This window comes from Halostagnicola alkaliphila (genome assembly GCF_055379965.1).
Genome location: NZ_AP043826.1, coordinates 2734843 through 2790316 on the forward strand (window position 1 = coordinate 2734843; position 55474 = coordinate 2790316).

The 55474-nt window shown below is 60.9% G+C and carries 56 protein-coding genes and 1 tRNA gene (2 of these 57 running past the window's edge); 36 read left to right on the forward strand and 21 right to left on the reverse strand.

Annotation, left to right across the window (positions count from 1 at the left end; translation table 11 throughout):
* The 4 genes from ACZ5C7_RS18935 to ACZ5C7_RS18950 form a co-directional block, all read right to left on the reverse strand.
* On the reverse strand, positions 1 to 1201 hold the 5' portion of the coding sequence (locus ACZ5C7_RS18935) for a winged helix-turn-helix transcriptional regulator (RefSeq protein WP_464377816.1). 422 nt of this gene lie to the left of the window's left edge; 1201 of the gene's 1623 nt are visible here — the first part of the coding sequence; the start codon lies at positions 1199 to 1201; its stop codon lies off the left edge, out of view.
* Between the two features lie 181 nt (positions 1202 to 1382).
* Positions 1383 to 2015, reverse strand: coding sequence for a uracil-DNA glycosylase family protein (locus ACZ5C7_RS18940; RefSeq protein WP_464377817.1), 633 nt, complete (start codon positions 2013 to 2015; stop codon positions 1383 to 1385).
* A 55-nt stretch (positions 2016 to 2070) separates the two neighbouring features.
* Entirely contained in the window at positions 2071 to 2760 is a 690-nt protein-coding gene (locus ACZ5C7_RS18945) for a helix-turn-helix domain-containing protein (RefSeq protein ID WP_464377818.1), read from the reverse strand.
* A 269-nt stretch (positions 2761 to 3029) separates the two neighbouring features.
* Positions 3030 to 3443: a CopG family ribbon-helix-helix protein gene (locus ACZ5C7_RS18950; protein ID WP_464377819.1), complete on the reverse strand. Its 414-nt coding sequence runs from the start codon at positions 3441 to 3443 to the stop codon at positions 3030 to 3032.
* Between the two features lie 118 nt (positions 3444 to 3561).
* Between ACZ5C7_RS18950 and ACZ5C7_RS18955 the strand changes: the two genes are divergently transcribed.
* Positions 3562 to 4053 (forward strand): metal-dependent hydrolase, encoded by a 492-nt coding sequence (locus tag ACZ5C7_RS18955; RefSeq protein ID WP_464377820.1) that lies wholly within the window; start codon positions 3562 to 3564, stop codon positions 4051 to 4053.
* Between the two features lie 81 nt (positions 4054 to 4134).
* Here the strand turns inward: ACZ5C7_RS18955 and ACZ5C7_RS18960 are convergent, their stop codons facing one another.
* Positions 4135 to 4965, reverse strand: a complete 831-nt coding sequence (locus ACZ5C7_RS18960; RefSeq protein ID WP_464377821.1) for a COX15/CtaA family protein — start codon at positions 4963 to 4965, stop codon at positions 4135 to 4137.
* Between the two features lie 353 nt (positions 4966 to 5318).
* Here ACZ5C7_RS18960 and purF point away from each other — a divergent pair, with 353 nt between their 5' ends.
* From purF to ACZ5C7_RS18975, 3 genes are all read left to right on the forward strand, one after another.
* Positions 5319 to 6791, forward strand: a complete 1473-nt coding sequence (gene purF, locus ACZ5C7_RS18965; protein WP_464378477.1) for an amidophosphoribosyltransferase — start codon at positions 5319 to 5321, stop codon at positions 6789 to 6791.
* A gap of 99 nt (positions 6792 to 6890) precedes the next feature.
* Positions 6891 to 7958: an mRNA surveillance protein pelota gene (locus ACZ5C7_RS18970; protein WP_464377822.1), complete on the forward strand. Its 1068-nt coding sequence runs from the start codon at positions 6891 to 6893 to the stop codon at positions 7956 to 7958.
* A 71-nt stretch (positions 7959 to 8029) separates the two neighbouring features.
* Positions 8030 to 8227: a hypothetical protein gene (locus ACZ5C7_RS18975; RefSeq protein WP_464377823.1), complete on the forward strand. Its 198-nt coding sequence runs from the start codon at positions 8030 to 8032 to the stop codon at positions 8225 to 8227.
* Positions 8228 to 8337: 110 nt separating this feature from the next.
* Here the strand turns inward: ACZ5C7_RS18975 and ACZ5C7_RS18980 are convergent, their stop codons facing one another.
* The gene (locus ACZ5C7_RS18980) at positions 8338 to 9870 is read right to left on the reverse strand and encodes a (R)-citramalate synthase (protein WP_464377824.1); all 1533 of its coding nucleotides are present in this window, start codon (positions 9868 to 9870) and stop codon (positions 8338 to 8340) included.
* A gap of 380 nt (positions 9871 to 10250) precedes the next feature.
* Here ACZ5C7_RS18980 and ACZ5C7_RS18985 point away from each other — a divergent pair, with 380 nt between their 5' ends.
* The 6 genes from ACZ5C7_RS18985 (at position 10251) to ACZ5C7_RS19010 (ending at position 15735) form a co-directional block, all read left to right on the forward strand.
* On the forward strand, positions 10251 to 11870 hold the full coding sequence (locus ACZ5C7_RS18985; RefSeq protein ID WP_464377825.1) for an outer membrane protein assembly factor BamB family protein: 1620 nt from the start codon (positions 10251 to 10253) through the stop codon (positions 11868 to 11870).
* Positions 11871 to 12090: 220 nt separating this feature from the next.
* On the forward strand, positions 12091 to 13062 hold the full coding sequence (locus ACZ5C7_RS18990) for a transcriptional regulator (RefSeq protein WP_464377826.1): 972 nt from the start codon (positions 12091 to 12093) through the stop codon (positions 13060 to 13062).
* Positions 13063 to 13182: 120 nt separating this feature from the next.
* Positions 13183 to 14115: a methenyltetrahydromethanopterin cyclohydrolase gene (mch, locus tag ACZ5C7_RS18995; protein WP_464377827.1), complete on the forward strand. Its 933-nt coding sequence runs from the start codon at positions 13183 to 13185 to the stop codon at positions 14113 to 14115.
* Position 14116: 1 nt separating this feature from the next.
* Entirely contained in the window at positions 14117 to 14572 is a 456-nt protein-coding gene (locus tag ACZ5C7_RS19000) for a hypothetical protein (RefSeq protein ID WP_464377828.1), read from the forward strand.
* A 39-nt stretch (positions 14573 to 14611) separates the two neighbouring features.
* Positions 14612 to 15298, forward strand: a complete 687-nt coding sequence (locus ACZ5C7_RS19005; RefSeq protein WP_464377829.1) for an HAD family hydrolase — start codon at positions 14612 to 14614, stop codon at positions 15296 to 15298.
* 59 nt (positions 15299 to 15357) lie between these two features.
* The gene (locus ACZ5C7_RS19010; RefSeq protein WP_464377830.1) at positions 15358 to 15735 is read left to right on the forward strand and encodes a hypothetical protein; all 378 of its coding nucleotides are present in this window, start codon (positions 15358 to 15360) and stop codon (positions 15733 to 15735) included.
* A gap of 56 nt (positions 15736 to 15791) precedes the next feature.
* Here the strand turns inward: ACZ5C7_RS19010 and ACZ5C7_RS19015 are convergent, their stop codons facing one another.
* On the reverse strand, positions 15792 to 17411 hold the full coding sequence (locus tag ACZ5C7_RS19015; RefSeq protein ID WP_464377831.1) for a GTPBP1 family GTP-binding protein: 1620 nt from the start codon (positions 17409 to 17411) through the stop codon (positions 15792 to 15794).
* 159 nt (positions 17412 to 17570) lie between these two features.
* Between ACZ5C7_RS19015 and ACZ5C7_RS19020 the strand changes: the two genes are divergently transcribed.
* Positions 17571 to 17750 carry a hypothetical protein gene (locus ACZ5C7_RS19020; protein WP_464377832.1) on the forward strand — a complete coding sequence of 60 codons (180 nt, stop codon included), beginning with the start codon at positions 17571 to 17573 and terminating at the stop codon, positions 17748 to 17750.
* A 50-nt stretch (positions 17751 to 17800) separates the two neighbouring features.
* Positions 17801 to 18073, forward strand: a complete 273-nt coding sequence (locus tag ACZ5C7_RS19025) for a hypothetical protein (protein ID WP_464377833.1) — start codon at positions 17801 to 17803, stop codon at positions 18071 to 18073.
* A gap of 31 nt (positions 18074 to 18104) precedes the next feature.
* On the opposite strand, the gene pyrF is transcribed toward ACZ5C7_RS19025, so the two are convergent.
* The gene (pyrF, locus tag ACZ5C7_RS19030) at positions 18105 to 18905 is read right to left on the reverse strand and encodes an orotidine-5'-phosphate decarboxylase (protein ID WP_464377834.1); all 801 of its coding nucleotides are present in this window, start codon (positions 18903 to 18905) and stop codon (positions 18105 to 18107) included.
* A 183-nt stretch (positions 18906 to 19088) separates the two neighbouring features.
* Here pyrF and ACZ5C7_RS19035 point away from each other — a divergent pair, with 183 nt between their 5' ends.
* Complete coding sequence (locus ACZ5C7_RS19035; RefSeq protein ID WP_464377835.1) at positions 19089 to 19460, forward strand: methylglyoxal synthase; 372 nt, start codon at positions 19089 to 19091, stop codon at positions 19458 to 19460.
* 89 nt (positions 19461 to 19549) lie between these two features.
* On the opposite strand, the gene ACZ5C7_RS19040 is transcribed toward ACZ5C7_RS19035, so the two are convergent.
* Positions 19550 to 20335 (reverse strand): ABC transporter permease, encoded by a 786-nt coding sequence (locus ACZ5C7_RS19040; protein ID WP_464377836.1) that lies wholly within the window; start codon positions 20333 to 20335, stop codon positions 19550 to 19552.
* Positions 20328 to 21245: an ABC transporter ATP-binding protein gene (locus tag ACZ5C7_RS19045; RefSeq protein ID WP_464377837.1), complete on the reverse strand. Its 918-nt coding sequence runs from the start codon at positions 21243 to 21245 to the stop codon at positions 20328 to 20330. The genes ACZ5C7_RS19040 and ACZ5C7_RS19045 overlap by 8 nt, the downstream gene beginning before the upstream one ends.
* A 97-nt stretch (positions 21246 to 21342) precedes the next feature.
* Between ACZ5C7_RS19045 and ACZ5C7_RS19050 the strand changes: the two genes are divergently transcribed.
* The 5 genes from ACZ5C7_RS19050 (at position 21343) to ACZ5C7_RS19070 (ending at position 26753) form a co-directional block, all read left to right on the forward strand.
* Positions 21343 to 21981: a TetR/AcrR family transcriptional regulator gene (locus tag ACZ5C7_RS19050; RefSeq protein ID WP_464377838.1), complete on the forward strand. Its 639-nt coding sequence runs from the start codon at positions 21343 to 21345 to the stop codon at positions 21979 to 21981.
* Positions 21982 to 22102: 121 nt separating this feature from the next.
* Positions 22103 to 22555, forward strand: a complete 453-nt coding sequence (locus ACZ5C7_RS19055) for a MaoC family dehydratase (RefSeq protein WP_464377839.1) — start codon at positions 22103 to 22105, stop codon at positions 22553 to 22555.
* A gap of 118 nt (positions 22556 to 22673) precedes the next feature.
* Positions 22674 to 24404: a cation:proton antiporter gene (locus ACZ5C7_RS19060; RefSeq protein ID WP_464377840.1), complete on the forward strand. Its 1731-nt coding sequence runs from the start codon at positions 22674 to 22676 to the stop codon at positions 24402 to 24404.
* On the forward strand, positions 24397 to 26082 hold the full coding sequence (locus ACZ5C7_RS19065) for a cation:proton antiporter domain-containing protein (protein WP_464377841.1): 1686 nt from the start codon (positions 24397 to 24399) through the stop codon (positions 26080 to 26082). Before ACZ5C7_RS19060 ends, ACZ5C7_RS19065 begins: the two co-directional genes overlap by 8 nt.
* A gap of 332 nt (positions 26083 to 26414) precedes the next feature.
* Positions 26415 to 26753: a hypothetical protein gene (locus ACZ5C7_RS19070; RefSeq protein WP_464377842.1), complete on the forward strand. Its 339-nt coding sequence runs from the start codon at positions 26415 to 26417 to the stop codon at positions 26751 to 26753.
* Between the two features lie 41 nt (positions 26754 to 26794).
* Here the strand turns inward: ACZ5C7_RS19070 and ACZ5C7_RS19075 are convergent, their stop codons facing one another.
* Positions 26795 to 27541, reverse strand: a complete 747-nt coding sequence (locus tag ACZ5C7_RS19075; RefSeq protein WP_464377843.1) for a hypothetical protein — start codon at positions 27539 to 27541, stop codon at positions 26795 to 26797.
* 101 nt (positions 27542 to 27642) lie between these two features.
* Here ACZ5C7_RS19075 and ACZ5C7_RS19080 point away from each other — a divergent pair, with 101 nt between their 5' ends.
* Complete coding sequence (locus ACZ5C7_RS19080) at positions 27643 to 28116, forward strand: ArsR family transcriptional regulator (protein WP_464377844.1); 474 nt, start codon at positions 27643 to 27645, stop codon at positions 28114 to 28116.
* Between the two features lie 195 nt (positions 28117 to 28311).
* The gene (locus tag ACZ5C7_RS19085) at positions 28312 to 28971 is read left to right on the forward strand and encodes an HAD family hydrolase (RefSeq protein ID WP_464377845.1); all 660 of its coding nucleotides are present in this window, start codon (positions 28312 to 28314) and stop codon (positions 28969 to 28971) included.
* 48 nt (positions 28972 to 29019) lie between these two features.
* On the opposite strand, the gene ACZ5C7_RS19090 is transcribed toward ACZ5C7_RS19085, so the two are convergent.
* The 3 genes from ACZ5C7_RS19090 to ACZ5C7_RS19100 form a co-directional block, all read right to left on the reverse strand.
* Positions 29020 to 29424, reverse strand: a complete 405-nt coding sequence (locus ACZ5C7_RS19090) for a hypothetical protein (RefSeq protein WP_464377846.1) — start codon at positions 29422 to 29424, stop codon at positions 29020 to 29022.
* 215 nt (positions 29425 to 29639) lie between these two features.
* Complete coding sequence (locus tag ACZ5C7_RS19095) at positions 29640 to 30098, reverse strand: DUF2240 family protein (protein WP_464377847.1); 459 nt, start codon at positions 30096 to 30098, stop codon at positions 29640 to 29642.
* A 112-nt stretch (positions 30099 to 30210) separates the two neighbouring features.
* Positions 30211 to 30843 (reverse strand): ribonuclease H, encoded by a 633-nt coding sequence (locus ACZ5C7_RS19100; protein WP_464377848.1) that lies wholly within the window; start codon positions 30841 to 30843, stop codon positions 30211 to 30213.
* 181 nt (positions 30844 to 31024) lie between these two features.
* Here ACZ5C7_RS19100 and ACZ5C7_RS19105 point away from each other — a divergent pair, with 181 nt between their 5' ends.
* The 6 genes from ACZ5C7_RS19105 to ACZ5C7_RS19130 all read left to right on the forward strand — a co-directional run bounded on the left by ACZ5C7_RS19105 (position 31025) and on the right by ACZ5C7_RS19130 (position 38695).
* Entirely contained in the window at positions 31025 to 32593 is a 1569-nt protein-coding gene (locus ACZ5C7_RS19105) for an ABC transporter substrate-binding protein (RefSeq protein ID WP_464377849.1), read from the forward strand.
* Between the two features lie 118 nt (positions 32594 to 32711).
* Positions 32712 to 33701 carry an ABC transporter permease gene (locus tag ACZ5C7_RS19110; RefSeq protein WP_464377850.1) on the forward strand — a complete coding sequence of 330 codons (990 nt, stop codon included), beginning with the start codon at positions 32712 to 32714 and terminating at the stop codon, positions 33699 to 33701.
* Entirely contained in the window at positions 33698 to 34708 is a 1011-nt protein-coding gene (locus ACZ5C7_RS19115) for an ABC transporter permease (protein WP_464377851.1), read from the forward strand. The genes ACZ5C7_RS19110 and ACZ5C7_RS19115 overlap by 4 nt, the downstream gene beginning before the upstream one ends.
* A gap of 6 nt (positions 34709 to 34714) precedes the next feature.
* Positions 34715 to 35947: an ABC transporter ATP-binding protein gene (locus ACZ5C7_RS19120; RefSeq protein ID WP_464377852.1), complete on the forward strand. Its 1233-nt coding sequence runs from the start codon at positions 34715 to 34717 to the stop codon at positions 35945 to 35947.
* A 68-nt stretch (positions 35948 to 36015) separates the two neighbouring features.
* Positions 36016 to 37671, forward strand: a complete 1656-nt coding sequence (locus tag ACZ5C7_RS19125; protein WP_464378478.1) for an ABC transporter ATP-binding protein — start codon at positions 36016 to 36018, stop codon at positions 37669 to 37671.
* A 112-nt stretch (positions 37672 to 37783) separates the two neighbouring features.
* Complete coding sequence (locus ACZ5C7_RS19130; protein WP_464377853.1) at positions 37784 to 38695, forward strand: DMT family transporter; 912 nt, start codon at positions 37784 to 37786, stop codon at positions 38693 to 38695.
* Positions 38696 to 38752: 57 nt separating this feature from the next.
* Here ACZ5C7_RS19130 and ACZ5C7_RS19135 read toward each other — a convergent pair whose 3' ends face one another.
* Both ACZ5C7_RS19135 and ACZ5C7_RS19140 read right to left on the reverse strand, forming a co-directional pair.
* Entirely contained in the window at positions 38753 to 39025 is a 273-nt protein-coding gene (locus ACZ5C7_RS19135) for a DUF8028 family protein (protein WP_464377854.1), read from the reverse strand.
* Positions 39026 to 39387: 362 nt separating this feature from the next.
* Complete coding sequence (locus tag ACZ5C7_RS19140; RefSeq protein ID WP_464377855.1) at positions 39388 to 41619, reverse strand: CDC48 family AAA ATPase; 2232 nt, start codon at positions 41617 to 41619, stop codon at positions 39388 to 39390.
* 238 nt (positions 41620 to 41857) lie between these two features.
* On the opposite strand from ACZ5C7_RS19140, the gene larC reads away from it, so the two are divergent.
* Entirely contained in the window at positions 41858 to 43306 is a 1449-nt protein-coding gene (gene larC / locus ACZ5C7_RS19145; protein ID WP_464377856.1) for a nickel pincer cofactor biosynthesis protein LarC, read from the forward strand.
* A 12-nt stretch (positions 43307 to 43318) separates the two neighbouring features.
* Here the strand turns inward: larC and ACZ5C7_RS19150 are convergent, their stop codons facing one another.
* Positions 43319 to 43849, reverse strand: coding sequence for a hypothetical protein (locus ACZ5C7_RS19150; protein ID WP_464377857.1), 531 nt, complete (start codon positions 43847 to 43849; stop codon positions 43319 to 43321).
* A 168-nt stretch (positions 43850 to 44017) separates the two neighbouring features.
* A complete protein-coding gene (locus ACZ5C7_RS19155; RefSeq protein ID WP_464377858.1) occupies positions 44018 to 44605 on the reverse strand; it encodes a hypothetical protein in 588 nt (195 codons plus the stop codon).
* A gap of 725 nt (positions 44606 to 45330) precedes the next feature.
* Between ACZ5C7_RS19155 and ACZ5C7_RS19160 the strand changes: the two genes are divergently transcribed.
* Positions 45331 to 46854, forward strand: a complete 1524-nt coding sequence (locus ACZ5C7_RS19160) for a hypothetical protein (protein WP_464377859.1) — start codon at positions 45331 to 45333, stop codon at positions 46852 to 46854.
* 119 nt (positions 46855 to 46973) lie between these two features.
* Here ACZ5C7_RS19160 and ACZ5C7_RS19165 read toward each other — a convergent pair whose 3' ends face one another.
* Positions 46974 to 47741, reverse strand: a complete 768-nt coding sequence (locus tag ACZ5C7_RS19165) for a RuvC family protein (RefSeq protein ID WP_464377860.1) — start codon at positions 47739 to 47741, stop codon at positions 46974 to 46976.
* Between the two features lie 322 nt (positions 47742 to 48063).
* Between ACZ5C7_RS19165 and radB the strand changes: the two genes are divergently transcribed.
* A complete protein-coding gene (gene radB, locus ACZ5C7_RS19170; protein WP_464377861.1) occupies positions 48064 to 48783 on the forward strand; it encodes a DNA repair and recombination protein RadB in 720 nt (239 codons plus the stop codon).
* 84 nt (positions 48784 to 48867) lie between these two features.
* On the opposite strand, the gene ACZ5C7_RS19175 is transcribed toward radB, so the two are convergent.
* Positions 48868 to 50025 carry a CBS domain-containing protein gene (locus ACZ5C7_RS19175; RefSeq protein WP_464377862.1) on the reverse strand — a complete coding sequence of 386 codons (1158 nt, stop codon included), beginning with the start codon at positions 50023 to 50025 and terminating at the stop codon, positions 48868 to 48870.
* Between the two features lie 102 nt (positions 50026 to 50127).
* Between ACZ5C7_RS19175 and ACZ5C7_RS19180 the strand changes: the two genes are divergently transcribed.
* The 4 genes from ACZ5C7_RS19180 (at position 50128) to ACZ5C7_RS19195 (ending at position 53094) form a co-directional block, all read left to right on the forward strand.
* Positions 50128 to 50433, forward strand: a complete 306-nt coding sequence (locus ACZ5C7_RS19180; protein WP_464377863.1) for a lycopene cyclase domain-containing protein — start codon at positions 50128 to 50130, stop codon at positions 50431 to 50433.
* Between the two features lie 153 nt (positions 50434 to 50586).
* Positions 50587 to 51342 (forward strand): CAP domain-containing protein, encoded by a 756-nt coding sequence (locus tag ACZ5C7_RS19185; RefSeq protein ID WP_464377864.1) that lies wholly within the window; start codon positions 50587 to 50589, stop codon positions 51340 to 51342.
* A 116-nt stretch (positions 51343 to 51458) separates the two neighbouring features.
* Positions 51459 to 52241 carry a YihY/virulence factor BrkB family protein gene (locus ACZ5C7_RS19190; RefSeq protein WP_464377865.1) on the forward strand — a complete coding sequence of 261 codons (783 nt, stop codon included), beginning with the start codon at positions 51459 to 51461 and terminating at the stop codon, positions 52239 to 52241.
* A gap of 85 nt (positions 52242 to 52326) precedes the next feature.
* Complete coding sequence (locus ACZ5C7_RS19195; protein WP_464377866.1) at positions 52327 to 53094, forward strand: hypothetical protein; 768 nt, start codon at positions 52327 to 52329, stop codon at positions 53092 to 53094.
* Between the two features lie 240 nt (positions 53095 to 53334).
* Here the strand turns inward: ACZ5C7_RS19195 and ACZ5C7_RS19200 are convergent.
* Positions 53335 to 53409: transfer RNA gene (locus ACZ5C7_RS19200), tRNA-Val, on the reverse strand.
* Between the two features lie 174 nt (positions 53410 to 53583).
* Between ACZ5C7_RS19200 and trpD the strand changes: the two genes are divergently transcribed.
* The 3 genes in view from trpD to trpE are tightly spaced (at most 27 nt apart) and all read left to right on the forward strand, a layout consistent with a single transcriptional unit that may run on beyond the window.
* Complete coding sequence (gene trpD / locus ACZ5C7_RS19205) at positions 53584 to 54594, forward strand: anthranilate phosphoribosyltransferase (RefSeq protein ID WP_464377867.1); 1011 nt, start codon at positions 53584 to 53586, stop codon at positions 54592 to 54594.
* Positions 54591 to 55247 carry a phosphoribosylanthranilate isomerase gene (locus tag ACZ5C7_RS19210; protein ID WP_464377868.1) on the forward strand — a complete coding sequence of 219 codons (657 nt, stop codon included), beginning with the start codon at positions 54591 to 54593 and terminating at the stop codon, positions 55245 to 55247. Before trpD ends, ACZ5C7_RS19210 begins: the two co-directional genes overlap by 4 nt.
* 27 nt (positions 55248 to 55274) lie before the next feature.
* A protein-coding gene (gene trpE, locus ACZ5C7_RS19215) for an anthranilate synthase component I (protein ID WP_464377869.1) crosses the window boundary here: on the forward strand, positions 55275 to 55474 show its 5' end (the start). 1513 nt of this gene lie beyond the right edge of the window; only the first 200 of its 1713 coding nucleotides appear in the window; the start codon lies at positions 55275 to 55277; its stop codon lies beyond the right edge, outside the window.

Below are 55474 nucleotides of genomic sequence, written 5' to 3' on the forward strand. Positions count from 1 at the left end.
GTCCCGGATCCGCCTCGAGCGTCTCGTAGATAGCGTTCCGAGTTTCGTTCTCGAGCGGGTCCGAATCGTCGTACCTGCTGTACTTGAGAATCGGGATCAGCTCCCACGGAATCGCCTCGAGGGCCCGACGAAGGGACCGGCGACCGGATGCGGACCAGTTCGCGACCGCGTTGCTGGCACCGCCTGCCAGACCACCGCCGCTCGCTCCGCCTGCTCCGCCGGCCGCGCCGGCCCCTGACGCTCCACCGGCGAGACCGGAACTTGCCGCCGCTCCCGCACCACTCGCCGCTCCCGCACCTGCGCCACCCGCAGCACCCGCGCTAGCGATTGCCCCGCCCGCGCCGCCGATCCCGCCCGCCGCTCCTGCCGATGCCGTCATCGCCCCCATCAATCCGACCAGCACCGCATCGGCCGCGATTTTGCCTGTTCCGGGATCCGTTGGCGCTCCGCCGGCTACTGCTCCGAGCACCGATTCGCCGTCGGCGACCGACGAAAGCGAACCGTCGGTTCCCGGAATCTGAACCGACGCGACCGTAGAGATCGGCGACGAAATCGTGTCCGCCGCGCCGCCTGCTGCGGACTCGAGCGCATCCGTCGTCAAATCGATCGGCTCCTCGAGAAACGAATCCGCTTCGTCAGCCGTGCCGTTGGTCACGTCGTCGACACCGTCGGTGGTCTCGTCGACGATATCCTCGAGTGGCTCTGACGTTTCGTCGACTCGCTCGTCAAGTCCGCCCGTGGTTTCGTTCGTCGCATTCTGGACCGCCTCCGTCGTCTCGTTGACGCTGTCGATTGGGTCGTCTACGGAATCGGTGGTCGTGTCGTTTGTACCGTCGCTAGTACCATCTACTGCCTCTGTCGCGTCGGTGGATGTCTCGTCAATCGCGTCACTCGTCTCAGTCACCGTCTCGTCGTCTCCGTTCGTCGGTTCGTCCGCGGATTCGTCTACCGTCTCGGACGTCTCGTCCGCCCCTTCCTCGAGCGAGTCAGCCGTGTCGTCGATCGAATCGTCGTCGATACTGTCCGTCGAATCGAAGCTGGAATCGATATCGGAAGGACTGGTATCGGTTCCGCTGGCTTCCTCGAGCGGTCCGTCGGCCGCCGTAGTCGTAATCATAATGCCCGTCGCTCCTGCGACCATCGAACAAACCACGAACAAAGAGAGGAACGCGATCGTTCCGCTCGAGACCGCCGATCCCATGAGCTCATCACCTACTCGCGAGCCATCCGTAATACCTTTTTTCCGTAATCCGACGACATCTGGTAGAGAAACCCACAGTCGCGTTCGTTCATATACAGTCAAAACCACTTGAGAAGCGCGGAAAGTAGGTTCGAACGGAATTCGGGCGACGCGAACGTCTTGTCAGATCGGGTCGTGACTTCTAGCCGACGGTCGTCGCGACACCCTTCGTCTGGCGGTAATCGCTCGCCAGGATCGCCTCGAGCGTCTCGAGGATCGTTTCCCGATCACCCTCGTCCCACTCGGTCGGGTTCCGAATCGGCACGACCATGAACCCCCGTCCGCGGATTTCGCTGGCGTGGAGGGTCTCCATCTCGAGGTCGACTTTTTCGCGCTGGGTGGTATACTGACGGAGCACGTGATCGGTCGCGCGCTCGCCCACCGGAAGCAGGATGTGTGCGTTGATCGCCCGCAGTTCGGCGTCGAAGTACCGCTCGAGTTCGGCGTACTCCGCCGGGGTCGGTGAGCGCCCGTCCGGAAGCGAGCACATGTGAATGTAGTCGACGAAGAGGTCCTCGAGGCGAGGGTTGTCTCGCGGGCCCGTGACGAAACCGGCGTCTCGAAAGAGGGTTTGAACGCCGATTCCGGCGTCCGTCTCGGTGAACGGAACCCCGGTCGTTTCGCCGCCGTGGATACCTGGGTGATCGCCGATCACCTGAAAGTCGGCGTTGGCGTCACCGTAGCCGAAGACGGCGGAGTGGCTTCCCGCATCCTGTCGCTCGAACGGCGGCCGCATGCCGAAGGGGTTGCTCGTTCTATCGGTGACGTTTTTCACGGGAGAGGAAACGGGTGCGGAACAAATAATTTGAGCGGTTTGGCGGACTAATCAATCATCTATCGTGAGGATCCCCGTCCACTGAGGCGTTTGCGGATTCGGAATCGATCGCAAGGGTCGAATCGACCAGCGCCGCGAGCCCGCGACGCAACCGCTGTGAAACCGCCGAGTCGGAAATTCCCAATTCGTCGCCGAGTTCGACCAGCGTCGTTCGACGCGGGACGTCGAAGTATCCCGACTCGTAAGCGGTCACGACGAGGTCACGCTGTGGCGACGTCAATCCGAACTGTTGGTCTCGTTCAGGGTCGACGGCTTCGTGGAGTTGGACGAGATCGAGAGATACCTCCTGCTCGAGACAGTCGGTGTAAAACAGGGAGAGATCTTCGTAGGAGGGAAACCGAAGCTGGAACGTCCACTGATCGCTCGTCCCCGTCGCGTTCGTGACGATGGCGTCGTGTTCTTGAATCGCATCGAGAACGCCGTTTACCGACTGGGCCCACTCGACTTTGACGAGGTTGTGATCGCCGATGTCGTCGATTTCGGTCGCCGATTTCACGGCGGGCTGTGCTTCGATCGTCTCGGTGACGGGCTCGGGGGCAGAGTTCGGAACCCAGAGGTAGGGAATCACCTCCTCGCTGGTCGGGACCGTCGTTTCGATCGTTAGCGGGCCGTCGAGCTCGGACTCGAGCACCGATCCGAGCGGAAACTCTGATGTTGGTATCGCAACGTTGGCGATAACGCTCATTGGTTACCGGTTTTTGCGTTCCGTTCGACTGGCGATGCGACCCGTCGGGTGCGGGGGGAGACGAGGATCGGGCGAATCATCGAAACGTGGTGTCGAATCGGTCGGGATACCTGTAACCCGGTTGCTCGGTTAGACATTCGTCTTATATACATTCCAACTATCCAGACAGGTCGTAAAAATCGAGAGCTTCGGTACCGAAGGGTTTTATCCCTATTTTGGCCAGCCGACAGGTATCTATACGCGGTTGGCGCTGGTGAATACTACCGTCATCAGTGCGATTCGTTCGTCGTTTCTCCGGCTGTTCGGAGCGACAGAACCGAAACCCGCCCGACCGCGTCGAAGTCCTTCAGTCGGTAGACGAGTTCCCGAATACGCGACGCCTCGCCGTGACAGAATACCGTCTCGAGACACCACTCGCCGTGGTGGACGTGGCTCGTCGTATCGATTTCGGTCTGGAACTCGTGTTGCAGTTCGTGGAGCGACTCGATGATCTCGTCGTGAACGTAGTCGAAGACGACCGTCGCGGCGACGGTTCCCCGAATCTGCTCGAGTTGGTGGTGGGACTCGATGTACTCCTGAATCGCCTCGCGAAGGGCTCGAGAGCGTGACTCGAGTCCCTCCGATTGCCACGTCTGGTCGAACTCGGCGAGCATGTCGTCCGGAATGTTGAGACTCGTCCGCATAGGTGTCCGTTAGACGGCCGGAAAAAAGAGTTCGCGGTCTCGTTGTCGGGCGAGGGAGAACCGACTCGGCTTCGAAAATCACGAAAGATATAGTCACCGCGACCGAACGTCCGGTCGAATGTACCAGTTGGGTCACTACGGCGTCGCCCTCCTCGCGTATGCGCCACTCGGCGTGGCCGTCGCGCTCGCCGGTGCGGAGGTGCTCGCCGTCGTCGGCGCGCTCGTCTGCGTCTCGCTGTCGACGCTTCCGGACTGTGACCATAACGTGGCGTTTCTCGAGCATCGCGGTATCACGCACACCCTGGTTTTCGCGGTCCTCGTCGGCGGTGCGCTCGCCGCGGCGGCGTCGATGCTGGCCACGTCCCAAACGCCGTTCGTGACCGACTCGGCCGTCGCGTTCGCCTTCGTCGTCGGAACGCTGTCGATCGTCTCGCACCTGCTCGCGGACGCCATCACGCCGATGGGGATTCGTCCGTTTCGCCCGTTCTCGAGCTACCATTACACGGCGAAACTGACGCCGGCGGCGAACCCCGTTGCGAACTACGCGCTGTTCGGACTCGGCGTTTGTGCGACGGCCGGTGCTGTGTGGCTCGTTTCAGTTCTCGGATAACCGCGCTTCGTATCGTCCGTCTTGAAAACGCCGTCTCGGATACTGCCGACCGGAGAATATCGAAGTGGCGGCGCTACAGGCTTACTGACCCCTTTTGGTCTTCGTGAGCCAGATTCCGGCGATGATGGTCACGAAGAGTGCTGCGGTGATTCCGATGTACGTCAGATCGATCAGCTGGTCGAATCCCGAACCCGATTGGCGACCGAAAAAGATCACCAGAAACGCGAGTATCGGGGTTGCGAGGAGTACTCTGCGGATTTGAGCGCGCTCGAAGCGACGACGACCGACCATCGCTGCGAAGATGCCCGCAGACAGCAATGCGAGCGAGACGCCGTACTGGGCAATCTGGACGCTCGGCGAATAGCTGGTGATGTCGTTGAGATTCAGCGGGCTGAGTGCGACATGGAACGGCACCGTCACGGCACCGAGCGTGAGGACGGCGGTGACGTGGCCGGCCGTGAGCCGGGGTTCCCAGACCAGAATCGTCGCGACGACGAACAGCGTGAAGATGAGGACGGCCGTCCAGAAGTGAAGCGAGAGAATGTCCATCGTGTACTGTTCGACGGTTTGCCACCCCAGGACGACCTGAATCGGCGTCAACACCGTTCCCAGAATGACCAGCGCGGTGACGCGGCGGTCGACCGAGGAAAGCCGAAGCGAGGCGACCGCGGTTCCGATGATCGCGAACCCGGCGAACATCGAGACGAAGCGGTGGAACCATTCGTAGAAACTCACGATGTGTGCCGGAAACAGGTTGAACGGGCCGGCATCACACTGGGGCCAGTTCGCTTCGCAACCGAGTCCGGCCCCCGTTGCTTTCGCCGCGACGCCGAGTAGAATCGTCGCACCGACGAGCACGAGCGTCGTTGCTAACAGATGCCGAAAGCCGAACCGCTTACGGAGCGAGCGCATTGTCGAGTCGGATGTATGGGTAGTAGTCGACACGAGCGTTCGTCCTGCGCTTGGAAACGACCGCATTTAGGTTATCCGAGTTGGTCCCAGCGCTCGAGAATCGTCCACGATCCGACTTGGATGGGTCAGATCTCGACATGTCACGAGTCGAGTGAGGCGTGTGGTCGCGGAGCACTTCGATGCGCACTCCCCGCCATCGAAAACAGTCGGAGGGGGACGATTATACTCACGAACATGAATATATTTCACTTTTTCGAGTACGATTCGAGCACAAACAAGGAGGTTTTTATCGGTTGGGATCCGTAGAGTGATTCATGACTGAAGCGCGGGGCGAAACTCCCCGGCGAACAGGAATGACCGAGAAGTGCGGCGTCGTCGGCGTCGCACTGAACGGTCGAGACGCGGCACGACCGTTGTACTATGCACTGTATGCACTCCAGCACCGCGGCCAGGAGTCCGCGGGGATCGTCACCCACGACGGCTTCCAGCAACACAGCCACGTGGACATGGGGCTCGTCGGAGACGTCTTCGACGAAGACGATCTCGACGTACTCAACGGCTCCGCGGGCATCGGCCACGTCCGCTATCCCACGGCGGGGTCGGTGGACTCGAGCTGTGCGCAGCCGTTTTCGGTCTCGTTCAAGAGCGGCTCGCTCGGCCTCTCTCACAACGGCAACCTCGTCAACGCCGAGGAGATCCGAGACGAACTTGCGGGCGTCGGCCACGCGTTTACGAGCGACGGCGACACGGAAGTGATCGCCCACGACCTCGCACGAAACCTCCTCGAAGAGGACCTCGTCCGGGCGGTCAAGCGCACGATGCAACGGATCCACGGCTCGTACTCGCTGACGATCAGCCACGACGAGACGATCATGGGCGTGCGCGATCCCCAGGGGAACCGACCGCTCTGTATCGGTGAACTCGAGGACGGCTACATTCTCGCCTCCGAATCGGCCGCGATCGACACGCTCGACGGCGAACTCGTCCGGGACGTCCGTCCGGGCGAACTCGTCGTTCTGCAGGACGACGGACAGGGATTCGACTCCTATCAGTTGATCGAACGGGAGAACACGGCCCACTGCTTTTTCGAACACGTCTACTTCGCGCGCCCGGACAGCGTGATCGACGAGACGCTGGTCTACGAGGCCAGACGCGAACTGGGTCGCCGGCTCTGGGAGGAAAGCGGCGTCGAAACCGACGTCGTGATGCCGGTTCCCGACTCGGGGCGGGCGTTCGCTTCGGGCTACGCGGACGCGGCCGGCGAGACGAACGCCGAGGGCGAACCGCGAGCCGAGAACGACGACGGCGTCGAGTTCGCCGAGGGCCTGATGAAGAATCGATACGTCGGACGAACGTTCATCATGCCGACCCAAGACGAGCGCGAGCGCGCGGTCCGCCTGAAGCTGAACCCGATCAAGTCGACCGTCGAGGGCAAGACTGTCACGCTCATCGACGACTCGATCGTTCGCGGAACGACCTCCACCCAACTCGTGCAGTTGCTCAAAGACTGCGGTGCCGAGGAGGTCCACATGCGCATCGGTGCCCCGCCGATCGTCGCTCCCTGTTACATGGGGATCGACATGGCCACTCGCGACGAACTCATCGCGGCCGACAAGAGCACCGAGGGAGTCTGTGACGAGATCGACGCGGACAGTCTCGCGTACCTCTCGACCGACGGCGTCGCAAACGTCCTCGAGAACGACCGCGACGACCTCTGTATGGGCTGTGTGACCGGCGAGTACCCCTACGATATCGAGGGCGAGGAGACGGACCGAGACGTGGTTCGTCCGCAACTCGAGGGGAAGGCCCTCCACGCCGACGATTAGCACTGGGTGAATCGGCCCGAGACGGCATTCTATCGAACCCGCGACGGACCACCTCGAGGGATCGCAGGGCACTTACCCACCCCCGCGGAACACTTTCCCATGCAGATCAAGAGCCGGGAGCAGGTCGAAGGCGGCCGCGAGCGCGTCGAGGTCGTCCCCGAGAGCATCGACGATCTCTGGCACTTGCAGTACGTCTTAGAGCCCGGCGACCGCGTCGCGGGCGATACGACGCGCCGGATCCAGCGAAACGACGAGCAGATGCGGGATACGGGCGGCGAGCGAGAGCCGATGTGGGTCGCCATCGCCGTCGAGGACATCGAGTTCCACAAGTTCGCGAATCGACTGCGCGTCGGCGGCGAAATCGTCGCCTGTTCTCGGGAAGATCAACTCGGCTTTCACCACACCTTGAACGTCGAGGAGCGCGACGAACTCTCGATCGAAAAGCGATTCAAACCCGACCAGGAGGCCCGCCTCGAGGAGGCCGAGGAGGCGACCGAAAACCCGGACGTGGCGATCGCCACCGTCGAGGAAGGAGCCGCTCACGTCCACACGGTCGCCCAGTACGGCACCGAAGAGCGGGCGACGATCTCCGGACCCACGGGCAAGGGTGACTTCGCTCGGGACAGATCCGAACTGTTCGACGAACTCGCCGCCGTGCTCTCCCGAATGGACGTCGACGCGATCATCCTCGCGGGGCCCGGATTCACCAAGCAGGACGCGCTGAAACACTTCGAGAAGAACAACGCCGAACTGACCGATCTGATCACGATGGTCGATACGGCGGCCGTCGGCGACCGCGGCGTTCACGAAGTGCTCAAACGAGGCGCCGTCGCGGACGTTCAACAGGAGACCAGAATCGAGAGCGAGGCCGAAGCCATCGACGAACTCACCCGTCGGATCGCAGAGGGTGCCAAGGCGGCCTACGGACCCGAAGAAGTCAACAAGGCCGCCGAGTACGGCGCGATCGAGGAATTGCTCGTCCTCGACGATAAGCTGCGCAAGGAGCGCGGGCCCGACGGCGAATGGGCGCTCAATATCGACGATATCGTCCGGACCGCTGAACAGAAAGGCGGCGACGTAACCGTCTTCTCGAGTGAGTTCCCCCCGGGCCAGCAGCTCTCGAATCTCGGCGGCATCGCGGCGCTGTTGCGATACCGTCTCGAGTGACGCGTCGTCCGGCGCGGCTGTGACCGACCGAAACCCGATCTATTCTAACCCTCGAAGCGAAACGAACACCTATGGACAAACGATCGCGGCTCGTCATCGGAACGATCTGGATCGCAGTTGCGGGCGTGATGGCGATCACGCTCGAGCCGGCCGTTCCGACCTCCGGAAGCGAAATTCTTCGGGTGTTCGTCGTGCTGATGGCGCTGTTTCTGGCGGCCGTTTATCTGTTCGATCCGCGGGGGATGATCAGTGGGAAGGGTTTCGACTGATCGGTAACGGATAATACGCTAGAAGATATCACTCGACTCAACGACCGTCTCTCGGGTTCTTTAACCGATGTCCCGACCGCTCACATCGAAAAGAGCGACGAGGCGCGAACTCAGTCGTCGGCCATTGCGAGCGCCTGCTGGTCGGACTCGAGGAGTCGGTCGAGGGCGTCGACCATCGCCTCGACGCTGGCGCGGGTGATGTCCGCCTCGCTTCGGGCGACGGTGACGGTTCGGTCGTCTCGGGTCATGGTCACTTCGACGGTGACGACGGCGTCGGTCCCGCCCGTGACCGCGTCGACGTGGTAGGATTCGAGTTCCGCGTCGGCCGCGGAGCCGAGCGCCTCGCGAACGGCCGAGACGGCAGCGTCAACCGGACCGGATCCGGTTCCGCTCGCGACGCGTTCCTCGCCGCCGACGTCGAGTCGAACGCTCGCGGTCGGAACGGGGCCGCCGCTCGTCGCGGCGATGTCGATCAGTTCGACGACGCGCTCGCGTTGGGTTCCGGTGACGTCCTCGGCGATGGCCAGGAGGTCCGCGTCGGTTACGTGTCGGCCACGATCGCCGAGTTCGGTCACTTTCTGGGCGATTTCGGCGACCTCGTCGTCGGTCGCGTCGACGTCGTGTTCCTCGAGGGCCGCCTGCACGCCGGCTCTCCCGGCGTGTTTCCCGAGGGCGAGGCGTCGCTCGCGGCCCACGGTCTCGGGTTCGTAGGGCTCGTACATCTTGTCGTCCTTGAGCGTGCCGTCGGTGTGAATCCCGCTCTCGTGGGTGAAGGCGTTTTCGCCGATCACGGCCTTGTTCGGCGGCAGCGGAATTCCCGTCACACGGGAGGAAATTTGCGCGAGGTCGTACACTTCTTCGAGGTCGAGCGTCTCGACGTCGTAGACGTGCTCGAGCGCGATGGCGACCTCCTCTAAGGCGACGTTGCCAGCTCGTTCGCCGAGCCCGTTGACCGTACAGTGAACGAGGTCGGCACCCGCGGAGACGGCCGAGAGGGCGTTCGCGACGCCCAGGCCGAGATCGTCGTGGGTGTGTGCGCTCACCGGACCAAGTTCTGCGAGTCGGGAGACCGCCTCGGCGGTGCGTTCCGGACCCGTGTGGCCGACGGTATCGGCGAAGCAGGTTCGGTCGGCACCGGCATCGAGTGCGGTCTCCATCAGCGTCTCGAGGTAATCGAGATCCGCTCTCGAACCGTCCTCGCCGATGACTTCGACCCAGAGATCGTGTTCTTTGGCGTAGGAGACGAGTTCGGCGGTTTTCTCGAGATTGTCCGCTCGAGAGGTTCCGACCTTCCCCTCGACGTGGCGATCGCTGGCAGGAACGACGAGGTGGATGCCGTCGACCTCGCACTCGAGCGCGAGGTCGATGTCGGTCTGAATCCCTCGACAAAAACTCGTCACGCGAGCCTCGAGATCGAGATCGGTGACGCGGGAGATAGCCTGGCGTTCACCCGCACCGGTACAGGCGCTTCCGGCCTCGATGACCGAGACGCCCGCTCGCTCGAGCGCGCGAGCGATTTCGACTTTCTTGTCGGGTGATAGCGATACGCCGGGTGCTTGTTCGCCATCGCGGAGCGTGGTATCGAGAAGGCGGACGGTACGATCGGACGGAATCGTCTGTTCGGGGGTGTGAGTTACGGGCAAGAGTGATGAACTGCGATTATCAGAATCGCGGAATTTCGCATCCAGCCGGGTCGCCCCGACTTCCTCTATCCTCGGAGTTCGGCGTTGAGATGGTATCTCGTGCCATTGTGTCCGGACAAATGGACAGGGAGAACTTAAAGCCGCCGATGATGGCACGATTCTCGTTTCGGGAGACTTCCGCATAGCGGTACCGTGGGTGAGTCGTTCCCCGAGAACGACCTGCGGCGGTTACTTCGAAGGGGCCACTGAACGATCTCACGTTTCACCTATTTTTGCGCCATTTTTCCGAAGAGAGCTCCCGTGAAGCTATCATTTGACAATCAGCAACAGTTCCTACAGAGTCCATAGAAAAGGGCAAACAAGCGAAAGAGTCCGACCGCATGACCGACCACAACAGGCGACGCGTCCTGAAATACGCCGGAATCGCGGCGACAACTGGTGGATTGTTCGCCGCGACTGGCGCTGCTCAAAGAGACGCGTCAGGAACGAGTGCAGACGAAGACGAGTCCTGGTCGGCGACGGACGCCGACGGATGGTCGTCCCTCGGCGGTGGTCCGGGAAACAACGGGTACGTCCCCGAAACGGACGGCCCGGATGAACCCACCGTCGACTGGGAGTACGACCACGGCGGCTCGGTTGCGATCGTCGACGACGGCGTCTTCCTGACTACCGGCGGAGCCGTTCACGCCCTCGCTGGCGCGGACGGAACGCTGCAGTGGGAAACCCACGATATCGGTGCGAGCGGAACGCCGGCAGTTACCGCTGATGGCGTCTACGTCGGCGGGACGCGCTTGACCAGGATCACTCCGCAGAACGGAGACGTCTGTTGTTACGCCGAGCTCGAGTACGACAGGGCGATTCCCTCCCCCGTCGTTGCGGACGATCTGGTCCTCGTCGTCGCCGATGGCGTACTTTACGCCGTAGACGCCCACGAAATGGAGATCGATTGGGAGTTCGACCCGGAAGGTGATTCGCTGTACGAGCAACCGGTCGCGGTCGCCGATGGGGCGGTCTTCGCCGTGAGCAAATCTCGAACGTTCGCGCTCGAACTCGAGGACGGAACCGAACGGTGGGTGGTGGACGATCCGCCGAGACAGGCGGATAGTTATTTCGCGGAGCCGAATCCGCGACACGTTCGGTACCCGGTCGCAACCGACGACGTCGTCGCCGTCGGGGCGGTCAACCCCGCCGGAACGAGCATCTGGCAAAACGGACAAATCGTCCTTCTCGATACCGAAACCGGCGAAGAGCGGGCGAAAAGCGAAACCCGGCCGCTCAAGCCCGCCCCGATCACCGAGGATCGGTTCTACGGGATAGGGACACACAGCGTTCGCGGATACGACAGAGAGTCGGGTACACAAGCGTGGGAAACCGACGTTTCGACGTACGTCGTTTCTTCGGTTGTCAGCGACGGAGAGACCGTCTACGCTGGCCTCCAGATCGACGGACAGGTGTACGGACCCGGCGAGGCCCCCGAGCCCGAAACCGGCGTCTACGCGTTCGACGATAGCGGAGAGACCGCGTGGAAACTCGAAACAGACAACATTCCGGCCGTCGCGCTCGTCGATAAAACGCTCTACGCCTGTACCGACGAAACGCTGGTCGCGATTCGTGAGGAGGGTACTGACGGGGAAACGGACGACGAAGCAAAAACGGACAATGAGGCGGAAACTGGAAACGAGGACGAGGAAAGCGAAGACGACGAGAACGACGGAACGACGAACGAATCCGAGGATTCCGCTGACGCCGACCGCAGTGGTGACGAGTCAGATCCCGATAACAACGGAAACGAATCAGCCCCCGAGGACGACCGAAACGAGTCCGACACCAACGGCGGCAACGAATCCGGGGCAGGTACCGGAAACGAGTCGAATACGGACGAGAACGGCGATTCCGACGACGCACCCGGGTTCACCGCAGGCGCGGGAATCGCCGGAGGCGCGGTGACCCTCGAGTGGCTGCGCCGTCGTGCGAAGACGAACGAAAACGCGACCGATTGATCGGAAACAGCGCTCGATCGATCACGACTACTTGCCCGGAACACGGCGGAATCGTTGCATCGGACACTCGCTGAATTCTAGATGACTGCGGCTCGATTGCCCGCCGAAAAGGACGAATTATACTATATAAGCATACTGCCGATATTTCGGGAAATCGCAATACGGAACGGACCCGTTAACGGGACAACGCTTATATACGATGAGTGGCTTACATTACCTCATGTCCCGATCCGCACTGGTCGGCAACGTTACCGCAATGCTCGAGGACGCGGACTTTGTGGTGAGCGACCGGTGTGCGATTCGACCGAAGAGTTTCGACATCGCAGCACGCCGCGGCGAGGACTTGCTCCTCGTCAAAATCCTCGGCAACATCGACGCGTTCAATCGAGCGACCGGCCACGAGATGCAACGGCTCGGCAACTACTTGCACGCGACGCCGCTCGTTATCGGCCTCCGGAGCCGCGATGAAGACCTCAAACCCGATGTCGTCTACTTCCGTCACGGCGTTCCGGTCTTCAGTCCGGATACCGCCTACAACTTGTTTATCGAGGGCGTTCCGCCGCTAATCTACGCGGCGCCCGGCGGCCTGTACGTCAACATCGACGGCGACCTGCTCGCCGACGAGCGCGAGGATCGCGATTGGAGTCTCGGTCGTCTGGCGAACGAAATCGGCGTTTCCCGACGTACCGTTTCGAAGTACGAAGACGGAATGAACGCCTCCATCGAAGTCGCGATGACCTTGGAGGAGGTTTTCACGTCGGAACTTACCAGCCCAGTCGACGTTCTCGAAGGGGCAGAAGACGTCCACGAGAGCGAGTCGACGCCGGAGGACCCGGCCGCCGACCCGGACGACGAGGAAGTCGTCGCCGTGCTCTCGAGAGCCGGCTATAGCGTCCACCCGACGCTTCGCTCGCCGTTCAAGGCGATCAGCGAGGACGAAGACGATAACGACAACGAGGTCGTGCTCACCGGCCACTCCAAGTTCACGAAAGCCGCGGAAAAACGCGCACGGATTATGAGTTCGATCGGACAGGTGACACGAACACAGTCGGTTTACGTCGTCGACAGAGCAAAGCGCGACTCCGTCGACGGCACCGCACTCGTCGAGCGCGACGAACTCGAGGAACTGCGCGAAGCCGACGACCTCCGCGACGTGATTCGCGATCGAGCGGAGCGCGAAGAGGTCGCTTGATTCGAGAGACGGTCAGCAACTCGAGAGCGACTTCTGTTCTGGCCGAATGCAAGACGCACGTCTGCCGGAACGGGCTTCGAACTGATAAACTGTTTTAGGGAGGCTGGCGAAGCAACCACCATGGAGAGTCTCAACCGAATGGCGATCGAGCTCGTCGACGAAGCCCTCGAGTACGCCGAGGAGTTGAACATCGGCGGCTACGACCTCGAGAACGAGTCGACTGTACTCGATTTCGGCGTCGAGTTCGACGGCGGGATCGAAGCGGGATTACTGTTGACCGAAATCCAGACCGCTGGACTGGCGACACCAAGTAACGAACTAGGCGAGGTCGACGGCGCACCGATACCCTACATCGAGCTGTCGACCGACCAGCCAGCGATTTCGCTCCTGTGTTCACAGAAGGCGAGCTGGGAGCTCACGACGGAGGATTTCGAAGGGCTCGGGAGCGGTCCCGCTCGAGCGCTGGTCGCCGAAGAAACCGAGTTCCGGCAGATGGGCTACACCGACGCGTTCGATCTCACGGCGCTCGCCGTCGAAACCGACGAGCCTCCGACGGAGGCGGCCGCGGCGCAGGTCGCCGACTTCGCGGAGATCGAAACCAGCGGCGTTTTCTTGCTCCCGTATTCGACCGCGAGCATCGTGGGAAGCGTAACGAGCGCGGCCAGAGCGGCCGAACTGGCGACGTTCCGGCTGACCGAACTGGGGTACGATCCTCGAGACATCGTCTCCGCGACGGGACGAGCGCCGGTCGCGCCGGTTGCGGAGGACGAACGCGAGGCGATCGCCCGCACGAACGACGCGCTGGCCTACGGCGGAACGGCTCATCTCGTCGTTCGCGAGGATTCGGAGGTCTTCGAACACGTTCCGTCGACGGCCGCCGACGACCACGGTCGTCCGTTCGCCGACATCTTCGACGACCTCGACTGGGAGTTCTCGGAAGTCCCAGCCGACCTGTTCGCACCGGGCAAGGTGACGATCGACGTGCTCGGCGGACCGACCTACGTCGTCGGAGAGACGGACGAGTCTCTGGTCGCCGAATCGTTCGACCTGTAACATGCGATTCAAACCCGTCCCCGAGCCGCCCGAAACCCTAGAGGACCTCGCGGCGGTTCGAGCGGCGGTTCCAGCGGTGCCCGACGAGGGCGTCGATTGCTGTGCCCGGCTGATCGAGCGCACTCACGTGTCCGATCGCGACGAGGCGGCGACCTGGCTGACGTTTCTCCGGGCGCTCGAGCTAGCGACCAACGGCTCCGCGGGATTCGCTCGAACCCCGCGAGATATCGATGCCGCACATCTCCGGGTGGCGTTCCGGGAGCGGGTTGCCGGTGCGGACGCCGTCCTCGAGTACCTCGAAACGACAGATCGACCACTCGAGACCCGGGAAGTGACCACCCAACTTCGAGGACGAACCACCGTCGAAGAACCGCTCGAGCGCGCGGACCGACTCCTCGGCTGGGCGGCCCTCTTCGGGATGGTAGAAAGCGAGGAAGACGGATACCGCCCCCGGTGACTACCTTTTTCAGGGGGTCGCCGGAAGTATTCGATATCCATGAGTGACGCGATCGGGACGGTCTGTTTCGACCTCGACGACACGCTCTGTACGTACACCCAGCGCAGCGAGGACGTTCTCGAGGCGGCGTTCGCTCGAGCGGGAGTCGAGCCGCTGTTTCCGATCGAGGCGTACCACAATCGATACAAAGACTACCTCGAAGAGAGCGACGGAATCGAAGCGCTCCGTCGGGCGTGTTTCGCTGACCTCGCTGTCGATACGGGAGCGGACCCGGGGACGGGTCGTACGGTTGCGGACGCGTTCGCGAGTATCCGAGATCAGACGAACGTTGCTCCCCTTCCGGGTGCTAGAACCGCGGTAGAGGCTCTCGAAGAAGAGTACGCGCTCGGGTTGATCACCAACGGCGCACCCGAGATGCAACGGGCAAAACTCGAGGCGATTGGCCTCGAGGAAGCCTTCGAGACAGTCGTTTACGCGGGTCACGAGACGCGAGCCAAACCCGCTTGCGAGCCGTTCGAGGTAGCCCTCGAGGCGCTCGGTGCCGATCCAGCGCGGAGCGTGTACGTCGGAAACTCCCTCGAGTCAGACGTCGCGGGGGCGAATGCCGCAGGAATGCAGTCGGTGTGGGTACCGGTGGACGGAGCGAGTACGGATCCCCCTGAATCGGGCCCGGCTCCCGAGCACATCCTCGAGTCGCTCGACGAACTTCGAACGACCCCCTGGTAGCGTCCGCCACTCGTCGCCGAGTCGGCCCGTTTTTGTCCGCGGGCCTCGAGTTCGAGACGATGACCGACCGCGCGATCAACTTCAGCGCACTCATAGCGGAGATCCGGGCGTTCGACGAGCGGAGCGAGTCGAACGAAATCGCGACCGTAACGGGGGACGACCCCTTCAGCGTGTGTCGCTCGCTGTTTCGACGAATCGGCGAACGGATCGAGACGACTCGCTGCGAGTTCGTCATGAGCCACAACGTTCGGCGAGAACTCGAACGCACGCTCGCAAGCGGCGAGACGACGATGGGGACCGAGCCGTTTCTCGAGCGCCAGATCAGGACGGACGTGTCGATGCCCGACGACGTGATTTTGTTCGCGGATCCCGACGCGATTACTCTCGGCGGTAACGTCCTCGAGGCTGACGCCGTCGGCCTCGGCGAATCGACGTAGTGTAACCTGTTCATCGCACTCTACCGAAATCAGTCCGCTACCGCAATCTCCCAAAATCAGTCCGCAGGGCCGACGTCCGTCACCGTTCCAACGCCCTTGCTTCGGCCCTCTCGGAAGACGAACCGCTGTCCCTCCTCGACGAGGTACGGGCGGAACTTGAACTCGACCGTCGTCTTCCCCTTATCTCCCGGGAGGAGGCGCCCGTTCTCCGGATAGAACGCCGCGGCTTCGCCGATCGTCTCGAGGTGGACGACGGGTTCGTACCCCTCGCCGATACGAGTGGGATGGTTCAGGACCATGACTTCGGCCTCGAACTCGCGAACCGGCTGTGGCTCGGCGTCGCCGGGCATGAGAACCATTCCACGGTCGATGGCGTCCTCCTCGATTCCTTTGAGTGCGATCCCGACGATCCGGCCAGCCTGAGCCTGATCGACCCGGTGATAATGCATCTCGATCGACCGAACTTCGACCTCCTCGAAGCGGCCGTCCGACATCGGGCCGAGCAGTAACTCGTCACCCGCCTCGACGGATCCTGACATGACCGTCCCCGAGGCGACCGCGCCGACGCCGGTCACGGAGTAACTCCGGTCGACGTACATCCGGAACTCGCCGTCGTTGCCCGCCGTTTTCGGAAGTCGGTCGAACAGCTCGTCGAGCGTCTCGAGTCCCTCCATCGTGATCGCGCTGGTGCCGACGATCGGGACGACGGTGTCGTCGATCTCGTCGATCGCGGCGTCGATGCCGTGGCGTTCGACGCTGAGGGGTGACTTGCCGACTTCCCGAAGCAGGCGTTCGACCTCCCGTTCAACTTCGTCGGCGCGTTCTTCGTCGACGGCGTCGACTTTGGTGATCGCGACGATGGTCGGCAGTTCCGTCGCGAGCAAGATGCCGAGGTGTTCGCGAGTGACTCGAGTCGGGCCGTCGTCGGCTTCGACGACCAGCAGGCCGTAATCGAGCTTCTGGCCGACCAATCCGCGGATCGTCGTCCGAAGCCACGGCTCGTGACCGACCGTATCGACGAACGAGACGAGTCGATCTGCCTCCTCGACGACCTGCGCGCGGTCGCTTTTTCGATTCGGATTCCTCACGCGGATCGGCCCGTCACCGTCGAAGCCGTAAACGGCATAAGAGAGGTCCGCCGAGAGCCCGCGGTCGACTTCGTGGGGCTGGACGTCGAGAAACGCCCGCGTCGCCCCGTCACCGTCGTCGGGTTTGCCCGTCACGAGCGAGCCGACGAGCGTACTTTTTCCGTGGTCAACGTGGCCGGCCGTTCCGACCACGACGTGCTCGTCGTCGGTCTCGAGGACGGCACCTTCACAGACCTGAGCGACGCCGACGAGGCCGTCGTTTCGGGAAGAATCGGACTCGACACCCCACGTTTGAACGTCGTCGATGTGACAGTCGGCTTCCTCGGCGAGCAACGAGAGAACGTCCATCGACTCGGAGAACGTCTCGGCGTCGATGCCCGCGAGTCCGCCGTCGTCGGTTACTCCTACCACGTAGGTCGCTTCGCCATCGCCGGAGAGGACGCGGTGTCGTAGTTGGGCGGCTAAACTCTCGCGACGCCCACCCTCGAGGTGAACGTCGCGGATGAGGCGTTCTTTGAATTCGACGCTGCCGCCGTCCTGTTCACCACGTTCCAGGGCCCGCTCGAGTAAGGCCCGGTCACGGCTCATGTGCCCCGCTAGAGAGGCACAGAGCAAAAGCCTTCTCGTTGAATGTCACGCGTTGACATCGGACAATATGTTTCTGACGGAGAAGCGCTTCGAAGACGCGTTGTCACAACGGAACATTCCGGGGGCGGCTTCAAGCGTCTGGAGCTCTTAGAGAGACGTATGAGCGTGAGTGGCCTCTGTCAGATCTGCGAGTCGCGGCCGGCCCAGGAGCGGTGTGACAACTGCGGGACGCTGGCTTGCGAGCAACACTACGAACGCGGACTCGGGCTCTGTGCCGATTGTGCCGCGCAGGCACAACCGAGCGACAAGTCGGATGAAACCGACATCCACCGGTTCTGACCGCGGCCGTTCGACTATGACAGAGATTCGACTATAATAGCAACCCAACCATGACATCGATACGCGATATGCTCGGCGAGTCGCTGGGCATCGGCCAGCGGTTCCGTATCGAGCCGGGAGACCTCCACGTTGACGAGACCGAAGGGTACCTGGTCGCCGCTCATCCCTACGACGCGAGCCCGATGGATATCGCCGTCGTCGAAGGTGGTGACCGTCTCGCGAACCCTCCCGAAAAACAGCCGCCGGAGGAACCGATCACGATCGAAATCGTCGGAAGGATCGTCGACGGAAAGGTCGCCGGTCGCGTCGTGGACGCGGAGTGAGGACGAGAATCGGCGACGGTCCGCCGACTCGTTACTCCCGGTACTGATTCAGCCGCGCTTTCAACCGCTTTGTGGCCTGGCCGGCCGCCGGCGCGAACTCTTCACCTGCGCCCTCTCCCGCGAAGATGATTCCTCGAGAGGAGTTGACGAGCCCGACGCCGCCCGCGAGTCCGTGCTCGACGGCGGCTTCGGCGTCCCCGCCCTGCGTGCCGATTCCCGGAACGAGGAAGGGGAGCTCCGGAACCCGTTCGCGGATCTCCTCGAGTTCGTCGGGGTTCGTCGCGCCGACGACGAGCCCGACGTTGTCGTTTTCGTTCCAGAGATCCGCCAGCGCCGCGACCCGTTCGTAGAGGGGTTCGCCCGTCTCGAGTTCGAGATCCTGCAGGTCCGAGCCGCCGGGGTTCGAGGTCCGACAGAGGATGAAGACGCCCGATTCCTCGTCGTCGAGGAACGGCTGGAGGGAATCCCGACCCATGTAGGGGTTGACGGTGATTGCGTCGACCGTCTCGAGGATGTTGGCGTACTGTCGCGTCGTGTTCCCGATGTCCGCTCGCTTGGCGTCGAGCAGAACGGGAACGTCCTTCCCGTGGGCGTAGGCGACGGTCTCCTCGAGGGCGCGCCAGCCGTCGGGGTCCTCGTAGAAGGCGGCGTTGGGCTTGTAGACCGCGGCGTGTTCGTGCGTCGCGTCGATGATCCGACGGTTGAACGCCCACCGCGGGAGGTCGTACTCCTCTAAGTGGTCGGGGATGCGTTTCGGGTCGGGATCCAATCCGACGCTGACGATGCTGTCGACCGAGACGATCCGGTCGTGCAGCCGATCGAAGAAGTTCATGCACTCGAGTGCAAACCCGACGGCCGAAAGTGTTGCTATCGATCACGCCCCCGGTGGCGGGGATGCGGGATTTCCCCGAGCCTGTGGCAGTGACGCGAGCCTGTGGCAGTGACGCGAGACGGTGCGACGGTCCCGGAGCGGCGACACCAGAAACTATCACGGCACTCGTCGTACGACCAGCAGATGACGCGACTGGCCCTTATCGCACACGACGAGAAGAAACCGGAGCTCATCGAGTTCGTTCAGGCTCACGAATCACAACTGCTCGAGTACGATCTGATCGCGACCGGAACGACGGGGAAACGGCTGCTGGAAGAAACCGAACTCGAGGTCGAGCGCATGGAGTCGGGCCCCCTCGGCGGCGACCTGATGATCGGCGGACAGGTCGCGGAGGGCAGACTCGACGGGATCGTCTTCCTCCGGGATCCGTTGACGGCCCAACCACACGAACCGGATATCTCGGCCCTGTTGCGCATCTGTGACGTTCACGATACCGCGCTGGCGACGAACCTCGAGACGGCCGAGTACCTGCTCGAGGGCGTGGCAGACCGATAGTGTCGTGCTGGCACTGTTTCGGGAGGGGAGACTCCGTCGTCGTTTCCGAGCAGGACCGATAGGGACGAACGACTCGTCCCTTTGAGCGGTCAGATATCCCGTCGCTGGAAAAGCAACTGGCCGATGAACAACAGGACGAGAAACGCTGCGAGGAGGATCCCGACGTCGGTCAGTTCGTACGTTCCGTCGATGAGAATCGTCGTCGGGTCGTAGTAGTGGGTCGGGCTGATGTATTGGATCCACTCGAAATCGCTCGCACCGCCGACTACCGACTCGACGAGGAAGAGAGCGAAGACGAGGCCGATCGCGGCCCGCTCCGCGACGGCGGCTCGATTGACAAGCACCGAGAGAACCACGCCGATCGCGATACAGACGAGCAGGTACGGGACCGACAGGAGGTGGGTGAGCGCGAGATGCACCGGATCGATCGACTCGCCGACGGCTCGGGCCAGCGCGTAGATGACGACCCCGAGAACGATGTTGAGCGCGACGAGCGGGAACAGTAACGAAGCGACCTTCTCGACGAGCAGGCGCGACCGAGAGACCGGAAACGAGAGCAACAAATCCATTCGTTCGCGCTCGATATCCTTCGAAATCAGCCCGCCCGCCGCGTACGCGAAGTACAACCCTAACCCGAGCAGCCAGACGAAACTGTAGAACTGCGCTCCGAGAAAGCCTTCGATGGTCGCCATCGTTTCGATCCCGAACGCCTCCATCATCGCGGGCGGCATCGACTCGAGTATGGCGTCGTAATCGACGCCCTCGAGCTGCGTGAAGTACCAGACGATAAAGGCGGCGTAGAGACTGACGCCGGCCGCCAGGATCGCCGTCCCGCGGACGCGACGGCTCGTCTCGTAGCGCGCGGTTTCAAACATCCGCTTTCACCACCTGGCCGTCTCGCTCGGTCCCTTCGGTTCCGTAGTAGTGCATGAACACGTCCTCGAGCGGCGGTTCGCTGATTTCGATGTCCAACAGATCGTGAGCCGCGAGTTCGCTGAGCAGCGTGTTGTAGTCTCCGGCGTAGATGAACTGGACGCCGTCGGCGAACCGCTCGACGTCGAAGACGCCGTCGAGGTCGGTGAGCGTCGAATTGATTTCGTCGGCGGTCTGGACCCGCACGCGCTTGCCGCCCCGGTCGAGGAGCGTCTCGATGTCCTCGAGTCCGACGAGCTGGCCGTCGCGGAGGATCCCGACGCGGTCGCAGACGCGCCGAACCTCGCTCAGGACGTGCGAGGAGAAGAAAATCGTCGTCCCGCGCTCGCGCTCGCTCCTGACGAACTCGTTGAACTCTTCCTGTTTGAGCGGGTCGAGCCCCGACGTCGGCTCGTCCATGATGACGAGATCCGGATCGTGCATGAACGCCTGGACGATACCGAGCATCCGCTCGTTCCCCGTCGAGTACTCCCGTATCGGCCGTTCGACCGGCGGCGTGAACACCTCGAGGAGCTCGTCCCGGCGCGTTTCACCTTTGACCGACCCGTGATAGTCGAGGATCTGTTCGCCGGTCATCTCCTCGTTGAACCCGAGGTGGGCCGGGAGGTACCCGATCCGGCGTTTCGCTTCGATGAGTGCATCCTCGTCGCGAACGTCCGCGCCGAGTACCGTCGCCGTTCCGGACGTCGGGGCGAGTAACCCGAGAAGCGTTCGGATCGTCGTCGTCTTTCCGGCCCCGTTCGGACCGAGAAAACCGAATATCTCTCCCGGTTCGACCGCGAACGAGACGGAATCAACCCCGAGTACGCTGCCGTAGTCCTTTGTCAGGTCGGTTACTTCGATCGCGGTCATAGCTGTCTCTACTCTCCATGACTAAATATCTATTTCGGTTATAGAGTAATAACGCAAAACCGATTTGGTTATGAGTTTTCGAATTCAACTTACAACCATGCGTACGTTCAGCGACGACGATCGGGAGCGAATACGAGAGGAACTCATCCAGACCGGACGCGAACTGCTACTGACGTACGGGCCGGCGAAAACGACAGTCAAAGACATCACCGAACCGGTCGGGATCGCCAAACCCACGTTCTATCAGTTTTTCGATGCGAAATCGGATCTCTACATCGAGATCCTCGAGCGAGAGGTCGAAGAGTACATAGGAGACGTACGAACGGCGTTGGCGGACGTTGAAGACCCCCAGGAAGGCCTCGAGCAATTTTTCTGGTGCTACGTCGAATTCGGCGAAGAAAACCCGTTTATCCAACGGACCGTTATTCAGGGGGATTACCACGATCTCATCGGCACCGAGTCGTGGGACACGCTCGAGGAAATGCAACGGGAGAAGTGGGCGGAGTTCATTCCGCTGATCGAGGACCTCCAAGCGCGGAGCGACGGTCCGATCGCCGAGATGGATCCGTTGATCCTCGGCGGGCTAATGTCGGCGTCTCTCGGGTGGCTCATGGTTCACAAAGACGAGTACGAGACGTACGAGGCGGAGTTCGATATGATCGAAGACGGCTATTACAAACACATCCAGGGAACGTTGATTTCGACCCTCGCACGAGGGCTAACGACCGAAGCGTAGGGTTTACTTCCACTGAAGCTTTCGACGACCGAAGATTTCGCGTGGACCTGCCAGATATCGTCGGGACGGACGGTACCGAGCACGGGCAAGCTATTTCTCGTTCCACCGACGTTCTCGAGGCATGCCGACGTACTACGAAGACATCGAAGTCGGGGACACGAAATCCTTCGGCAACCGAACGATTTCAAAAGACGAAATCGTCGAGTTCGCAGAGCAGTACGATCCCCAGTCGTATCACGTCGACGAGGACGCCGCTGAGGACTCTATCTTCGGCGAACTGATCGCAAGCGGCTGGCACACGGCCTCGCTGTGCATGCGCGAGTTCGTCGAACACGTGGCCGACGATGCGTGGCTCGGCGCTCGAGGCATCGACGAACTCCGCTGGATCAAGCCGGTCAAGCCCGGCGATACGCTCTCGGTCACCGTCGAAATCGTCGACAAGCGACCGCTCGAGGACGATTCCAGTATCGGCCACGTCGATACCAGACTCACGGCGTACAATCAAGACGACGAACCGGTCATCACGTGGATCGGGCTCGGCATCGTCGAACGGACGGGTGCGGACGGTTCCTGAGTCTCGAGTGTAGCGATAGCCTGCCCGTTCGGAGACAGTTGCGTTCTAGACCCGCATTCCTGAAAGCGAATATATAAAGCCTTCATGCCCAAAAGCGGATCCAAGAGTTAGCTACGCGATGAATGAGATTGCCTTAGCAGCGGACTTTGCGATCATCGTCGTCGTTGCGACGATAGTCGGACTGCTCGCGCGCCAGACGGGACAGCCGACGATTATCGCGTACATCCTCACCGGTCTGATTCTCGGCCCGGTGATGTTCGACATCGTCACCGAGGACGCCCTCGTCGAGAACATGGCCGAACTCGGACTCGGATTTCTCCTGTTCTTACTCGGGATGAAGATGCGCTTCGACGATATTCGCGAGATTTTGCGCCCGATAATCAATATTGCAGTCTGGCAAACGATCCTTCAGACAGCGCTGGCCCTTGCCGTCGCCTGGGCGCTCGGATTCGATCCTACCGAGATCATCATCATCGCGCTTGCCACCGTTTTCGGCGCGACGCCGATCATCGTTAAGATCCTCACCGACAAGGACGAGATCACATCGTTACCGGGGAAGATCGACGTCGGTGTCCTGATCGTCCAGGACATCTATCTCGTCGTCGTTCTCGCGCTACTCGGTGCGGACTCGCTCGGGAATCCGACCGAGATCGCCCAGACGCTCGGCGTCATCGGCGTGATGATGACGTTCATCGCACTCTTCTCGGTCGCCTCCTCTCGCTATCTGCTCCCGCAGTTGTTCCGGCGCGTCGCGGACAACAAGGACGTCTTCCTCATCGTCGCCATCGCGTGGGCGTTCCTCTTTATCGCCATCTCCGAGTATTTCGACCTCTCGCTCGAGGTCGGTGCCTTCCTCGCTGGCATCAGCATCGCCCAGTTGCCCTACAGCAAGGAACTCGAGGATCGGATCACGCCGATTACGGACTTTTTCATCCTCGTCTTCTTCGCCAGTATCGGTCTCCAACTCGAGGCGGGCGAACTGCTCACCTACTGGCAAGAGGCGGTGATCGCCTCGGTCGTCCTGATGGTCGGGAACTTCTGGATCATGTTCTACCTGATCTACCGCGAGGATTTCAGCGTCGAAACCTCCTTCCTCGGCTCGATCAACATGATTCAGGTCAGCGAGTTCTCGCTGGTCGTCGGTGCGCTGGCGGTGAACCAAGAGTTCATCGAGAACGAAGTCCTCGGCTACCTCAGCCTGATGGCACTGATGACGATGAGTGTCTCGACGTACATCATCGCCCACAACCATACGATCTATGCCCGACTCGAACCGTGGTTCAGACGGTTTGATTCCGACGACAGAGAGGACGTCGATCTCGACGTGTACGAAAACCACGCGATCGCGATCGGCTACGACGAGATCACCGAACGCGCGTTGCCGATGCTCGAGGAGAAGTACGGCGAGGTCGTCATCATCGATCGCCAGACGGACCATATCGAAACGCTCGAAGAAGAGGGCCGATACGAGTACATCTACGGCGACTTCCGCCACGGCGAGATTCGAAAGGCGGCGAACCTCAAGAAGGCGTCGTTCGTCCTCAGCTCTACGGTACAGACGGATGTCAACAAGGCGCTTCTCGATGAGGTCAACGACGATGCAATCGTATTCGTCGAAGCCGAGAAGATCGACGACGCGCGTGAACTCTACGACCGTGGGGCGGACTACGTAATCATGAGTACCTACCTGACCGCGGCCAAGTTGAGTGAATATCTCGAGCGATACTTCGTAGACCGGGAGTCACTTGAACGGTCGTTTGAACGCGATATCGCACGCATAGAGCGGGAGGAGCCGGTCGAGTTCGAGGGAGATCTCCGAAAGCGAACGGGAGGTGACGACGATGACTGAGCTCATCACCGCCCTCGCCGTCTTGTTCGTTACAGCAGGTGCGTTCCTATTAGTTGCAAACCACTTCTCGCTCTCTCCGGTTCCGTTTTACATTCTGGCTGGACTCGTCGCGGGGACGTTTCTCGATCAACCGGAACTGATCGAACTCGCCCAATGGGGAATCGCGTTCTTGGTCTTCGTCTTCGGGTTTACGGTCGACTTCAAATCGTTACAGACGGTTATCAGGGACAGCGAGGCCGCGGCGGTGACGCAGTTGATAATCGTCGCGCCGATCGCGTTCGGCGTCGCCACGATCTACGGGTTCGACACGCAGAACGCCGTCTACTTCAGCGTCGCCGCCACACTCAGTTCCACCATCGTCGGTGCCGGCCTGCTCGAGCACGAAATCCGGGACAACCTCGTTCACGGACGGCTTGCATCCTCAGTTCACTTTTTCGACGATCTCCTGGCGATTGGACTCATCCTCGTCCTTTCGGCCGAAGCGTACACGACGACACTGGTTACGTCCAATATTGGCTTTGGTGTGCTCTTTCTGATCGCCGCGTTACTGGTCTACCGACACATCTTCCCGATGATCGTTCGGTTATCTGGAGGGTCCGACGAACTCGTCATGATGGGGAGTATTTCGATACTCATCGGGTTCCTCGCTGCTTCGGAACTGGCGGAAATATCCATCGTCGTCGGTGCGTTCGCGGCCGGCATTTCCATCCGTAGCGGCGACGCAGCGACGATTGGTGTGCGAAACGGCATCGAATCTATCAAAGATTTCTTCGTCGCAATCTTCTTCGTCACCGTCGGGGCACTCGTCTCAGTTCCGGACCTCGAAGTGTTCATTGTCGCAGCCACGCTCACGGCGCTGGTGCTCTTCGTTAATCCCCTCGTTATCATGCTCTCGTTCGTGTACGAGGGGTACGATGCGAGAACTGCATTTCTCGCGAGCTCGACGCTCAATCAAGTCAGCGAATTGTCGCTAGTGATCGCGATCCAGGCGACGTTCATCGGTACGATTTCTGACACGCTCTTCGAAGCAATCATTCTCGCCGCGGCCGCGACGATGATCCTGACGTCCGTCGCTAGCCGTCACGAAGAGACGGTCTACAGAACGTTTGTCGAGAATCTCTTCGCGGGTCGGCTCACTCGAAAGATCGACGAGCGAAGTTACGTCCAAGACGGCCTCGAGGACCACGTTGTCATTGTCGGCTACGGTCGACAAGGTCGCCGAATCGTGGAAACGTGCGAACGACTCGACCAGGAGTACGTCGTCATCGAAAACGATCCGGTGCTCTGGGACGATCTTCGGGCGGAGTGTCGGAACTACGTTCTCGGTGATGCCATGTCGACGTACCCACTCGAAAAAGCGCACATCGATGATGCGGCGCTACTGATGTCGACGGTCGCCCACCGCCCCGTTTCGGAGCGAATTCTGTCCCTCGAGACGGATGCCGACACCATCCTTCGAGCGAACACGTCGGCGACTGCTCGAGACCTGCTTCGGGACGGTGCCGATTACGTGAGCGTCCCGAACGTGCTCGCTTCCGACCAACTCATCGAGATGGTCGAGCGGGCCCTCGACGACGACTACGCGAAGGGAGACCTCCGGGAAGAGCACCTCGATACCCGCGATACGCTCGAAAGATATGGATTTGACACCCGGATCGAAAATCTGGACTCTAGTTAGCGGGGTAAACCACACTCCTCTCGAGGACACATTATTCCTCCCCGGAAACAGTAGGTATATGACACTACGGGGCGTTGGGTCAAATGGAAGCCAGAAACTCCACGGAAGGGGGCGTTCGTATTGAAATGCCCCGGGTGCTGATGACACCCGAGACGTGGCTTCCGAACCCGCTAAGGGTCAGTTGCCATGATTGGATTACTTCTCCGCGGGCTTAAACATCCCGTCCGACAGACGAATCGAAGTCGAATACCGCCAGCGTCCGCTCACGGACCACGAACCGCTGCTCACGCACCGCCGGCCCTCACGCACGCGCTCGGAGGTGGGTGTGAGCGATGACCGCACCGACAGACAGTTTGGTCGTCGACATCGTCCGGACCCTCGAGAAGCAGGGAGTGCCTCGAGATTCCTACCAACTCGCCAGCGAGTTCGATCCCGAGGCGCTCGCCCGACTGATCGACTCCGGCGGCGGATCGGTCGAAGTCCGCCTCGAAGTTCAGGGCGTCTCGCTTGTCGTAACGAATCTAGGTGTTCGGGTGACCGACGAGGATCAATCGACGCATCCCGAGTGTCCCCAGTGTGGACTCCCGGTTACTGCGGTCGTTCAGCTCGTTCCGACCCATCACAACGCGTATCCTTGCGGGTGTCGGGTTAGGGAGGATTTGCTCGAGTAGTGAGATCACTCAAGTAGGACTCGAGCCCCCAGCCGTTGTCGTTACGGAACGTTCGACAGCTGTTCTTCGAGTTCCGCCGTCGTAGTCCACGAAAAGCACTGGGTCAGTGATTCGAGGTGGACGAGGGAATCGGTTATCACGCCGCTATACGACGGCGTGCGACCGCCGAGTTCGGCCTCCAGATACGATTCGAGGTCCTGCGTCGAGATGTCCAGCCCGTGCTCACGAGCGCGTTCAGCGAGCGCATCACGTTCCTCCTCGAGGTCTTCAGCATGATACGCCAGTTCGACGGCCCGAGCGAGTATCGCGTCTCGTGTTGTGAGCAGGGAGTCATCATCGTAGTGTTCCTCCTGGGCCCGAGGAAAGAGATACGTGCGGTCGAGCAGTGCCGGGCGTTCAACGCGTCCAAACTCGGCGACCGCCCCACCAGTGTCGTGTTCGAGAATCAGCGGAACCGCATCCGCGTAGAGGGCGTGTAGAAAGAACTTCACTTTGAGGTCCGGGATATCATCCGACACATCGAGGTCGGGCTGCGTGGCGAGCAGGTACGCGTAGGCATCGTGGCGATGGTTCAGCACGTCGAGCGCCTCATCGAGACGATACTTGAACGGTGATTCGTAACTTCCCAACACGAAATACGCCGAATGCGGGCCAAAGAGGTGCTCGTGTCGCTCTCGCATATACGAGAGGAGCCGTTCACTATCTATCGGGTCGAGTTCGAGGCCATAGAGAATGTCGTCTAGGATGAAATCTGTGAGTTCTTTCGTGTTCTCCGGTATGCCCTCCATACTAACCAATGTGGAAATATAGTCTAATAACCATACTGGTCTAACTTAGGGAAATCGATCCCCCGTGCTTATGTGATCCGCCAGCGTACGTCCAGTCGATAATGGCCAACATCTCCGCGCGTTCTAAAGCCGACAACGAGGAAAACCCCTTAGAGCGCCAGCGTGAACTGATGGAGCTGCTATCACAGGAAACTCGACACAGCATCGTTCAGGCACTCGTGGGGCACCCGAAAGTCCTCGCGTCGGCGGCTGAAATCAACCATTTCATCCCGAGTAAATCGAAAAAGACCGTCGAAGAGCAGCTGGACGTGCTCGTTGAAGCGGATATCCTTGGAATCTACGAGTATCCCCCAAACAAGGAGAAGCGCGGCTTACCGTGGAAATTCTACGGTGTTACCGAATATGGTGCCGGCATCCTCGGGGACTTCAACTACCTCAAGGGCGTCCCAATGGCGCGAGCCGTTCACCAGAAAACGCGAAAGCCCGAGAAGATCGAGCGCCACGAAATGGCCCCCCGACCGCCCCTCCCAGAACCGGTCCGTACGACGTTCCAACTCGGCGAAGAAGCGAGATAACGGAGATCGTCTGCAGCTGGTAGGGATCTCAGCGGTCAGTTCGACCATGCACTTACCGAACCGGACAGTTCATTCCAAATCCTATCATACGGATGAGAACACATTTTAACTACTAGTGACCGGCTTCGCCCGTTCGATTGCCACTCGAGTTGCGAAAAAGGTACCTTCAAACCCGTTCGGTTCCTTCCATCGATCATGGTAGAGGCGATCGTCTTCGATCTCGACGAAACGCTCGCCGTTCCGGACCGGGATCGGGAGACGATTCTCGAGGACGTCACGACTGCGACCGGAACGCCGTCGATTAGTCGCGAGGCGTATCTCGACGCGCACAGTCAGAATCTTACGCAGCACACTCGAGAGCCGATTTTCGCCGATCTGCTGGCCGGTCGAGAGACGGACACCGACGCCGAAGCGTTGGCCGTCGCCTACCGCGAGACGATCGCGGACTCCCTCTTGCCGATCCCCGGCGTCGAAGCCCTTCTCGAGGAACTCAAAGCGACCTACAGCGTCGGCTTGCTCACGAACGGTCCCGTTCGCGCCCAGCGAGACAAACTCGAGACGTTGGGTTGGGAACAGACGTTCGACGCCGCCCTCGTGACGGGCGAACTCGAGGCCGGGAAACCCGATTTGCGCGCGTTCGAGGCGATCCTCTCGGAACTCGCCGTCGACGCTGGAGATGCGGTCTACGTCGGCGACGACGTCGAGGCCGATATCGCCGGTGCGACGAACGCAGGGATGCGTGCGATCCAGATACTCAAATCCGGCGGATCGGAGCCGGACGATCGGGCTCTGGCGCATCTCGAGCAGGATTCGATCGCGACAAAGTTGCCGTCCGTGCTCGAGACGCTCGAGTGAACGTCGTTCGGACTCGAACGAGTAGCGTTCGCGGTGCCGTCGAGAGAATTACTCCTCGAGCGATCGGCTCGCGGCGTCGAAAACGTCCGACGCCCGCTTGACTTCGCCACCGTCTTCGACGAACACGAGCGTCTTCGGGGGCGTCGTCGCTTTCGGCCGAACCCTGAGCCCGGACGATTCGGCGGCTTCTGCTGCGCGTTCCTGTCCCCGCTCGAATTCGACGTGGGCTCGATCGTCGTGGATGAAGACGCGAGCGAGCAGCACTGCTCCTTCGGAATCCACCTCTTCGTCCCGTTCGACGTCGTACGCTCGAGCACCGTCCGCCGTCGGTTCGACGTCCGCGTCGGCGTCGACGACCGCGAGTCGCTCGAGGTGGCCGTCCTCGCGACCGTCGATCTCGCTCGAGAGCAGTTCGGCGATCCGGCGCCCGTCCGTGATCCGTTTCTCGACCATGTGTTGGTGTTGCCGATGGACGGGTTAACCGTCTTCGATCGGAGAAAAGATAGCTGCTAACGGCCTCTCCCGGTGTCACACGGACTGCTGTAATTCATTTCCGACACAACCGCGACCCGCTCTGGGGTTGCAACGGTTGACTCGCTTCGCTCCTCCACCGAGACTCGTCTCACACGGTTCGACTCACCGCCGGTAAATCGTTACGCCAGACCGTCTCAGTCGTCGTCGGAACTGGTCAACGCGGCTCTGGCGACGGGGGCGAGATCGGAGACGTCGATACCCTCTCGATGAGCGTAGACGATCGCTGCGGCCTCGATAGTAATCCCGAGCTCCTGCTGGAGGGTGTTGATCGCGCCGACGGCCTCGTGTTTCTCGGTACCCTCAGCGACGAGGGCGTCGAGGACGCGCTCGAAGGCGGACCGCTCCGTGAGAATGTCTTCATCCGGAACGAACTCTTCGGGGATCGACACCGTCGAGGGATCGAACGTCAACTCGAGGTCGTTTCCGTCGCGCTTGAGGAGGTCCTCTTGGGTGGCGACGTCGATCAGTCGCTTGGCCTGATCGGGGGAGAACCAGTCACGATCCAGCGAGAGCGAAACGACGAACTCGTTCTCTCGAAGTTGGCGACTGCCGTCCTGGACGAACGGCGCGCCGACGGCGACACGAAGACTCATCGAACTGGACTCTTCGAAGCGAGGAAATAACGATGGCGGTTCGCGCCGGAGCCAGTCGGTACTGGGTCGACTGGCCGAACGGGACAGCCCCGCATTTCAGCGTGCCAGCCCGTCAGTCCGAGGCTTTGCCGCCGTTTCGGTTGGCTCGAGACGGCGGCGGCACCTCCGAGGCGGTCGGCTCCGGCGGATCGGGGAGGATACACCGATCGAGTTCTCGGTTGACGTGTTCGTACAGTGTCGGCTCGTTCGCGAGCGGGTGTGCGGGATTCTGATTGCTATCGATCCGCGCCGCACGAATCTCCGCGAACCCGTTCACTCGAGCCTGGATGCCGCGCCAGTGATACTCGGTTTCGGGCGGGACCGAAAACGGTCGCGGCGGCTTTCGGTCGGGATGGTTCGTCGCCAGAATCGCGTTGTTAACGTTGCTGGCGAGTGAATCGTGATCGATAAGAACGCCGACGCTCGCATTGGGGGGAGCCCGCTCGGCGAGAACGTCGAGTCCGAGATGTAACGCTCGATACTCGGCGACGTTGTTGTCCGGAGGAGCATCCGTCGTCGCGATACGCGCGACGCGAGTGCCGTCTCTGGTTTCGATCACTGCACCGAGCCCACCACCCGTTTTCCGGAACGAACCGTCCGTCGCGACGTAGAAGTCGCGATGATGGGTCCGCGGTGGATGTGCGATGTGCGGGGTCGGCGACTCGTCGAACAAGTCCCGCAGTGCGGGGCGGCCGTGAGCGGCCATACCACCAGTTGGTCCTGTAGGTAACTTAAACTTTTGCCAGGAATCTGCCTGTGAAAGTTCAACAAAACAACGTCAGTTGCTGTTCTTCAGTAACCAAATACGTACAATACGCCCCCGTCCCCGGAATTCTACGGCTGGACTACCAATATTTATAAATATCTGCCCTCTCTCTACAGAAGATATGACGGGTGCTAACGAATATACTGTCGATCGGCGGCAGGTCTTACAGCTTACGGGAGTAGCAGCGGCAACAACCGGCCTCGGTTCGATTGCGGGGTGTCTGGACGACCCCACGGGGGACGGCGACATCGACGAGCTGGTCATCACGCAAGGGGAGTTCATCGAGAACACGGATCCGAACGACCACAACGCGACGCCGTACTACAACGTCTTCGATCAGGTCTATGAACCCTGTTTCAACGTCACTCGAGACGGCGAAATCGAAGGCCGGGTCGTCACGGACTGGGAACACCCCGAAGACGGAATCGTCGAACTCACCATCAGAGACGACGTCGTCTTCCACAACGGCGACGAGTTAACCGCGAGCGACGTTGCGTACACGATAAACCGACAGGTCGACGAGGAAGTAGGGTTCGGCAGCGATCAGGTCGCCGGAATGACCGCGATCGTCGGAGCCGAAGCCGAAGACGACGAGACGGTCCTCGTCGAACACTCGGCTGCGGAATCGCTCGCCGAGTACCAGCTCGCGAACTTCACTCGAGCCGTCAACGAAGACTGGGTCGAAGAGTTCGACGAGCAGCCGATAACGCAACCGGAGATGAACGGGACGGGTCCGTACGAACTCGAGGAGTACGAAGCCGAAGTCGAGGCGGTCTTTACGCGCTTTGACGATTACTGGGGAGACGAGCCCGCGTTCGAAACCGTTCGAATAAACGCAGAAAGCACGTCGAGCGGACGGGTCGGCGGCCTGCGGGCCGGTGAAAGCGATCTCGTCGTCAACGTTCCGCCGACGGACGTCCAGACGATCGACGACGAGGACGGCGTGATGATAGACGAAGAGGTCAGTTACCGCAATATCTTCCTCGTGATGAAAAACGAGGTCGAACCGTTCGACAGCCAGGAGTTCCGGCAGGCGATGAACTACGCCGTCGACAACGAGGGAATCATCAGCGACAACCTCGGTGGCTTCGGCGAGCCGATGACTCAGCCGATTCCGGAGGGGCTGTTCGGCTATAACGAAGACCTCGATCCCTACTCACAGGATCAGGACGAAGCCGAGTCCCTGATCGAGGATAGCGGCTACGCGGGCGAAGAGATCACGCTCTATTCGATGGACGGCCGATATCTCAACGATTCGGACGTCGCAGAGACCGCGGCGGACCAGATCGATCAACTGGACAATGTCGACTGCAACTTCGAGAACGTCCCCTTCGATACGATTTCGGACGCCGCGGCGGAAGGACCCGATTACGAGGAGTATCCGTTCTTCCTGATCGGCTGGGGCAACCCAACCGGCGACGCTGACTACGGCCTCGCGCCGTGGTTCACGAGCGAGGGCGGGCAGTTCAACTTCAGCGACGAAGATATCGAAGACCGAATCCTCGAGAGCCAGGAAGAAAACGACGAGGAAGAACGCGAACAGATGCTCCAAGACATCAACGCGGACCTCCGCGAGGAAGCGCCGTGGGTGTTCCTCCACCTCGAAGAGAGTATTTACGGTGTAAACGAGGACCTCGAGTGGGACCCGCGTTCGGACGAGAGCATCTACGTGGACGAGATAGATCAGTAACGCCCAACGACCGCGAATAACCACAGTCGGAGAGTGGGATTCAGTCATCAGCCCGCGATGCTCGGGTCGAGAACGAAACCCTATTACCACTCGCCAAACACTTCAATCATAAATTTCGATGTCTTTCGGAAAGTTCCTGATAAAACGTATCTTGCAGGGGATCGTCGTCGTGTGGGGGGTTGTGACGATCACCTTCGCCCTTCGAGTCGTTTCTCCCGGCGATCCGGTGAACCTGATCGTCGACGATGCCGCATCCCAAGAATTTCGCGAGCGCGTAAGGGAGGATCTCGGCCTGAACGAGCCGATATACGTCCAGTATCTCGAGTATCTCCAAGGGATCTTGGTCGGCGATCTCGGGTATTCATACCAATCGAGCAGAGAAGTAACGACGCTCATCATCGAACGGGTTCCGGCGACGCTCGAGTTAGCCATCGCGGCGACAGTCGTCGCCATGATTATCGCGATTCCGCTGGGGGTTATCAGTGGGACGAGGCGAAACGAACCCGCGGACTACGGTGCGACGCTCTTCTCGCTCGTTGGGATCAGCACGCCGAACTTCTGGCTCGGAATCATGTTGATCCTGGTACTGGGGGTGCAGTTCGGGCTGTTCCCGACCAGTCACCGCCCGGTCGGGTTCGTCGAAGCCGTGCGGATGCTCGTGACCTACGGCTACGTCGGGGATCTCCTCACGTGGCTACATCATATCACGTTACCCGCAATCGCGCTCGGAACGTACTTCACCGCGTTGATCACTCGACTCACACGGAGTGGGATGATAGACGAACTCGGAAAGCCCTACGTCACGGCGACCGAGGCGAAGGGGCTTCCCGGCGTGTTGATCCGGTACAAACACGTGCTCCGAAACACGATGATCCCAATCATCACCGTGCTCGGTCTGCAACTCGGGACGCTGATCGGCGGCGCGGTCGTTACCGAGGAGGTCTTCTCCTGGCCCGGACTCGGATTGCGGCTCATCGGCGGGATTCGATCGCTCGACTGGCCGCTGATTCAGGGGATCCTGATCTTTATCGGCGTTAGTTTCGTGCTCATCAACATCGTCGTCGATTCGCTGTACGCGTATCTTAATCCACAGGTGACGGACGAATGATTTCAGATCGCCTCAAATCCAGTCTCAAAACGGAGTTCCGTCAGAGTTTCTTAGCGAAGGTCGGACTAACGATCGCCATACTCATCATTTTGATGGCACTCTTTGCGCCGGTTCTTGCGACACATAACCCCCACACAACCGGCCACTTCGACGAAGAAGGTAACTCGTACCCGCCGTGGGGAACGACCGACACCTCGCACACGTGGGACGAAAGCGACGGAGAACGCGACCGCGTCTCCTACACGGTCGAGCCGAGCGGTGATCACTACCTCGGCACGAACCAGATCGGACAGGACACCTTCTCGAGAGCGCTGTTCGGGGCTCGAATCTCGCTGCTCGTCGGGTTGATTGGGACGGGGTTAGCAGCCGCGTTCGGCGTTCCGTTCGGGCTCATTTCCGGGTACTACGGCGGGCGGATCGACGACTCGATGATGCGTATCGCGGATATGATGCTCGCGTTCCCGTCGCTCGTCTTCGCCGTCGCCCTCATCGGGGTCTTCGGCCAGAGCGTCCAACATATACCCGATCCGATCGTCAGGGCGGGGTTCGCCGATGGCATGCCGGCATCGATCGCGTTACCCGGGACGGTGACGATCGTCGTCGCGCTCGTTACCTGGGTCTGGTTCGCCCGCGTTGCACGCGGAGAGGCCCTCTCCCTGCGTAACGAGGAGTACGTCAAAGCCGCCAAGAGCATGGGCGCGAGCAACAGAACCATCCTGCTCAAACACATCCTTCCCAACAGCCTCACGCCCGTGATCGTGCTCGCGACGATTCAGGTCGCCGCGATCATCCTGCTCGAGAGTTCGCTGTCCTATCTCGGATTCTCGGGAACGACGCTGTCGTGGGGGTACGAAATCCAGCAGGGACAAGAACACCTCGCGACGAGCTGGTGGATCGCAACGGTTCCGGGAGTCGGAATTTTGCTCGCGGTGGTTAGCATCAATCTACTCGGCGACTGGCTTCGAGATGCGCTCGATCCGAACATCAGCGGCGAAGGAGGTGCCTAATCGATCATGACTGAGGATATCTTGCGCGTCAACGGACTGTCGACTCGCTTTTTCACCGAACAGGGGCAGGTAAACGCCGTCTCCGATCTCGACCTGCGGATCGAACGCGGCGAGGTCTTCGGAATCGTCGGCGAAAGCGGGAGCGGCAAGAGCGTCACCGCTCGCTCGATGATGCAACTGATCGAATCGCCCGGCGAGATCACCGCCGGTGAGATCAAGTACCGAAACCCTGACCTCGCCGAGAGCGTCCGGGACGATCATCCGGAGGCCGTCGACGGCGAGTTCGTCGACCTACTGTCGGTGCCAGAATCGGTGCAACACTCGCTTCGTGGCTCCTCCTTTAGCATGATCTTTCAGGATCCGATGAGCAGCTTCAACCCGAGTCTCACGGTCGGCGAGCAACTCGCCGAGGCCGTCGAAGTCCAGCGACGGGCGAGCGCGAACCCTCGTTCGACACGCGCGAAGACTCAGTCCTCCGAGTACTCGATGGGGTCGTTCATCCTCTCGACGGTGCTCCCATCACAGCGCTACGTCTCGGGCGAAAGCCGCGATCGTGCTATCGAACTGCTCGAGCTGGTCGGCATTCCTGATCCGGCCAAACGGGCTGAGGAGTATCCACACGAGTACTCCGGCGGCATGCTCCAGCGGGCGATGATAGCTCAGGCCCTGGCCGGTGAACCAGACGTGTTGATCGCCGACGAACCGACAACGGCGCTGGACGTCACGATTCAGGCGCAGGTGCTTGATCTGCTGGCGGATCTCCAAGAAGAAACCGATATGACGATCCTGTTGATTACGCACAATCTCGGCGTCATCGCCCGAATGTGTGACCGTGTCGGCGTGATGTACGCCGGCGAGATCGCCGAACGCGGCACGCTCGAGGACGTCTTCGACGATCACGTCCACCCCTACACCGAGGGATTGCTCGGGAGCGTTCCGGACCTCGAACAAGCCGGATCCCGTCTCGAGCCGATTCCCGGGAACGTCCCCAGCTTGATCGACGAGGAGATGCCCGACCGGTGTTACTTCGCGGATCGGTGCCCGAAGGCGATGGAGGAGTGTCTCGACAAACCGCCGGAGTTCGACGCCGACGGAAGCGACGAACACGCGACCAAGTGTTACCTCGCCGAAACTGACTACAGCGAGCTGAAAGCGTTGCCAGACGGCTATTTCGGCGAGGAAGAATCCGAGCCGCAATCGAGAGAGACCGAACAGCCACGGGAGGTCGAAAGTCAATGAGTGACGCCGAAGAAAACCCGATGAACGGCCCGGAACGAAACCCGACGAGTGACTCCGAACGAAACCCGATGAACGATACCGAACCCGCGCCACTCGTCAGCGTCCAGAACTTGGAGAAGTACTTCTGGGAGAACGACTCGATACTGGATCAGTTGTTGGGCGCGGAGCCGGTCCCAGTTCGGGCCGTCGACGGCGTGAGCTTCGATATCTATCCCGGCGAGACGCTGGGACTCGTCGGCGAGTCGGGCTGTGGCAAATCGACGACCGGAGAAACGCTCTTGCAACTGCAGGAACCGACCGGCGGAACCGTCGAGTTCGACGGGATGGACCTCCTCGAGCTCTCCGGCGAGGAGTCCACGGCGTTCCGCCGCGAGGCGCAGGTCGTCTTTCAGGATCCGTTCTCGAGTCTCGATCCCCGGATGACGATCGGGCAGATCGTCACCCAGCCCCTCGGGATCCACGACTGGCCCGAGACGGACCCGGACGTGGAAACGACGGCGGAACTCCGAACTGATGGAATATCGCGGGACATCGTTTCGGTGACCGTCGACGACGATATCGACAAACTTGTCTCGCCGGTCGACGGGGTCTCGACGGTTCACGTCACCGTTCGCGCGAATAGCGAGGGCGGAACTGACGGAACCCACACGAATACTGCGGCCGGTGACGACGGCACCAGCACCAGCCCGCGCCACGTCGACACCGCTCGAGGCGTCGTCGCCGAGGTCGAAGAAGATCTCACCGTCGAGGTGAGCCGCGGCGACGGCATCGAGGTTCGGGTCTCGATCGAGCGACCGGTCGACCAGCTTCGAACCGACCACGCTCACCAGTTGCTCGAGCGCGTCGGGCTCTCGGTCGATCAACTCGATCGGTATCCTCACGAGTTTTCCGGCGGCCAGCGCCAGCGGATCGGCATCGCTCGCGCGCTCGCGCTCGGGCCGGAGTTTCTCGTCCTCGACGAACCCACGAGCGCCCTCGACGTCTCAGTGCAGGCCCAAGTGCTGAACCTCCTCGACGATCTCCAGGACGAGTTCGATCTGACCTACCTGCTGATCAGCCACGATCTCTCCGTCATCCGGCACGTCTGCGACCGCGTCGCGGTGATGTACCTCGGCGAAATCGTCGAGATCGGCCCCGTCGCGGAGATTTTCAGCGATCCGAAGCATCCGTACACGGAGGCGCTCCTCGAGAGCGTCCCTCGAGCCTCCACCGAGGAACGCGACCGGGATCGGGAGACGATCTCAGGGGACGTGCCGTCGCCGCGTGATCCGCCAAGCGGCTGCCGGTTCCGAACCCGGTGTCCCGAAGTGATTCCGCCCGCGGATTTCGAGCACGAGCAGGAACTGTTCCGCGAGTTGATGACCCTTCGACAGCGGGTCGAAGAGCGAGATATCACGCTCGAGTCGGTCGGCGACGAACCCGAATTCGAGGTCGGCGAAAGCGACGGCTCGGACGAGGACACGCGGACGTTCGTTCGGACGGTCAAAGACCGACTGTTCGATCACGAACTCCCGGTACGACACGACGAAATCGTCGAGGACGCCCTTCTCGAGGTCGCCGAAACCAATTGGGACGAGGCCGCGGAGCGACTTCGAGAGGAGTACGAGAGCGTCTGCGAACGAAAGAATCCCGGACTCGGAGATGAAGCCCACCCGGTCGCGTGTCACCTCTACGGCGAGTCGGCGGAGCGAGACGCGGACGTACTCGAGTCGAGTCAATCCTGATCGAGTCGTTTCTGGCGTCCGTCTTTCCTCTCGAGTTCGTCGCGGGACGAAGCTCACCCAGCCGCGTGGTTCGAAACGCAACGTATAGGATTCGCGAACTGAAAGCCAACTCGTGAGTCGGTACCGAAATTTGGGGTTGTTTTTGCTCCTCGCGATTTTCTGGGGGTCGGCGTTCGTCGCCATCAGCGCCGGACTCGAGTACTTTCCGCCGGTGTTGTACGCCGCGTTGCGCTACGATATCGCGGGCATCCTGATGCTCGGCTACGCCGCGTACGCCGCCGAGGACTGGGTGCCTCGAGGGTACAGGGAGTGGCAGGTCGTCGCGGTCGGCGCGGTGTTTTTGATCGCGATCTATCACGCGTTCCTGTTCGTCGGACAGCAACACACGACCGCGGCCGCGGCGGCGATTTTGGTCAGTCTCTCGCCGGTTCTGACTACCGGATTCGCGCGCGTGTTGTTCCCAGCGGATGCACTTTCGCCCGCAGGTATCGGCGGCGTGCTTTTGGGATTGATCGGCGTCGCCATCATCGCCCAACCCGATCCGGCGGATCTGCTGGCGACCGACGTCGTCGCGACGGTGCTCGTCTTCCTCGCCGCGACGGCGTTCGCGTTCGGGAGCGTCCTCACCCGCAGAATCGACGCCGAAATCGAGATCGAGACGATGGAAGCGTGGTCGATGCTCGGCGGCGCGCTCTTGATGCACGGGATGAGCCTCGCGCTTCGCGAACCGGTCGAGCCGTCCGCGTGGATACACCCCGAAGCGATCGGCGCGCTGGCCTACCTCGCGGTCGTCTCGAGCGCCCTCGGATTCTTGCTGTACTTCGAGTTGCTCGAGCGGTTGGGAGCCGTCGAGATCAACATGGTTTCCTACGTCGCGCCGATCGTCGCCGCGGTAGTGGGATGGCTCTATCTGGGTGAAGCAATTGACCTCGCGACTGCCGTCGGGTTCGCGTGCATCGCCGCCGGCTTTCTCGTCGTCAAGCGGGGGGCGATCCAAACCGCGTTCGGAAATCTACGTCGGTAGAGCCCGGCTGCGTCGAAGAATGAGGACGCAAACGTGAACGAAAAGTCAGTTGAACCGCTACTGTTGATACGAGTGCCCCACGTAGAGGACGGCGATATTGAGGACGAGCAATCCGAGGAACAATCCCGTTTCGACGCTGCTCGAGAGTCCGGTGACGAGCAGCGGAACGTACAAGAACGGTAAGACGATCGCCAACCAGAAACTCCCGACGCGGATGGGTTTCGCGAGAGAGGGAAGATACTGCTCGAGCGCTCGCGGATCCCCGTCCTGACCGTCAGCGGATACACCCGTCGTCGCGGGTTGCTGGTCGCGTGATGATTGATTCGACATTGCGGTACCTGACGGGAATCTCTATGCCCACATCGTGGAAATAGGGGACCGATCGTCTCGTCAACTTGTGGAGAATTTAGCCGAATACAGGTCGATGAACCATTCGTTGGCACCGGCTACCGCCAGGAAACACGACCCATGAACGACGGAGTTGCCAACTACTCGTGACTTAGCAAGCGGATGACGCCTTCCGATCGACTGGAAAATCAGACGGATTCGATACTGCAACGTCGAGTAATCAGTGATTACGGCCGTGCTCGAACTCGAATCACAACGCGTCGAACGCGCTCGCAAACGAACAAGTCTAACAAAGGACAATTCGGCTGAACGCGCGAACGTCTCGAGGACTGAGTCGAAGCGAGTTACTGGAACCCGATCCGACTGCCGCGCCGACCCGTGCCCGGTTCGGTTACGCTCGAGCCGCCCGCGAAATCCTCCTTGATCTGCTCGTAGTAGTCGAGGATGTCGTCGGTGATCGTGGGTCGGACGTTTTCCATGGCCTGTCGGAAGTGACGCATTTCGACGACATCTGCCTTCGTATCTTCACGAAGCGCCTCGATGGCCGCCTCGCGTCCGATCGACTCGAGGTCGCTGCCGACGTAGCCGTCCGTGATTTCGGCGATCTCCGCGAGGCTGACATCCGCCGCCAGCGGCGTATCCTCGGTGTGGATCTCGAGGATCCGCTCTCGGCCTTCGATGTCGGGCTCGCCGATCATGACAAGGCGGTCGAATCGACCCGAGCGGAGCAAGGCAGGGTCGATCATATCGGGGCGGTTGGTCGCGCCGATGACCATCACGTTGCCCATGTCCTCTAAGCCGTCGAGCTCGGTCAGGAGCTGATTGACGACCCGTTCGGAGACGTTCGAGCCGACTTCGCCGCCCCGTCCCGGGGCCAGCGCGTCGAGTTCGTCGAAGAAGATCACCGTCGGGGAGACCTGCCGCGCTTTGCGGAAGGTCTGACGGATGGCCTTCTCGGATTCGCCGACCCACTTCGAGAGCAGTTGCGGCCCCCGCACCGAGATGAAGTTCGCGTTGGTCTCGTTGGCCACCGCTTTCGCCATCAGCGTCTTACCGGTCCCCGGTGGGCCGTACAGCAGGACGCCCGCTGGCGGATCGATGCCCATCCGTTCGAACCGGTCGGCGTTGTTCAGCGGCCATTCGACGGATTCCTGAACTTGATCCTTGGCATCGTGCAGACCGCCGACGTCGTCCCAGGAAATCTTCGGTAACTCGACGAGGACTTCCCGCATCGCCGAGGGTTCGACCTCGTTGAGCGCGCCGCCGAAGTCGTCGCGCTTGACGATCATCCGATCGATCAGGCTCGGCGGGATGTCCTCCTCGTCGAGGTCGATCTCCGGAAGGTATCGTCGGAGCGCTTTCATCGCGGCCTCTTTGGTCAGGCTCTCGATGTCGGCACCGACGAAGCCGTGGGTTTCGTCTGCCAGATGCGAGAGGCTAACGTCGTCCGAGAGAGGCATGCCACGCGTGTGGATCTGGAGTATTTCCTCGCGGCCGACTTCGTCCGGCACGCCGATTTCGATCTCCCGGTCGAATCGACCGGGTCGACGAAGCGCCGGGTCGACCGAATCGACGCGATTCGTCGCTGCGATGACGATAACCTGCCCCCGGGCCTCGAGGCCGTCCATCATAGTCAACAGCTGTGCGACGACGCGGCGTTCGACCTCGCCCGTGACGTCCTCGCGTTTGGGCGCGATGGAGTCGAGTTCGTCGATGAAGATGATCGCGGGCGACTCCTCGCTCGCGTCCTCGAAGATCTCCCTGAGTTGCTGCTCGGACTCGCCGTAGTACTTCGAGATGATCTCCGGCCCGGCGATCGAGAAGAAACTCGCCGAAGTCTCGTTGGCCACCGCTTTCGCGAGGAGGGTCTTTCCGGTGCCGGGCGGCCCGTGAAGCAACACACCCTGTGGCGGTTCGATCCCCAACTTCTTGAAGATCTGCGGGTGCTTCATCGGCAACTCGACCATCTCGCGCACCCGCTGGATCTCGCCCTGGAGACCGCCGATATCTTCGTACGTTATTCCACCGCCGGTTTTCTCGAAGCCCGAAATGGGCTCTTCTCGGAGTTCCACGTCAGTATCCTCGGTGATCAGGACCACCCCTTCCGGTTCGGTTTCGACCGCGATCAGCGGGATCGCCTGTCCCGGTGATCGCATGAACGGGTGGTTCGTCGAGGACATAACCGGGACGATGTCCTTGCCGACGACCGGGCGCTTCAGAATCTGTCGTTTGACCATGCCCGCGGCGTCAGAACCGAACTGCACCGACGCCTCTTCGGGCGGCGCGAGGACGAGTTTGTTCGCCTTCGTCGCCTCCGCTTTCCGGATCGTCACCCGTTCGCCAATACCCACGTCCGCATTTTGGCGAGTGAATCCGTCGATGCGAACGGTGTCCGTGTTCCAGTCCTGTCGGTCCGCGCGCCACACCTTCGCGGCGGTCGTGTCCGCACCTTCTATTTCGATGATGTCGCCCGGACTGAGCTTGAGATGTAACAGCGTGTCCGGATCGAGTCGGGCGATACCGCGACCCGAGTCGTTCGGGTACGCCTTCGCAACCTCGAGTTGAACTTCGTTCATAATTCGGAATGGACGGCGTTGTTGCTAACTCCGGTACGTGACCGGATAGGCTTTGTGCTCGTGAGAGGAGCCGCTGTGAGGGTGAGTCCCACCATGCTATCCACTAACACATAGTCGTCAGATAGGGAGCTACATAGATGTACCGGCGTCGTCCGATTTCGCCGTCACGACGCGTTTCTCATGGGTTCGTTGATCGAAAGAACGAGGACTTTTGGTGTCGCCTACCGCCCACGTAGACATGACACTCCTGGCGTTCGACGGTCGGATGGGGGCAAGCGGGGATATGCTCCTTGCTGCCCTTCTCGATGCCGGTGGAGACCCTTCGGTCCTCGAGCCGGTCGAAGACGCGTTGGCTCTCGAGTACCGGATCGGCGAGACGACCAAGTGCGGAATCGCCTCGACGACCGTGGACGTGGTATTGACCGACTACCAGGGTGAAACCGACGCTAAATCTGGTCGTGCCGATAGCAACGATCACCCCGACCACGGCCACGACCAGGACGCTTCACACGACGACGGGAACGAGAACCACTCACACGATCGCGGGGTGCAGGATCACTCACACGATCGCGGAGACCACGACCGAACGCACGGTCACAGCCACGACGACGAGCACGTCCACAGTCACGACGACGAGCACGAGCACGATTCCGACGGGAACGGAGATGTCCACGCCGAAGGTCACGGCCCGCACCGGAGCTACCTCGAGGTCTGCGAAATCGTCGAGGAGATGGACCTCGATCCCGAAATCGAACGCGATGCGCTCGCCATCTTCGAACTCCTCGGGAAAGCGGAGGCCAGCGTCCACGGGGAGGATCTCGAGGACATCCACTTTCACGAGGTCGGAGCGGACGACGCCATCGCGGATATCGTCGGCGCAGTCTTGTTGCTCGAGGACCTCGAGCCGGACCGCGTCGTCACCACGCCGCTGTCGACCGGCGGCGGAACGGTTTCGATGAGTCACGGACAGTACCCGGTCCCGACGCCGGCGGTGGTCGAAATCGCCCAGCGCGCGGACTGGTCGCTTCGGGGCGGGCCGGTCGACGCCGAGTTGCTCACCCCGACGGGTGCGGCGATTCTGGGACACGTCGCGGACGGCGTGGAGTCGCTCCCGTCGATGTCCTCCGAGCAATCGGGCTACGGCGCGGGTGGCTACGATCTCGATCCCCACCCGAACGTCCTCCGCGCGCTGGTCGGCGAGGGTGACGCTGCGGGGAAACTCGTTCGCGACGATATCGCCGTTCTCGAGACCAACCTCGACGACGCGACCCCGGAGGTGCTCGGCGGACTGCAGGAGACGCTCTCGGAAGCCGGCGCTCGAGACGTTTCGATCCTCCCTGCCACGATGAAGAAATCCCGTCCCGGCCACCTCGTGAAGGTCATCTGCAAGCCCGCGGACCGCCAGCGCGTGGCTCGAGCGTTAGCCGAGGAGACGGGAACGCTCGGCGTCCGGGACGCGGGCGCGACACACCGGTGGATTGCCGAGAGGGAGTTCGAGAGCGTAACGCTCGAGCGCGGCGGAGAACAGTACGAGGTAACGGTGAAAATCGCGAGCGACGCCGACGGGAACGTCTACGACGTGAGCGCGGAGTACGACGATGCAGTGGAAGTCGCACTCGAGACGCAGTGGTCGGTTCGGGAGGTACTTCGACGGGCGGAAGAGAAGGGGCGGGAATCGCTCGAGTAGTGCTCGAGTCGGTTAGCTAGTACTGATGTTGACGTCGCCGTCTTCGCCATCTTCACCGTCTTCGGCGACAACGTCGCCTGATTCGACTTCGACACTGTCACCCTCGGCCACGACCTCGCTGCTCTGGTTCACCGAAACATTGGAGTCACCGTCCGTGGAATCGGTACTTTGGGACGTAGAGACGGTACTTTCGGAGACGACGCTCTCGTTCTCAGTATCCCAGACTACCGTCTGTGATTGGGAGGCGTCCGCTCCGTCTTCACCCGGTTCTCCGGTCTGGATCGTTATGTTCACCGTCGATCCGTTTCCTGACTCTTCACAATCGAGGTCGTCCGCGTCGTCCAAGCCGTCGATGGAACTGTTCGCATCGATCTCGTTGTCCGACGCGTTGAGGATCTCTCGGCAGTCATCGCTCGAGTCATCGTCCTCGTCAGCGTCGTCATCTGCCGAGTCGCTAATGCCGACGACGGCGACAGCGCCAGCGCCTACTATCACGAGCAGGCAGACGACTAGTATCACTCCCGTTGTTGTTGTTCGATTCATTGGTTACGTAGCTGGTTCGGCTATCAACGCTCCCCATTGAAAGTATTTTTATTGGTTTCGTATATTATTCTAATTGCTTATATAACTCTCGAGCAATGGTGTGTTCTGTCGAGCGCTAAAAAATTGAAGGAAATTAGAATCCGGGCGAATCCCGATTATAACCTTAATTTATCCGTTGACACCGTTCAGAGCTCCTAGAATATCGCCAAGGAGATCTTCGATGGTGGTAAGGTCAGTAACATCGTTGCCATTGTCTACTTCTTCGTCATCGTCATCCTCGACAACGACTTCTTCCTCGCTCTGGTCAACGTTAGCGTCGCCGCCGTCGCCACCGTCGCCAGCGACAGCGTCACCGCTCACGTCACCGACTTCAGCGGAGGAGTCAGCGAAGCCGACCTGTTCCTGCTGCGTCTGCTGGTTCACGTTCTGAGCTTGGTTCACACCAGCGTCGTCACCGTTGTCGTCGTACTTGTTGTGGTTAGGGTTGTCAGACGCACTCGAGCTGCTCGCTGCCTGCGTGTTGGTGTTCGTTGCAGACTGGTCCTGGTCAACGATTGCAGGACCCGTGCTTACGTCAACATCGTGACCTTCGTGCGTGGCATCTCCACCGTCACCACCAGGTCCTCCGACACCAACACCGATATCGTCGATGTCACTGTCGATGTCGTTCTGTGCCGCTGCCGTTCCGGCCATCCCCATGAACATGAGGCTGCCGATCATCGCGAATACCATCAGCGCTGTGAATGTACGTTTCATTGTTTATCGTTATATCGTCCGGGCCTACACGCGCGGACCGCCGAAACCGGTTCGTCACCAGCGCATCGAACGTCCGGTTCGGTACCAGCATATCGAGTGCGTGGTTCCTTACGGGATCTTCGACCGATCCGAGCGATGCCACGGCGCGTTGCCCGGTTGAACCCGACCATCAGGGACCGTATTAACCCGAATTACAGTTTCAATGATATATTTCCGATTGTGTGGTCGTTCGATCAACGTTACACCTATCCGGCGAGTTGTTAGTCATCGTATGTCCCATTTATCGCCGGAACGACAACCCTATCGTCATTTTCGAGATCGTAGGAAGGCTCTTACTCCCCGTTGCACAGCGCCCTTGTCGGAGTAATATCTGATATACACCGACTGAAATCGATGTTTATCTTTACTCCCTGACAATCATCTTTCGCTGTGATTCACTTCCCCGTGGATGTCGGCGCCTACGTTCTCGAGTCCCTGAATGAACTGCGTTCAGTTCGGCGCTCAACCGTTCGTCGTATCGCATCGATACACTTCAGTCCGGGAGTTTCTGCGGGTAGCACCTTCCTTCGAACGGGCTCGCAGGCCGATCCGAGCGGTAACGACCTTGTTCTCGCCGACAACCTACAGATAACAAAGACACTATTCGGTAAATGATGGTTCGCACCGCGAAGATGCAGTAAGAAAAGACCCTCACAGGGCATTTGAAACGAAACACGACTTACACGATGATATCACGATCACAACTCACGACAGTTCTCGTCGCAGCGATGCTCGCGCTCTCGATGACGGGTGCGGCCCTCCCTGCAACCGCACAGGACGGTCCCGGCGAGGATGATAGAACAATACACACGCTCGAGGACGGAGAAGATCTCTACTTCGTCTTCGGTGCGGATGTCGGTGACCAGTCACTCGAAGAATACGTCGACGAACACCTCTCGGACGACGATAACGCCGAATCCGAAGGTGTGAATCCGTCTAGCGAAATCGTCCAGTATCAGGACGTGAACCAGGCGAACGTCGACGTGCAGGAAGGCGCTGCCTCGATTTCGATCGACGGCGGCGAGGCAACCGCCATCCAGGAGTCGAGTCAGGTGAACGAAAACACCCAGGACGGTGAAGCGATCTCCGAGAACCAGCACCTAGAAGAGCAAAACGTCGAGTTCGAGGACGTCGGTGACGTCTACTTCCTCTTCGGCGAGGAAGACCACCAGCTCTTCGACGGCTGGGCGGTCGCAGGCGAGAAAAACGATCACGACGAGAAGCACGATAAAGAGATCCAGTACTCGCAGGCATCGGTCACGCAGGCGCAGAACGTCGACCAGGCGAACGTCAACGAACAAAGCGTCGCGTTCTCGATCGCCGAGAACGGCAGTGATGCGCTTTCGATTCAGGACAGCTCCCAGCAGAACTCGAACTACCAGGGAGCCGTTGCAAACGCCGTGAACGTGAACCCGAGCCATGCTGACGGTGGGAGCCAAGTAGCCGGTTCGGAACTCGAACAATCCCAGCAGAGCATGCAGGCTAACATCAACGAACAAGGATTCGCGGTCGCGATCGCGATCGGCAACGAATCCACCGCGACCTCGATCCAGACGACCGATCAGTCGAACATCAACGAACAGGTCGGAAGCGCCTACTCGGCCTCCGTTCTGGACTCGACTGACGGGATGAACATCGCATCGGCCAACACGAACGGCGGCTCCGATGTCGTCGAAACCGCCAGCGACAAACAGAAAACCCACGACGACAAGAAAGACAAAGACGATACCGAGGCTAGCGTCACCCAGTACCAGGACGTGAGCCAACTTAACCTCAACCAGCAAAGCGCGGCGGTCGCAGTTGCACTCAACGGAAGCGAAGCGACTGCCATCCAGCTCTCCTACCAGGAGAACCACAATGCGCAGGTCGGCATCTCGCAAGCGCTCCCGGCAGATGATGCTGGAACGACTCCCGGTGTTATCTACACCGAAGAAACGACCGTCTCGCTCGACGGTGACAACTCCTCGGATAACCCGATCCTGACCGTCGATTCGGACGCTGGTGGCGAGCAAAAGCAAGATGCTTCCTACCAGCCTGACGCGGAAATCGACCAGTATCAGTCACTCTTCCAGGAGAACCTGAACAACCAACAGGCTGCGTTCGCGGTTGCCGATGATGAGGGCGAAGCGACATCCTCGCAAGTGAGCATGCAGTCGAACGAAAACGTTCAGTTCGGCTCCGCAGTCGCTCCGTCGGCGATCCCAGCCTAACGACTCTCGAGGCGGTCTCGAGAACGATATAGCGATAACTTTCCGATTTTTCGCGTCACGATACGAACCACTAACCGCATAGCGACAGCTTTGTTGACCGATTCGCCGATCACGCTTCGTCAGTTTCGTTCTGGGACATCGTCCGTCGGCTCCGAGTTACCGCCCTCCCGGTGTTCGGCGAGCGCTTCGTCGATGCTCAACTCGCCCGCTGCGACGCGTTCTGCGAGCGAGTTGTCGATGGCACGATTCGTTTCGCTCTGCTCGCGAGAACGATCTTTGATCACCTGCAACTCCCCTGCGGTGGGTTCGATCTCCCGACTCTCGACGGGTTCGCCCTCGAGTCTCGCGATATTCGCGGCCGCGAGGACGTCGCCGGCTCCGCGAGCACCGACGCCGAGGTAGGGGGTCGTCCCCGTCTCATCGACGAGTTCGACGCGCACACCCTCGAGTTGGTTGACGAGTTTCGCACTCTGGAGCCGGGAGCCGTCGCCGATCCGAACCAGCGGGTCGACCGCTTCGGCCGCTTCGCGGCTGATCACGTCCACGGCGTCGGCGACTGGAACCTGAAACGTGGCGACGATCATCTCCCCGGCGAGAACGGCGATCCCTGGTTTTCGCCCGGGGTCGACGCCGATAATCGTCCGCCCGCCGTCCCCACGAAGGGCGGCGAGCGCCTGCTCGACGGCGCGACGCGGTTCGTCCGGCGATGCGACGATCGTCGTCACATCCTCGAAGGAGTTCGCATTGTCTTCGCCCGTAATGACGACGCCGGTCCCGTCGGGAAGGTCCTCCTCGGCTTCGATTGTCGTAAACGTCGCCCCGCGGTCGCGGAGTTCGTTGACGACACCGTGGTAGACTTCGAAGTCGGTCGTTGCGACGACAATCACACCGTATCGTTTGCCGTGACGGAAAATAAACGATCCTGTTCTTGCAATTCCACAATCACGTTTCCCACCGGAATCTGTACGGTCTGTTGTGATTCAGTGTCGGTGATCGCTCGGAGGGGTAGCGATCACCAGTAAAACGTTACAATGATCCGTATGAACGATCGAATCGTTCGACTCGACGTTCTGTTCGACACGATGGACGGTCGTTGTCCCGAGACGTTCCAGATCAGCGAATTTGGCCACGGACACCGTTCGAGAGAGCGCGTTGCCCGCTCGAGAACGGTTCCGGGGGGTTTTTGCTGGCAGCCGCCTACGTTCGACCGTGAACGACGAGGCGATTCTGACCGGTTGTCCGCCGGTCGACGAGTTGCTCGGCGGTGGCTTCGAGCGCGGCACCGTGACACAACTGTACGGCCCGCCCGCTGCGGGAAAGACAAATCTCGCGCTCTCGAGCGCCGTGGAAACGGGCGCGAACGGCGGGACGGCGGTCTACATCGATACCGAAGGCGTCTCAGTCGACCGTTTTCAGCAACTACTGTCCGCCCGCGTGGGGACCGACAAATCCGACCAGACGGTCGAAGATGTCGCCTCCCGCATCGTCATCGAGGACGCGCTCGACTTCGAGGAGCAAGAAGAAGCCGTCCGCGACGCCGAGGAGTTCGCAGAGCGCGCGGACCTCATCGTCCTCGACAGCGCGACCGGCTTTTACCGGCTCGAGCGAACGGGTGACAGCGACGGCGGGGAGGCACTTCGAAGCGTCACTCGCCAGGTGACACACCTTCTCTCGCTGGCGCGAAAATACGATCTCGCGGTCGTGCTCACGAACCAGGTGTTCGCCGATCCGGATTCGGACCGAACGCGGGGGCTCGGAGGCAACACCCTCGAGCACTGGACGGGTGTCGTCGTCCGAATCGAGCGATTTCGCGGCGGCAATCGGCGGGCGACGCTAGAAAAGCATCGGTCCAAGGCGGCCGGCGAATCCGCGCAGTTTTCGATCACCAATTCCGGTCTCGAGGGCAGTAGCGACGGATCCGGGTTCTGAACCGAACGGACGACGGAAGCTGACATCACGTTCCTAGGTATCGTCCAAGAAAAATACGAAATCAGTGTTTCGTCGCTCGAGGAGTCAGATTTCGTTGAGCTTTCGGAGCAACTGCCCGCGGTACTCCTCGTCGCTGGCGATCCCTTTCATCTCGAGGACGTTGCGCTCGAGTTTGTCCAGTGCGACGCGGAACGCGTTCTCCGCGCCGTAGCCTTCGCCGGTGCCGGCGACCTGCCCTTTGTTCGTTCGGAGCCGAATCTGAACCTGTACTAGGGGCGTCCCTCGGAGCTTTTCGTTGTGCTCGTGCAGGCGAACGTGGGCGTGCATCACCTGCATCTCCTGGTACTTATCGGCGACTTCCTGGATGCTCTGGGTGATCGATTCTCGAGTGACCGTATCGAGCAGCGAAACGTTCGTGATCTGGACGTCCATGTGCTCTTCCTCGGTGTAGGTGAGCGCCCGGAGGACGTCCGTTTTCGTGACGATGCCGTTGACGATGCGGTCGTCGTCCCCGGGGGTCACCATCAGGCCGGCGTAATCGTCGTCGAGCATCTCCTCGACTGCTTCCTTCGCCGTCGCGTCGAGAGTCGTCGTTTCGACGGGACTGTTCATAATGTCGTAGACGGGTACGTCGAGCATTCGATCGTTGTCGCCGGTTCGGTCCCCGGTCGTCATCCGTTCGTTCTGGCGGATGACGAAGTCGGCGATGTCGTGGGTCGTCACGACGCCCGTCAGGTAGCCGTTATCGTTCAGTACCGGTAATCGAGAGATCCCGTTCTCTCGGAGGTAGTTGATCGCTTTTCCGACCCCATCGTCCTCGTTGACCGTGATCGGATCGTCGGAGTAGATGTCTCCGACGGTGAGCGTATCGAGATTCTCGAGAACAGCGTTGAGAATCGCGTCACCGCTGATGACGCCCCAGAGGTCGTCGTTTTCGAACACGGGTGCGACCTTCGAGTTGCTCTCGATGAGCAATCGGGCGGCTTCGCGAACGTTCTCGTATCGATCGAGTTTCGGTGCCGGTGAGTTTCGACTCGGCTTGATCAGGGCCGAAACTTTCGCGTCGTCCTCGACGTGGGATTGAAGGACTTCCCGCTCGCTGATGACGCCCTCGTACTCCCCGTCGTCGGTGACGATAATTCCTTTGGGGTTCCCGTTCTCGAAGGTCGAACGGACCTTCCCCATGCGCGTTCCGACGTCTACTTCGATGTAGTCTTTGGTGGCGATATCAGCGATATCCATCGTTACGGGTGAAGCTTCTCGCGCTGGGGTATTTAAGATAACGCCTGCCACGCACGGTTCCGGGGGAGCCGCTTTTTTTGCGCTGGAGCCTCATTAGGGGGCATGGCTCCCGACATCAGCGTCTTCGGTCGGTACACCTACCTCGTGACGGAACTGTTCTGGGGAGCGATCGCACTGGTGTTGCTTCGGCGGGCAGATGCCCTCCGAAAAGCTGTCGTGACGATCCTCGCGCTGTATCCGGTGGCCTACGTCTGGGATCGGTACACCCTCGAGGTGGGCGTCTTCGACATCAAGCTTCGAACGGGGATCGATATCGCGGGGATTCCGCTCGAGGAGCACCTCTTCATGGCCGTCGTCCCGGGATTGGTCATCGCCTTTCACGAGACGATTTTCGGCTCGGACAGTTGAGGATTCGAGGGTTTCAGAGCGCTGTTCGGAACCATAGTGCAAGAACACTATCCGGAACAACCGTAGGAACGCACGAGGGCGCGTGTGAACCACGTGTCACGTGCTGCGACTAACCATGAACGTCTTATTACTCGGTCGCTTGAATGCGAACGAATGGGACGTGGTCCCCCGATCGAAACCGACGCCTCCGATACGGATTCACCCGACGAGCAGTCTGCCACCGGCGGGTCGAAGGTGGGGGCGGCGCTTCGACTATTGCTAACGATCGGGCTACTCTGTAGCCTCGTCATCGGTGCGATGGCGATCGCTCCGTCGGTCGTCGACGAGATCGACGATCTTCCGTCACCAAGCGAGGATCCGCCACCCGCTGGCGAACGCGACCCCGAGGTCGCCGATCCCGACGACCCGAACGGGACGACGTACGAAACCGACGTCGAGACGGTAACCTCCGAGGACGTCGAGGACTTCGTCCACGCGGAGGTCAACGATCGTCGTGCCGAGCACGATCTCGAAGCTCTCGAGTGGGACGGAACGGTCGCCTCCGTCTCTCGAGCCCACAGTGCCGACATGTACGATCGAGATTACTTCGCGCACACGAACCCCGACGGAGAAGATCCGTACGATCGGTTCGACGACGTCGCGGGGTACTGTCGAAGTTACGGCGAGAATCTGGCGATGAACTGGCTCGAGCGATCCGTCGAAGCGCCGAACGAGAGCACGACGGCCGAGTACCAGACCGCGGAGGGGATCGCCGAGGGACTGGTCGAACAGTGGATGAACTCACCGGATCACCGCGATGCGATCCTCGAGGACGGCGAGACACAAGCGTGGGATCGCGGCGGTGTCGGCGTCTACCTCTCCGAAGGCGGGGAGGTCTACGCCACCCACAATTTCTGCACGGAGTGGTAACGAGTGGGTGGACACGCTACGATGACCGCCTATCGTCTCGGTTCCACGATCTCGGCCGCTGATTCTTACGGTCTCAGCTGGCGAGATTGCACGACAAGTCTGCACGAGTACCTGCTATGAACGCGAAAGAAACGATCCTCGAGATCTACAACACCGCCAGCGAACGAGACGTTACGTATCTCGCCGCGGGATTCGCCTATTACGCGTTCGTCTCGGTGATTCCGTTGATACTGCTCGCGATCGTCGTCGGCTCGCTCCTTGGTGGCGAGGAGGCCGCCGAACAGCTGATCCTGGTTGCCGGTGACTTCCTCCCCGAGGCTGGCGAGGAACTCGTCACGGACGTGCTAACGACGGAATCCGGCCGCGCGGAAGCAACCGTTGTCGCCCTACTTGTCGCCGCCTGGGGTGGCCTGAAGGTGTTCAGAGGTCTTAGCCTCGCGTTCGATCGAGTGTACGATACCGTCGCCGAGGATTCGATGGTCGAACAGATCACGGACGGGCTGGTCGTTATCCTCGCGGGCGCAGGCGGTATCGGATTGATGGTCGCGATGGCCGCAGTGCTGGGACTGCTCGCGGGAACGGTTCCGTACGTCGGCCTCTTGAGTTGGCCACTGTTGATCCTCGGGCTCCTCCTCGTCTTCCTGCCGATGTACTACGTCCTTCCACCCATCGACGTCGAGATACGGGAAGTACTCCCCGGAGCTGTGTTCGCCGCTATCGGGTGGACAGTTCTTCAGGCGGGATTCCAGCTTTACGCGGCCAACGCGGCACAGTACGAGGCCTATGGAGCCGTCGGTGCAGTCCTCTTGTTCGTCACCTGGCTCTACTTCGCGGGCGTGTTGATCCTGTTCGGTGCCGTCCTCAACGTCGTTCTCTCGAGACCCGAACTCGCCGAGTGAATTCCGCCGGTCGAATCGGGACCGCGAGGGGAACCGGCTGGATCGTGGAGAAAGGTTATGCCGCCAGCGCCTGGAGACCGAATCGATGACTGACGATTCGGATTCTGCAAACGGATCGACGCCCGGCGGCGGTCCGAACCGCGTCGTTTCGGAGACGAGCGTCGACGACATTCTCGATTCGATCGACACGGCTTCGGAGTCGGATCGGGACGACCGAGCCGAAGAGAGCGAACAAAACGAAGTGACTGACCGGATCGAGGGGACGGCCCGAGACGAGGAGTCGGGCCAAAACGAGAGAGCGAACTCGATCGAGCGCGAAAACGAACGCGACTCCGAGTTCGAACCCGACGCCATCCCCGACCCGAAACCGAACAGCACGACCATCGAAACCGGCCAACCAGCCGATCCAGCTGCCGTACTCGCCGACGCCGACTCGAGTCCGGACTCAGACGGGAATCCTGATTCTGCGCCAAGTCCCGATGATGACACGATAACGGACGGGACAGACCGAGAGCCCGCCCCCGAGGATGCCGACCCCGACCTCTCTTCGCGCATCGAGCGCGGGGAGGTCACCGGCTCCGACGTTCGGGCCGCAGAGACCGGCGAGGGCCGCGAGGAAACGACCGACATCGGGGATATCGAACTTTCGATGGACGATATCGACTCGACGACCGGCGGTTCCGGTTCCTCCTCGAGCGCCGCCCGGTCGTCGACGGACGGGCCGCTTTCCGGGTCGATCGGGTCGCCCGACGCGGAACCCGAAGCCGGGGAATCTGCCGGGACGGAACAGTCAGAAACGGACGAATCCTCGAGTGGACTGTTCGGACGGCTCAAAGGGTTGTTCTCGAGATAGTGGCTCGAGCGCCGGTTCTCGATGTGACGCTCGGCTCACTGTGCTCACGGCTTCGCCGTTCGCTTTCCCGTGGCGCTAACGCGCCACGCATCGCTCGTCACGTAATGTCCCGTCAAAATGGGTTGGGGCAGATTTGAACTGCTGCAAGACATGCTCGCTTCGCTGCGCGTGACTTGCTTAGTTCAAACTTCCCAACGTAACGAATTTGCTGCTCGCGTGTTTGCTCGCAGCAAGAAGTAGTGGGTTGGGGCAGATTTGAACTGCCGGCCTCCTCCATGTCAAGGAGGTGTCATAACCAGACTAGACCACCAACCCGTCCGGTTTTCTCGGCGCCCGTCGCGCCTCGTGCAACTAATCGTTGCCCACCACCATAATTGAAGGTTTCGAATCGGACGGCGTACGCGAGCCATCCCCACGGGAGGTCCGATACGTTTAAGCCGATGTACTCATTTGAACATTGTAAGACAACTACGTACATTGGTGTTCACTATGCAGGAGTACGTCGAACGAGTGACTGACGGGAAAGATCTCACACAGGAAGGCGCTCGAGCGGCCTCGAGTGCCGTCTTCGAAGATGCAACGGAGGCACAGATCGGCGCACTACTTGCAGGGTTGCGCTCGAAAGGAGAAACCGAAGCCGAAATCGCTGGCTTCGCGGAAGGAATGCGGGAGGCGGCGCGAACGATCGATCCGAACCACGAGCCGCTGGTCGACACTTGCGGAACCGGCGGCGACGACTACGACACGATCAACGTGTCGACGACGAGCGCAGTCGTCGCCGCGGGAGCAGGGGTCCCGATCGCTAAACACGGCAACTACTCGGTTTCCTCGTCGTCGGGCAGCGCAGACGTTCTCGAGGAGGTCGGCGTCAACGTGGAAGCCGAACCGCCAGCAGTCGAGCGAGCGATCGAAGAGGACGGGATCGGATTCATGCTCGCGCCGGTCTTTCACCCCGCGATGAAAGCCGTCATCGGCCCGCGAAAGGAACTCGGGATGCGGACGATATTCAACGTACTCGGTCCGCTCACGAATCCCGCTGGCGCGGACGGCCAGATCGTCGGCGTCTACGATCCGGAGCTCGTTCCCGTCCTCGCGCAGGCGCTCTCGCGGATGGACGTCGAACGCGCGCTGGTCGTCCACGGGGCTGGAACCGACGAAATCGCAGTCCACGGCGAAACCGTCGCCGCCGAGGTCGACGGCACCGACGTCGAGACGACGACGCTCGAGCCAACCGATCTCGGCCTCAGCACCTACAGTATCGAAGCCATCGCAGGTGGCTCGCCCGAAGAGAACGCGTCCGACCTTCGCGGTATCGTCGACGGCACTGTTACGGGCGCGAAACGAGACGTAATCCTCGCGAACGCGGGCGCGGCGATCTACATCGCCGGCGAAGCGGATTCGCTCGAGGAGGGTGCAACGATCGCCGGGAACGCTATCGACAGTGGCGACGCGTCGTCGAAACTCGATCGGCTCCGTTCGGTGTCTCCGGAGGTACGATGACACGAGTCAAGATCTGTGGCGTGACCCGATCCGAAGACCTCCAGACGGCGGTCGATGCGGGCGCGGATGCAATCGGGATCATTTCCGACGTCTCGGTCGATACCCCTCGAGAGGTGTCCTCGGAGCGGGCCGCGAAACTCGTTTCCGAGGCTCCGCCGTTCGTCACGACCGTCCTCGTCACGATGCCATCGAACTACGCGCACGCGATCGAGTTGATTTCCGAAATCGAACCGGACGCGATCCAGCTTCACGGCGACATCCGGCCGGGTGATCTCGCGTATCTGCGTGCGAAACTCGAGAACCAGATTTTACTGGCGGTCGACGCCGGAGACGTCTCGACCGCCAAATCGTACGACGATATGGTCGACGGTTTCGTCGTCGACTCGATGGACGAGGACGGCGGCGGCGGAACCGGTCGAACTCACGACTGGGAGCGGACGCGAGCCCAAACCGCGGATCTCAAATCACCGGTTATTCTCGCCGGAGGACTGACGCCCGATAACGTCGCCGACGCAGTTCACACGGCAGATCCGTTCGCCGTCGACGTCGCGAGCGGTGTCGAGGCTCGTGGTGGTGTCAAAGATCCGGACGCAGTTGCATCGTTCATCGATCGCGCGATCGGCGACGCTCAGACCATCGAATCGGGACCCTAAACCCCCACATCTAACGAATTTGATCTCATGACCGAACACACGACAGATTCCGAACACGCGGACCGAACGAGCGAATCTCCCGCGTTCGATCTCGACCTCGATCATGCGCAGTTTTGCGAACACGCTGGCGCTTCGGATGAGCGGCCAGCTGTGGTTCGCATCGTCGCGACGTACGACCTCGAGACGACGCCACTGGCTGCCTACGCGGGGCTTACCGGGCGTTCTTC

Excerpts from the sequence above, each read along its gene's own strand:
- ACZ5C7_RS19050 (WP_464377838.1), top strand. The coding sequence starts at position 21,343 with ATGCGTACGTTCAGCGACGACGATCGGGAGCGAATACGAGAGGAACTC.
- ACZ5C7_RS19110 (WP_464377850.1), top strand. The coding sequence starts at position 32,712 with ATGTCTTTCGGAAAGTTCCTGATAAAACGTATCTTGCAGGGGATCGTC.
- ACZ5C7_RS18945 (WP_464377818.1), bottom strand. The coding sequence starts at position 2,760 with ATGAGCGTTATCGCCAACGTTGCGATACCAACATCAGAGTTTCCGCTC.
- ACZ5C7_RS19060 (WP_464377840.1), top strand. The coding sequence starts at position 22,674 with ATGAATGAGATTGCCTTAGCAGCGGACTTTGCGATCATCGTCGTCGTT.
- ACZ5C7_RS19070 (WP_464377842.1), top strand. The coding sequence starts at position 26,415 with ATGACCGCACCGACAGACAGTTTGGTCGTCGACATCGTCCGGACCCTC.
- ACZ5C7_RS19085 (WP_464377845.1), top strand. The coding sequence starts at position 28,312 with ATGGTAGAGGCGATCGTCTTCGATCTCGACGAAACGCTCGCCGTTCCG.
- ACZ5C7_RS19000 (WP_464377828.1), top strand. The coding sequence starts at position 14,117 with ATGCGATTCAAACCCGTCCCCGAGCCGCCCGAAACCCTAGAGGACCTC.
- ACZ5C7_RS18960 (WP_464377821.1), bottom strand. The coding sequence starts at position 4,965 with ATGCGCTCGCTCCGTAAGCGGTTCGGCTTTCGGCATCTGTTAGCAACG.
- ACZ5C7_RS19095 (WP_464377847.1), bottom strand. The coding sequence starts at position 30,098 with ATGAGTCTTCGTGTCGCCGTCGGCGCGCCGTTCGTCCAGGACGGCAGT.
- larC (WP_464377856.1), top strand. The coding sequence starts at position 41,858 with ATGACACTCCTGGCGTTCGACGGTCGGATGGGGGCAAGCGGGGATATG.
- pyrF (WP_464377834.1), bottom strand. The coding sequence starts at position 18,905 with ATGAACTTCTTCGATCGGCTGCACGACCGGATCGTCTCGGTCGACAGC.
- ACZ5C7_RS18975 (WP_464377823.1), top strand. The coding sequence starts at position 8,030 with ATGGACAAACGATCGCGGCTCGTCATCGGAACGATCTGGATCGCAGTT.
- purF (WP_464378477.1), top strand. The coding sequence starts at position 5,319 with ATGACCGAGAAGTGCGGCGTCGTCGGCGTCGCACTGAACGGTCGAGAC.
- ACZ5C7_RS19180 (WP_464377863.1), top strand. The coding sequence starts at position 50,128 with ATGGCTCCCGACATCAGCGTCTTCGGTCGGTACACCTACCTCGTGACG.
- ACZ5C7_RS19075 (WP_464377843.1), bottom strand. The coding sequence starts at position 27,541 with ATGGAGGGCATACCGGAGAACACGAAAGAACTCACAGATTTCATCCTA.
- trpD (WP_464377867.1), top strand. The coding sequence starts at position 53,584 with ATGCAGGAGTACGTCGAACGAGTGACTGACGGGAAAGATCTCACACAG.
- ACZ5C7_RS18990 (WP_464377826.1), top strand. The coding sequence starts at position 12,091 with ATGTCCCGATCCGCACTGGTCGGCAACGTTACCGCAATGCTCGAGGAC.
- ACZ5C7_RS19015 (WP_464377831.1), bottom strand. The coding sequence starts at position 17,411 with ATGAGCCGTGACCGGGCCTTACTCGAGCGGGCCCTGGAACGTGGTGAA.
- ACZ5C7_RS19105 (WP_464377849.1), top strand. The coding sequence starts at position 31,025 with ATGACGGGTGCTAACGAATATACTGTCGATCGGCGGCAGGTCTTACAG.
- ACZ5C7_RS18950 (WP_464377819.1), bottom strand. The coding sequence starts at position 3,443 with ATGCGGACGAGTCTCAACATTCCGGACGACATGCTCGCCGAGTTCGAC.
- ACZ5C7_RS18985 (WP_464377825.1), top strand. The coding sequence starts at position 10,251 with ATGACCGACCACAACAGGCGACGCGTCCTGAAATACGCCGGAATCGCG.
- ACZ5C7_RS19010 (WP_464377830.1), top strand. The coding sequence starts at position 15,358 with ATGACCGACCGCGCGATCAACTTCAGCGCACTCATAGCGGAGATCCGG.
- mch (WP_464377827.1), top strand. The coding sequence starts at position 13,183 with ATGGAGAGTCTCAACCGAATGGCGATCGAGCTCGTCGACGAAGCCCTC.
- ACZ5C7_RS19080 (WP_464377844.1), top strand. The coding sequence starts at position 27,643 with ATGGCCAACATCTCCGCGCGTTCTAAAGCCGACAACGAGGAAAACCCC.
- ACZ5C7_RS19190 (WP_464377865.1), top strand. The coding sequence starts at position 51,459 with ATGAACGCGAAAGAAACGATCCTCGAGATCTACAACACCGCCAGCGAA.
- ACZ5C7_RS19020 (WP_464377832.1), top strand. The coding sequence starts at position 17,571 with ATGAGCGTGAGTGGCCTCTGTCAGATCTGCGAGTCGCGGCCGGCCCAG.
- ACZ5C7_RS19025 (WP_464377833.1), top strand. The coding sequence starts at position 17,801 with ATGACATCGATACGCGATATGCTCGGCGAGTCGCTGGGCATCGGCCAG.
- ACZ5C7_RS18970 (WP_464377822.1), top strand. The coding sequence starts at position 6,891 with ATGCAGATCAAGAGCCGGGAGCAGGTCGAAGGCGGCCGCGAGCGCGTC.
- ACZ5C7_RS19140 (WP_464377855.1), bottom strand. The coding sequence starts at position 41,619 with ATGAACGAAGTTCAACTCGAGGTTGCGAAGGCGTACCCGAACGACTCG.
- ACZ5C7_RS19055 (WP_464377839.1), top strand. The coding sequence starts at position 22,103 with ATGCCGACGTACTACGAAGACATCGAAGTCGGGGACACGAAATCCTTC.
- ACZ5C7_RS19100 (WP_464377848.1), bottom strand. The coding sequence starts at position 30,843 with ATGGCCGCTCACGGCCGCCCCGCACTGCGGGACTTGTTCGACGAGTCG.
- ACZ5C7_RS19040 (WP_464377836.1), bottom strand. The coding sequence starts at position 20,335 with ATGTTTGAAACCGCGCGCTACGAGACGAGCCGTCGCGTCCGCGGGACG.
- ACZ5C7_RS19155 (WP_464377858.1), bottom strand. The coding sequence starts at position 44,605 with ATGAAACGTACATTCACAGCGCTGATGGTATTCGCGATGATCGGCAGC.
- ACZ5C7_RS19210 (WP_464377868.1), top strand. The coding sequence starts at position 54,591 with ATGACACGAGTCAAGATCTGTGGCGTGACCCGATCCGAAGACCTCCAG.
- ACZ5C7_RS19160 (WP_464377859.1), top strand. The coding sequence starts at position 45,331 with ATGATATCACGATCACAACTCACGACAGTTCTCGTCGCAGCGATGCTC.
- ACZ5C7_RS19150 (WP_464377857.1), bottom strand. The coding sequence starts at position 43,849 with ATGAATCGAACAACAACAACGGGAGTGATACTAGTCGTCTGCCTGCTC.
- ACZ5C7_RS19065 (WP_464377841.1), top strand. The coding sequence starts at position 24,397 with ATGACTGAGCTCATCACCGCCCTCGCCGTCTTGTTCGTTACAGCAGGT.
- ACZ5C7_RS19045 (WP_464377837.1), bottom strand. The coding sequence starts at position 21,245 with ATGACCGCGATCGAAGTAACCGACCTGACAAAGGACTACGGCAGCGTA.
- ACZ5C7_RS19005 (WP_464377829.1), top strand. The coding sequence starts at position 14,612 with ATGAGTGACGCGATCGGGACGGTCTGTTTCGACCTCGACGACACGCTC.
- ACZ5C7_RS19125 (WP_464378478.1), top strand. The coding sequence starts at position 36,016 with ATGAACGATACCGAACCCGCGCCACTCGTCAGCGTCCAGAACTTGGAG.
- ACZ5C7_RS19135 (WP_464377854.1), bottom strand. The coding sequence starts at position 39,025 with ATGTCGAATCAATCATCACGCGACCAGCAACCCGCGACGACGGGTGTA.
- ACZ5C7_RS19195 (WP_464377866.1), top strand. The coding sequence starts at position 52,327 with ATGACTGACGATTCGGATTCTGCAAACGGATCGACGCCCGGCGGCGGT.
- ACZ5C7_RS19175 (WP_464377862.1), bottom strand. The coding sequence starts at position 50,025 with ATGGATATCGCTGATATCGCCACCAAAGACTACATCGAAGTAGACGTC.
- ACZ5C7_RS18955 (WP_464377820.1), top strand. The coding sequence starts at position 3,562 with ATGTACCAGTTGGGTCACTACGGCGTCGCCCTCCTCGCGTATGCGCCA.
- ACZ5C7_RS19120 (WP_464377852.1), top strand. The coding sequence starts at position 34,715 with ATGACTGAGGATATCTTGCGCGTCAACGGACTGTCGACTCGCTTTTTC.
- ACZ5C7_RS19185 (WP_464377864.1), top strand. The coding sequence starts at position 50,587 with ATGGGACGTGGTCCCCCGATCGAAACCGACGCCTCCGATACGGATTCA.
- ACZ5C7_RS19115 (WP_464377851.1), top strand. The coding sequence starts at position 33,698 with ATGATTTCAGATCGCCTCAAATCCAGTCTCAAAACGGAGTTCCGTCAG.
- ACZ5C7_RS19090 (WP_464377846.1), bottom strand. The coding sequence starts at position 29,424 with ATGGTCGAGAAACGGATCACGGACGGGCGCCGGATCGCCGAACTGCTC.
- ACZ5C7_RS19035 (WP_464377835.1), top strand. The coding sequence starts at position 19,089 with ATGACGCGACTGGCCCTTATCGCACACGACGAGAAGAAACCGGAGCTC.